This is a genomic window from Clostridioides sp. ES-S-0049-02 (genome assembly GCF_020658465.1).
Lineage (GTDB): Bacteria > Bacillota > Clostridia > Peptostreptococcales > Peptostreptococcaceae > Clostridioides.
In genome coordinates this window covers 57,672-115,342 of the sequence record NZ_JACVWG010000002.1, presented here as the reverse complement: position 1 = coordinate 115,342, position 57,671 = coordinate 57,672, and the positions used below count along the sequence as shown (strand labels likewise).

Sequence of the window (57,671 nt, the reverse complement as noted above, 5' to 3'; positions counted from 1 at the left end):
AAAGCCACTTTTGAAATTCAGAAGTTGGCTAATTTCTGAGAGAGATAAACCTAAAAATCGTAAAAAACATAAAAGAAATGGCTCTGTCATCAAAAAAGATGGTAGAATCATGTTTGGACCATTTACATTTGAAGCAAGACAAACTATTTTAAGAAAACTTTTAGAGACTCAACTTGAAATGCAAAAATTCTATCCTGATTTACAACTTATACAATTAGGAGAACTTAAAGCTATAGATGAGATTTGGGATAACGAAGAAGACTTAACTGGTAATATATTATCAAAAATATATAAGGAAGTTGTAGGTAAAAATCTACCATGGTCTGAATATAAAAAACCAGTATTTGATGACCTTACTTTAAATATTATATCTGAAAAATGTAGTAAGTATGATATAAATATTGATTTATTTAATAAATTAATGATAGATACAAATAAATACAAATATTTTAGTAATAATACTAAATTAAAAACTTCCATAGAAAGAATATTAAATCAACAGTGGCTTCATCAAGATATTATTGAAAAGATTGAAGAAGAAAGCAACAAGGAGTTAAAATATGAAAATAAATAAACTTGTATTAAAAAATTTCAGATCTTATGAGGAAGAAACCACCTTCAATCTAAATACTACTAGTGACAAAAACATTATATTGATAGGAGGTAAAAATGGTGCTGGTAAATCCACAATATTTGAGGCTATAAAGCTATGTATATATGGACCCATAGCTTATAAATATCAAGGTTTCAACTCTTCATATATATCTCGAGTTAAATCTAATATAAATAATAATTCTTTAAGAAATAGTAAGGTTGATACCTTAGTATCAGTAGATATAGAAATCAGTGAAGGTACTGAAAAAAACACCTATACTTTAATTAGACAATGGACTTTTAAAGATAAAAAATTAAATGAGACATTTTCAGTTTATAAAAATTTTTCAATTACACCATTAAATGCTGATGAACTTAACTATTTTGAGAATTATATTACATCTATTATTTCTCCTAAAATATTTGACTTTTTCTTTTTTGATGGAGAACATTTGTATGATTTCTTTATAGGTAAAAATTCAAATATACATCTAAAAGAATCTTTATTATCTCTTTGTAATTTTGATACATTTGATATTTTAAAAAAAATGTTAAGCTCAACTAACAGATCCAATAAGAATGTTTCAGATGAGATTAATGTTATAAAAGATGACTATTTAAATTTAGAAGTTGAAATCAACAATTTAAACTCTCAAGAAAAAAATCTATCTTATGAATTAGAAAAAATTTCAAGTGAAATTGAGAAGTTACAACAAGAACAATTAAAAATAAAGAAAGAATTCAGAAAAAAAGGTGGAATTTTAGCAGAAGAAAGAGAAATACTTAATTCTAGAATTGCTGAATTAGAAGGAAATAGGTTTATAATTAATCAAAATATAAAAGATTTTTGTAATGACATACTTCCCTTTTTAATTATAAAAAAACAAATATTAAACTTAGAAAAACAACTTAAAGTAGAGAATGATAGTATATTATATTCTCATCTTAAAGATAAATTAAATATTGAGTATATAAAAAATCTACTTTCAGATAAGATCATGTCTTCCTCATTAGATGAAATAGCTCTAACTGTTTCTGATGCTTTAATAGAAGATATAAAACCAGATAGTTATGAAGAGAACTTTGAATCTATCCATAACCTTTCTAATGATGAAAGTAGTAAATTATTATCTTTGATAAGTACCATTCTAAATTTTGATAATAATTCTATCATTAATTCCTTTGAAGAACATCGAAGTATTTCAAATGAATTAGCAGATATAAGACATAAGTTAAATACTAGCTTTAAAGATGAAACTTTGAATACATATATAAATGATATATCTAGTTTATCAAATAAAATTGATTCTTTATTAAAATCAAAGAATTTGCTAGTTACTTCTTTAGATAAATTAAGACTTGAAATAGCTGAAACTAGCACTAAAAGAGATAAATCTAAGGCTAAATATATATATTTACTTCAACATAATAATATTGTTGATATATCTTCTAACCTTATACTTATGTTAGATGAAATAATAACAACATTAACAGAAACTAAAATTAAACTAGTTCAAGATAATTTTATGTATATATTTAAAAGGGTTATTCAAAAAGACAATTTTATTAGCTCTATAGATATTGATGCCAACTTTAATATTTCTTTATATATAAATAAAATATATAACTCTTTAGAACTTGAAAATTTAGTAGAAAATATAGGATCTGAAGAAATGGAGAAGAAGTTGGGAAAATTATTTTTCGAGGATTTATTTAACTTATATAGTGTAAAAGATAAGGATGATCTATTCAATGCTATCAAAGATAATACTCAATCTACATTTTTAAATCTAAGAACTAAAGTTGACATAGACGAATTCTCTAGTGGTGAAAAACAAATATACATTCTTTGTTTATATTGGGCTTTACTTAAATCTTCAGAGATAGAAATACCATTTATTATAGATACACCTTATGCTAGGATAGATGATACTCATAGAAATAATATTACTAGTGAATATTTTTCTACAATAAGTGATCAAGTTATAATACTATCTACTAATACTGAAATAGATGAAAAATCATATAAGATAATAAAGCCTAAGTTAAGTAATGAATACTTGATTGAATATGATAACAAAAATAAAAAAACTATACAAAATAAAGGATACTTTTTCGAGGTGTAATTATGGGATTTAGACTTAAAACATCAATACAAACAAAAGAAATATTTGAAGAATTAGGATCTAGAATGAATTTGAAACCATTTGCTCTTTGCAAACTAGCTATCTCAATCTCACTAAGTGATAGTGAGCCAATTGATCACTATGAAAGCATTGATAATAATGGTCTTGAACTTAATAGACAAACTATAACCAATCAATATGATCTTCTATTTAAAACTTTACTTGAACAGCATGCAGGTAGACATTTAAGTGATGATGAATACTTTCCTAATCAAGTTAAGCTTCATATAGATAGAGGTGCTCTTATGCTTAAAAACAGATATAATTATTCAAGCAACTTAGAACACTTTATCTCCCAAATAGTAAAGGAAAATAATAATCTATAAATTGATTAATATTTATTAAAACATAAATAAATTAAAACATAGGATAGACAATAAATAAAATTGTCTATCCTATGTTTTAATTATAAATATTTTTTCTAAATTCACTTATTTTATTTATTAAGTTCCCAAAATGCTTTATCTCTAATATATATAGGTGCGTTCTCACTAGGCATTTTGACTAAGCTTTCATGTTTAGCTAGATTCTTTATCTTATTATATATGTTATCTTCTTCACTTTTATTCTTAGAATTAAATATATATCTTATGTCTTTGTTATTTATATCTGATACATTATGTACTATCCAAGTTGAAATATAATTCTGATACTCATTTTCTGAAGTTGAAAAATGACTTAGAAGTTGTGTTGATAGAATAGTTCCTACTCCAAACTCTCTACCTTCTTTCAATATATTTTTTATAGATGTAAAGTTTCTACTCAAAAAATTATCAGCTTCATCTACTAATATCATTTTATTTAATTGTCTATACTCTCCATTTCCAGTTATATCACTTGATCCAAGTGCTTTCATTTGGCTATAGAATAAATCAAGAGTTATAGCGACTACTAAATTTTGTATTCCTGAATCATAATATGATAAATTTATAACTGTAACTCCATTTATTAAATCAAATAAATTTTTAGTCTTGTCACTATCTGGCTCAAATATTTCAAAATCATTAAAACTTGAAAAAGCAGCATACAATTTATCTTCTTTTTTTATGTTTTGATCATCGAGGTATATAGATAATACATCTTGCATTGTAGGGCATGATTTTACCCATGTATTTTCGTCATCTTTTTTTATCCCCTTCTTTTCATAAGCTTTCATAATTAATTCTCTCAAAATAACTTCTTGCTTAGGACCTAAGCCAAATGCTTTTGATATTGTCTCTTTTAAAGAATTTGCTGTGTGAATAGGTAGTAGTGGCTTTCCTCTCTCAGGTATTATTAAAGTTAATGGATTATAAGGTAAATGATGTATTTCATATACCTTAGCATTTGTTGCATCTACAAAATCATCTTTTATATAGTCACCTTTATAATCAAAAATTAGTATTCCTATTGGCTTACCATTTATATTATGTTTTTGCTCTCTATGAATTTGTGTCACTAAGGATTTAGTAAACTGTGTTTTTCCAGTTCCCATTGTTCCTATTATACCAGTATTAGGATGAGGAACCTTAATTGAGTTTGTGGGATCCCAAACAATCTCTTTATCATTGTCTTTTCTATTTCCAAATACAATTTTCATTAATCTATCACTATAGTCTAGATTTTCTATATTATTTTGTGGCATGGAAACTTCTGAAATATAATCGTCATCTGTATATTGTTTAGATGTATTTATTACACTACTTACTCCATATCTGCTTATAAGCATTTTTTGTACATCAAAATCACTGTTTCCTTTAATATATTTATCTTTGATTTCTTCTAAATTTTTTACTATATTATTATATCCTGATTGTTCAGAAAGATCTAATATTGTTATGCCATATCTTTCTCCTATATTATCATTATGGTAAGTACCTTTCTTAAATGATATCACAGCTCCTCTTCCTATAAATTCATCTAGATCTTTACTGATTTCATAATCATCACTTAACAACTTAGTTCTTATATCACTATTTATTATATCTTCCCAATTTTGCTCTTCCCATATATTATATAAGCTCATTTTTTCTGCACTTGTTATAACAAGTTGAATAATAAAGTTTCTATATATAGACTTTGTAAATTTATTAGAATCACTTTCATCTTCTATCAAACATTTTTCTATTAGATTTCTAGTTTTATTAGCTTGGTCTATTGCTTTAATTATAACATTTTCATTATTCTCTCCTATTTTCACTTCAACAGGATAAAAATAAACTTTTACTTTACTCCACTTTTTCTCTATTCCTACAAACAATAAATCATCTGAATAAGAATCAATTCCTCCAGTTAAATTTCTAACAGTAAATATACTTTCAGATTGACTTAATCCTGTTCCTCCTGATACTCTAAGTATCTCTTCTAGTGATATAGGTATCCATGTTATACTTGGGTGATAAAAATAAGCTAAACCTACCTTTATAGCTGATAATATACTTAACTTTTCTCTAGGGAATTGTGATTTTCTAGATATAAGTCTTAATAACCAATCTCCATTAACTGCATTAAAGTAATTAATTAACATAGGAACTGTATCTTCTTCAAACTCAATCCCTTTATTCTTTAGAAATTCTTCTATTACAAACTTATATTGTTCAGATTTTCTAGTGACTGTTATAGCATCATATCCAGCAGATGTTGTATACTGGTCACTATAGTGTATTATCAATAAGTCATTCGAGTCTTTGTCATTTTTAAAAAAGTTTAAATCTACTTTTGGATCTATAAAAGTCACCCAATGGGATGTTTGATAAATTTTATTTAGAAGCAAATCATTATTTTCATTTATAGCTGTTGTTACACTTATACTACTATTGAATGGGTCTCCAGTTCCTACAGATTTTGTAATTGAATTAAACTTCATAGCAATATTCAATAATTCATTTGTATCTTTATTCATAAACTTAGATCCAAATCCAGTTCTATATGTATCTTTTATATATATTGATGGAACACCTGAAATTAATCCATTTAATGCTACTCCTGTTTTTATATCATCCATAACACTACTTGTTAAATTTATATCCTTATTCATTTGATAGAATGTTAAATGTGAATACTCATATATTTCTTTATTCTTATCTCTTCTATAAAATCTAACTTTATTTCTAAATAAATTTAATAAATTATCTTCAAAATAATTTTTTGATTTTAATCTTATATTTAAATATTCTTTTAAATTTTCTATTGAATCATAAAACGCTATTTCTTCAAATACATTTATACTATTTTTTTCATCATACATATAAATATCTATTGATATCAAATTATGTATATCTTCACCTGAGTTCAATTTTTCAGTATAGTAATCAAATATACCAATTAAAACTTCTTTACAATCTCCTAAGTTTATCAACTTAATTTTTATTGTTGACTTACTTATTACTCTAAATAGATATGTAAAATGATCTATAAACTCGCTTATTTTTTCTCTTGTTAGTTTAGCAACATAATCTCTAGAGCTTCTATATCTACTCTTATCATGAGATACATAATATGTCCACTCTGGCGAATGATTTTGATCTATTACTGTATATAGCTCTCCTTTAGCTTTATACATATATGGAACTAAATATCTAGAACTCATCAATTTCAAAATATTTTCTTCAACTTCTTCATCTCTTATAGCACCATTTAGAACAAGTTGATAAGCTATATTTATAGGATGTAATGGTGTTAGGAATATTTCTTGTTCTCCATCAGCTTTATATACAGTTCCAATTTTAGATATTTGTTCCTGTTGTGAAGATAGAACTTCTTCATTCTTTAGTTCCTCAAAAACATTTAATATACTATTTATGTAATCTTTTGATATATCTATTAAATTTTTGTCATAATAGGTTAAGCTTGGAAGCAAATTATTTACTCTATAATAATCTATAATACTATAGTATGCTTTTTTTATTCGATAATCTATTTCTAGTTCTATTTTATTAAAATCAGTTCCTAAAACAGTGCCATGAATTGCGTTTTCTTCAATAATCTTATTTTCTATGCTTAAACTTTTTTTAAAATTTTCTTCAACAGTGTATTCACTTGTGCCCTGAACAATTTTATTATTGTGCAGACATTTAAAACTCTCCCTTCTTTCTCTTTTTAGTTTACATATTTTTATTCCACTAATTGTTACTGAACGTTCTTTTTCTTTCTGCTTAGCTATCGTTATTATAGATTGATTATAAAGTATATTAATCCTTACAAATTTTTCTTCTTCTTCCTCTTGTTTTAAATCGAATTCAAGTATTATTCTCTCATCTTCATTAAGATCAATTTCCTTGTCTGACTTATTTATTTCTGATCTTATTTCATTAATACCTTCCGGATTTATTATAATTGTATCATTACTAGTATTTGTAATTAATATACCTCTCTTTTTATTGAATCCAACTGAATAATTACTCTTCATGTCATATAATATTTTTTCCTCACAATGTACAACACAAATTCTAAATTCGTATTTAACACTATTATTACTATATATAACTTTAGCAAATGTCATTTTAGGTTCTTCTAAAGATATCCTAAATATGACCTTTCTTTTAGTTTCAGTCATATTTACTTCTATGTTTTTATCTACTGTGAAGTGATTTTTGTCTAAATCTTTGTCAAATTCTATACATAATCCTACACTATCAAATTTGTCTTTATTAAATATTACTATATCTCTTCGTTTTGAAGGGCTTTTCATATCTGGCTTAATCCAAATATTTAAATCAGATTCTATATTTATTAATTTTATTTTGCTTCTTTTTGTTTTAATCTTAAATGACTTCACATAATTATATGTTAAATACTTCCAATCACTATCTGCTAAAATTTGTGCTCCCTTGGAAGAAAAAATTTTTTTCAACTCTAGTGCTGGATCTTCATATTGATGTATCCAATTTATAGAAGAGAACATTTCCATATTTTCAGCTATTCTCTTTTTTATAGCTGCTTTGTCTTTATCATCAACCATATTTTCATCATAAAATAATCCAAACTTACTATATTCAATTTTTTCAATCTTACCATTATCTAATATTCTCAAAATATCTTCATATTGAAATATAGATGAATTATCTTCTAATATATTGTTGCTCATTTCATCGAGTGTAGATTCAACTATGTATCTTACATCTAGTCTTAAATCTTTATTTTCTAACCTTGTATTTATATCTCTTATTAAACATTTTGTATGAAGTGGCATTCCTTCTTTCTGTAAACTTTCTGTTCCTTTTATTAAACTATCTAATGTTGTGTTATGAATAAATAATATTGATAAATATTTAAATTCTATAACAGATTCATTGCCTATTAGATTTCTAAGTCTAACTAAAAAATCATTACTAACATTATTACAAGTTGATGCTAATATTATTTTAATTCCATCTATATTAACACTAAATGTTTTATATTCTAATTCATCTGTTATGTTATATATAAATACTTCTGCATTTCCTTCTTGTGCTAAAGCATCATACATACATCTAACTTGTTCATCACTTTCAAATTGTATATTAAACTTATCTCCACTTTTTACTTTTCTAGATCTAAAGTACTTAATTACATTATTAGCTAAATATTTATAAAATTGATTTGACATATTGTGCATCCCCACTATCACTTTTCTTTTCTATAACATTTAATTTTTCAAATAGTTCTACTATTTGCAATTGAGATTCTCTATCAAAATAGATTCCTCTTTTTTTATATTCTTTAAATAAATCTCTCACTCTCATTTTAGATTTCTTTTTTATACATAGTTTAGTTATAAATAACAACTGTTCTTGGTTTATATTTAGCATATTTCCTAAAGAACCTACTTTTCTTAAGAAATTTAACTTACAATATTCTTCAAACCACGACTTATAATTCTTATACTTACCCTTTCTACCAGAATTATTAAATTGATAGTCTATGCTTCTATATAGATCATATATCTCTTTTTTTATATTATCACCTTTATATTTTTCAACTTGAGTTTCATATTGATCCCATTGGACATCATTAATTGAACTAACATATATATTCTTTATTTTTTTTATACTTTCATATAAAGCATCTTTTTCGATATCTGATAAACTATTTATAATTTTATTTAAATCCTCATAATCATACTTAATAGTGCTATCATTAGTATTTAATATTTCCAATGTATGTACATGACTAAATAATGGTTTTATATGACTCTCTAACATTTTCCATCCTAATCTATAACTTTTTCTGGATTTAGACACTTTCTCCCAATCTAAAATAAAATATAGCTCTTCAGTCTTATTTTTGTCACAAATAAAGAAATCAGATAATTTCATTGATAATTGAGATACATAGAAAAAATAATAGTATTTAAGAAGCTTCTCAAATTCAGTTGTTATTAATTCAGGTCTACTAAGTATAAATTCTAAATCTTCTTTAAATAGATTAGATACATTTTTACATACACACCTATAAATAGATTTAGATGATTCCACAGTTTCAAGTTCAGGAAGACTTTTTAACATAAGAAGTTCCATAACGTTATAAGAATCATATTTAAAACTATCATTAACTTTCTTCTTTATCTCTATATTATCCATATCATTCAATAGAACATCATATAAGAATTTAGATAATTTCATATAATATACATTAGGTGTATGTATATAATTTAAAAGTTTTGGATGAAATATATATATATTTTCATTTTCATCAAAAAACAATTCTTTTATTATTCTTTTTAATGTAACTTTATAATTAGAATCTATATCTATACTATCTAGAAATATATCTATATTCTCTGGTTTTATTTGTCCAGAACTTATCTTTTTATTATACATTAGTCTGCAAAATTCTCCTATACAAGGGCTAAATTTTTCTATTTGTTCCCTATCTGCACTCACATATCCAGTTACATATGGAAGTATAATAATGTTACTTGGCTGTTTATGTTTTATGTTTTTTTTATCTATTACATATTTTTTTTTAAATTCTTCTTCATTTATAATAAATTGCATAGCTATACCTCATTTGTATTCATAAATTTAAATTCATCAAAGTCTTTATCATAAGTTAATTGATATGTACATTTACAAGATTCCAATTTATCTTCTATATATAACTCTCTGCTTTTACTTCCCAATTTCTGAATTTTATCCATAAATATTACAAAGTTTATGTAATTATACTTATCATTATTATTAGGCCTATATCCATCTTTCACTCTCATAAGTAATTCATATAAATTAAAATCTATATCCACATAGCATTCATCTTGATATTCTTTTTCATTATCTTTGTACTTTATTTTTAAGTTTGATCTGAATTTGTATAATTCGTCCCTATCGTTTATCATTAGACCTTTTATATCTGGAGCTATATTTAGTCTTTGACTTATTTTATATCTTACTTGATTCTGTCCAACTGATATGTTTATCATTCCATTTTTTGCTTCTCCATCCCAATTATAAATTGCCTTTTTAATATCTTTATATAAATCTTTTAAATTAGTTTTATTTCCCTTATTCCAATCATATAAATTTTTCATATAATTCATATAAATAGTATCTCTTAATTGTAAATTTTCTTTAGGTATAAATAAATTAAGCCTTATAAACATATTTATTATGCTATCTTCTAATGTACTCTTATTAACATATCTTTTTTCATAATCTAAGGTTGATTCTATTATATCTCTAGTTTTCATAAAAGTTTCTAGATAAGTATCTCCACATAAATCTAAATATTCTCTAAATACTTCTGTCATATCTTCTGTTGTACTAAGTTTTATAATTATGTTATCTAGATTTTCTGAACTTATATTTACAGGGTCAATTTTACTTATAGCGTTTAGAATTTGTGATAATTCACTATGATTGAATAAATTTGATACAAATATATATTTTATAAAATCTTTATGATTAATTCTTTCTATAAATTTCATTAATTCATGTTTATTTTTGTTATCTAAATCCACATTAACTAAAAAATCATACAAAAAATTCATAAGTGACCTAGTTGAAATTATAATTTTATTCTTTATTGTAGACTCTATCAATATATCTATTAGTGCCTCCTTTACTGAATTTTTCATTAACATTTCATAGTTAATCTTAATAGGACATTTATAGTTAACAACACAGCTAATACAATTTTTTTTATAACTATTCATAAATCTATTTTTATTATCTTCTTTTATTATTTTATTAATTATACCATCTATGTACTTAGACTTTGGTTTATCTGAATTTAGTGTATATATATTATAATCACTAAAGTTCACAAACTGAAAATTTGAATTTTCATCATAGAAATTATCTGATACGTCTACATTAAGTATCCCTTTATCTCTAACGTATTTACTCAATTTTGTAAATTTATCTGCATATTTTGATTCAATAAAGTTGCTAAGTACCCCTAAATTTATTGCTAATATTAACTTTTTATTTGAATAAGATATATTAGAATCTGTAAAATCCTTAAGTATATCGTTCAATGTATCTGTTGATGTTTTTTCTGGTTCAAAACTTTCAGTTGCATCATTATGTATTTTAAACTTTGAAATAATTTCTGGATACTCATTTTTTAAATATGATATTGTATGAGATTTTCCATCCCCAACACCTCCACATACTAATATTAACTCTGATTTATTAGATTTAGCCGCAGATACTATAATATTAAATAATTCATCTTCTATAAATCTTTTAACATGTATATATTTCTTAAAGCTACTAATGTTAGAAACATTATCTACTGCTTCTTTTGATGATTCTTTTAGTTTTTTTAACTCATCTATTAAACAATTATTTATCATAATACTAGAAACTCCTTCTAAAAACACTATTTCGTACTATATTTACATTATAAAGTCTATTTGCTTCTTTGAGATCCCTTTGTGTAAAAAAATCATTTATTTTATCTAATTATATCTTTTAACTCTTTAATAAAATATGTATATTAATATGTTGTAAGAGTAACTAGATAAAACACTATAAAAAGCTAGACTGAAATTTAAAGTCTAGCTTTTTATAGTGTTTTATCTAGTTTAATTTATCTTTAATCTATCATACACTTTATCAATAAAATACTGTATAATGAATATATCATGTACTCTGACTCATAATTCTATACATTTTAGAACCATAAAGTAATTAAATAGATTACAAACTATATAATCAGAAAATCTATCTACAAAGTTTAACACAATAATTTACATATTAGTAAAAAAGTTCTAATATCGATTCAACTTAATTATTCCAACAATTCAATCATAAATCTTACCCCTGTTTTAAATCCAAACTTATAACCAAGTTCTCTTTCAATCTCTATAATTGAATTAAATAAATCATTTAACTTAAAAAGTAAATCTTTCTCATATTCTTCTAATGAATTTTGCTCTAATGATTTATTAATATTTTTAATCTCTTCCCAAACATCATTATAGTATTTATTCTTTTCTAGTACTTCCCTATATATATGTTTATTTATCCAATAATCAAAATATATATCTATCATTTCATCACACATATTCATACCTCCTTGACTTATCTTAGGCATTTAATATATACTTAACTTGCATAGGTTAGTGTACATTAAGTACCTAATTTATAAAGGTAGTTGTTATTATTTTATATAGCAACTACCTTTTTTACTTAATATATCTATATTTATATCTGGATTTTGAATCCTCATATGGTTATTAAAAAATCTTTGTCCTAGCCTTACTAAAACTTTTCTAACAACTATATAACATATCGTAAATTATGCTCATACCTTTACAACTCTTTTATCTTCTTACACTCCTTAAAAGAAAACACCCCCCCTATATACCAATAAGGTCTAAAACCTGATTCCCCATCTCTATTTTTAGCAACTATAATCTCACTTAAATTAGCTCCAAAACCTTTTTCTCTACATCTTAATTCTTTTATATCCTCTATTCCCATTGTCTTACAATAATCAAGAGCCTCTTTCTCTGTAGGTCTATGAATATATATAACTGAATTAGAATCCATATATATTTGTTTTGAACTTCTCATTACTCTATCACCTTTTGGTCTTTCATCCTTCAATTCATCATTTAATTGAGCCAACTGTATAATTGGAATATTAAAGTCTAAAGTAATCTTTTTTATTTGCCTTGATAAATCAGCAAATTTAGCTTCTCCAACTTCTTTACCTTCATAATCCAAAATCTGAAGATAATCAATTATAACAACATCTGGTTTAATACTTTTTATCTCCCTCTTAATTCCTGATATTGTATTCACTGAATCATTAATATATAGATTATTCTCCTGATTTAAAGTACTTAAAGCATTTATGTATTTAATTATTTCTTCTTCATTTAGATTTCTATTCTTCATTTTTACAACTGATATTCCAGTTAAAGAAGCTATGTTTCTAAACAAAATTTGTATATCACTCATTTCACCACTTATAAAAAGTACTTTTTTACCTTGAAATACTACATTTCTCATTATCTGTAAGGCTAGTGCTGTTTTTCCTCTTCCACTTTTGGCCGCTATTGTAATTAATTCACCACTATATAGACCTCCAATAGTTTCATCTAAAAATTTTATTCCTATATTGATACCTTCTTCAATTTCATCATTTATATATTCAAAGGCTCTTTCTGATATAGCTGTTATACTAGAATCCTTCTTAACCAATTTCTGATTGACTTCATTAATGTATTTTTCTAATTGATATATAAGTGTATTATCATCTATTTCACCTAATTTGAATTTATTAAATTTATCAATTATATTTCTATTTTTATATTTTTCAATAACTATCTCAATATAATGAGATACATTACCTATAGTTGGAACTATTGTTGATAGTTTTGTCAAATAACTTATACCTCCAACATAATCTATAAGCCTCTTTTTCTTCAAATCTTCTGTAAGAGTTATTATATCTATAGGCTCATCCCTTTTATGAATATCTTTCACTGAATTGAATATATGTTTGTGCTCTTGATGATAAAACATATCTTCACTTATTAATATCTCAATCTCTTCTATTTTCCTAGAATCTAGTAAAATACTACCTAATATAGATTGTTCTGCTTCTGTGTTCTTAACTAAATTACTCATAGTATCCATAATATAAACTCCCTACCACTTTAATTGTGAATCATCTGGACTATATGCTTCTGCATCTACTTTGACATTAATTGATTTATCTTGATAATTGCCTTCTAATATCTTAATAAAATTATTTGGGCTCATTATCCAATCAAAATTTGCCTTCCAACCTTTTTCGTTGCTTCCATTTAAAAAACTAGTTTTACTAACTATATGAATAATTTCTAATACAGTCTCTTTATCATATTCTTTTATCCTAGCATTAATTACTTTTTTTCTAGCCTCTGTAAGTTTCTTTACCTTTGATAGTTCTGTACAAGTAATATTGAATTTTTCTATAATTTCACTGTATATTTTACTTTTTTCATTATTTACATTCTTGTTAGTTGTTAGTTGCTTGTTAATTGCATGTTGATTAGTCTGTTGATTTTCTTCATTAGATTGATATAACTCCCAGTTTTCAATAGTTATAAGCCTATTTTTGTTTGTTGATTCATTTGTTAGAAATCCATATCTTTCAAATTTCTTTAAAGCAGTTCTTACATTCTGAATACTTACATCTTTTGAACACATATTTGCTATACTTTCCAAAGATGTTATTAACTGTCCGGATTTAACTTCATATTCTTTACCTCCATAAACCCATTTATTAGGCTTATGATTAACTGACAGTAATAGGTTTATGAGTATATCTCTTTGTTTGGAATTACAATCTTTATATAGTGGGCTTTCTTTTATCTTTCTATGAAGCTTTATCCAACCTAGATTACTCAAGTACTATCACCCACTTAAACCTATAATTTTATGCCATTTGCATTTTCAATAAACCAATCATCTAGTTTATTTTTTATTATATACACTCTATTATCTATCCATATACAAGGAAATCCTTTATTTTTAGAATGACATAACTGTCTAAATTTTGATTCCCCTATGGGATAAATTTTAGAAGCTTCTTTACAAGTGATAAGTTGAGCTTTATCTCTTCTATATGTCTGTATCTCCTTGTACCCTTTTGCCTTTTCTTGTGCTTCTTGTTCTTGCTTTACAAGTATATTCAATGTAGCTTGTAGTGTTTTAAGAACTTCCAGATTATTTGTATCTGCCATACATCATTCCCCCTTATCAAAAAATAATTCTTCTACGCTTGTATCTAGTTCTTGAGCCAATTTTAACATCAACATATTACTTGGATTTTTTGATTTGCCTCTTTCCAAAGAAGATAAATAATATCTTGAAATACCAACTTTCTCAGCTAATTCATATTGCTTTATACCTTTTTCAATTCTTTTTAATTTGAGCTTCATTGATTTCCTCCTTCCTCTCATACCCATATTGTGCCTTTTTATCTTTCTATAAAACAGAATAACACCCATTTCGTGCTTTGTCAATATATTTAAGTGTATTAATACACCCATTTCGTGCTATAATGTATTTGAGGTGAAATTATGATAAATAGTACAATCGGAGAAAAGATTAAACAATATAGAAAATCATTAAATATGTCAAGAGATGAGCTAGCTAACAAAATTGGTTGTTCAGTTCATGCTATAGCTAAATATGAACAAAACCAAAGAAAACCTAATTTAGATATGATAAAAAAAATATCTACTGCTTTATCAATTCCTATAAATAGACTTATTATTGAAGAAAATGATTTAGATACTTCAACAAATAATTATACTAATTTAAAAGAATTTGATTCAGTGGTAAAAACATTTGATAATTACTCAGCAAAACTCATCGGAAATAATATAAGCAAATTTAGAAACATAAATAATATCTCTGTCAAAGAGCTCTCAGAAAAAATAAATTGCTCTGAAAATGAAGTTATAAATTATGAAAATGGAACAAAAATGCCTAGAATTGAAATATTAAAAAAAATAGCACTTGCTACTTATGCCAATATTGAAGATTTATTTGGATTCCCATTAGAAGAGATAAAAATAGATAACCAAACAATCCTTTATAGAAACCCTCAGACTGGATATATTGTAAATGACTTTCTTATTGATTTTATAAATAAAGATATTGACATAGATAATACTCCAGTTTCTCATTATATAGACAAGTCTGAGTTTGATTTAGTGATTTATATATTAGAAAATTATGGTTATGATATAAAGACAGACTATAAAACAAAGTTTGAAATTATAGACAATGCAGACACAATAAAACCAATTAACTTAAACTTTTCTGACTTCAAAGACTTCTCTAAAAATCTAAATTGGGTGATAAATAGTCTTGTTGAAAATTTTATACAAGAAAATTCTAATGGTATTATTGAAGATGAGGATGAAGAATATTAGTATTGCACATTTTTAAAATATTGGTTTACTTATTAACTTTTATACATTCATAGTTAATAAATAAAAATTAGATATGGAAGGAGCTACAATCATGAATAAATCATATATACCAAAATACATATATAAATTCCCTACTAACCTACCTCATGGAGATAAAAAATATACTTTAACATATATTAGAAGAATGATAAGTGAATTTGTATATGATATGGGTAACCTAGAAAATAACCCCTTTACATTCCCAGAAGTACAAACATTACTTGATGGTATAACAGTGGGTGGACATAAATTAAGTGACCAAAATCAAATACTAAATATAAAATCATCATGGGATTATGTAATAAAATTAAGTAACAAAGAAAACTTATCTTTAAATAAAGATACAATTTGCTCTATACATAAAATAGTTGCAAGAGATGAAGCTCTAATCGTTGGAGATTTCAGAAATGGCAATATAGGTATAGCTGGTACCACTCAATATGAGTGCATAGAAGCCACTCTATTAAATGATTTATTTGTAAGTGACATAAATATCATAAATAAAATAACTAACCCCTTAGAAAAGGCTATAATAATAAATTTATGGTTGTCCTATTGTCAATTCTTCTATGATGGTAATAAAAGAACTGCTAGACTTACCTCAAACCTAATACTTATAAATAATGATATAGGAGTTCTATCAATACCAGCTAAACATAAACAAGAATACAACACATTAATGCTAAACTTCTATGAAACACTAGAAGCTGATGAAGTTATAAAATTCTTATTAGAGAAATGTATTACATTCTTTGATGGATATAACTATAAATCATATAAGGAGCTGTTTAAAAATGGCAACTAAAAGAGCTAATGGAGAAGGCTCTATCGGAAAATATAAAGATGGTTGGCGTTCCCGTATAATGATTGGTTACAATGAAGATGGTAAACCAATAAGAAAAGAATTTTATGGTAAGACTCAAAAGGAAGTTAAAGATAAATTAGATGCTTATAAAAAACAATATTATTTAAGCTCTGATATTTCAGATGATAAAATAACTTTAGAACATTGGTTTTACAATTGGTTGTTTGAATATAGAATAAAAGATTTAAAACCTAAGTCATTTGAGAGATATGAAAGCATATATCGCAATTATATTAAAGATACTGATTTAGGCAATGTTAAATTAAGGGACTTAAGAGTATCTCACATACAAAAATATTACAATAGATTACTTGATTCCAATAAAAGTATACCTACTATAAGACAAATAAACACTAAACTGAAAACCTGCTTATCAGAAGCTGAAAAACAAGGTCTTATACAACGTAATTATTGTACTATGGCAAATATACCAGTTGAGAAAAAAGAAAATAAGCTTGAAATATTGACTCTTGAACAACAAAAGAGTTTTATAAAAGCTATAGAGGGGCATAAATTAGAGGTATTATTTTTACTTGCTCTTGGTACTGGACTTAGATTAGGAGAATTATTAGGACTTAAATGGTTTGATATTGATTTTAAAAAGTCTAATTTAACAGTTAAAAGAACTCTTCAAAGAACATATTTTATAGATAAAACTGGAAATAGAGAGCTTAAAGTATTAGAGCAAGAGCCAAAGACATCAAATTCTTACAGAACTGTACCTATTCCAAAAGATGTTTTAAATAAATTGAAAGAGCATAAAGTAAATCAAAATGTGGATATATTAAAGGCTGGAGAATTATATAGAAATGATAATTATGTATTTTGCAATGAATTAGGCATCCCTATAGATGATAAAAGACCTTTAAGGAATTTAAAGTCTATATTAAATAGCTTAAATATAGAGCCTATAAAGTTTCATGGTCTTAGAAAAACTTATGCAACTAGACTTTTTGAGAATGATGTCCCTCCTAAAACTGTACAAGTTTTAATGGGTCATTATGATATATCAATAACTTTGAATATATATACTCAAGTTATGGAAGATAAAAAAATTGAAGCTGTAGAAAAGTTGGATAAAATATTTTCATTGTAAAAATCAAATACATAAAAATACTATGATTTCATATAGTTAATTACAAAATCAAAATAAGGATACAAATTAATTTAATATTATCTTGTATCCTTATTTCGTATCTAGTTTTTTAACTATTTATCTTGGATAGCCTTTATGATGCATTAATCCATTTTCTAGCATTAATTCTTGAGCCAAGTATATATGACCCTTACAGTGCATATCTGATACACCCTCACTTATAAGTTTATATGTTTCAGAAGTATATAAATAATCCATACTTTCTTCCAAACTCTTGCCTGTCTGCCTAGAAAATTCTAATATAATTTTTTTATATAGTATTTGTAATAATGTTTTATTTGCTTCCATAAGCACTATACCTCCTCTTCACATCTAAACTTTAAATATTTATCTATTACATTTTGATTGGTTATACATATTTGTTCATTTGGTTTATAGTATTTTAGTCTTTTTAAAGCTTCATCTTTTTCAATAAGATTATCTTGATACAGTTCTATTGTATTGTAAATCTTATCATCAGCAATTCCACCTATTATAATGTCATATTTCATATATACATCACTCATATTTCTGCATTCTAATATAAAGTCAAGCCATTCTAAATTATAACTATCGAATATTTTTACATTACAGATTTTTTTTAATTCATCAATATCTAAAGAATAGCTATTTAAATATGCTTTTTTACCCCTTTTCTTAAAACGTTCTGTCCAGTTAAGTGCCTGTGTTTTTATACTAGTTAAATAGAATCCTTTTCCAAAATCTAAAGAATCTCTTGAGAAGATAATATTAGGCGTTTTACCACACAGTATGAACCATGATATACAATCATTACATCACGCCCTTTTCTTTAAGCACTTGTATTAAATCTTGCACTATATAACTTTTACTTTGAGAATGTAGTGCTTCATAGCAAGGTATTATATAGTTATCTAAAATATCAGTATCATGTTTAAGAAGTTTATAAACTCCTTCTGAATCTATATCCAATTTTTCTGCTAAAGCTTCAATGCAAAAAATAGAAAATTCTAGTTTTCTTTCATCCATTACAAACCTCAACTCCTATCAAACTTATATAATATATATTTTTATTAATTAACAACTTCAACTGTTTTACATTTATAAAAATATTATATCATAAAGTAGATATTAAAATTCTATGTTACCTAATATCATAATAAATAAATGCTTTTTATACACCCTAAATGCACCCCAACATACCCACAAAAAAAACTCTTTTTCTGTAGTTGGGGTACGGTTGGTGGATTTTATCACCAAAACAAAAAATACTAGTCAATAAAGACTAGCATTTCCAAGTATTTCATCATTCTTTTTTAAAAATTGGTGGAGACGAGGGGAGTCGAACCCCTGTCCGCAAATCTTTTCCTCGCTGCATCTACATGTGTAGCCAACTTTACTAATATCTCACCTTACATAACGCCAAGTGGCAGGCTCTATGCTTAGCCAGTCCCAATTAATCTACCCTAAGTCGAGACACCCTCAAAGTAGTTCCCTGCATAATGACGTCCAGTCTTAGCCGGCAGGAGGGCTAAGAGGGACGAGCAGCAACTAGGCTGCTATCGCGAAATTATCGTCTGCGTTTATTTTAAAGTTCCCCAGTTTTTACGTGACCCAGAGTAACACGACACGCAGCCTCAAGTTCCAAACCCACGTCGAAACCTTTACGCCCCCTTGAGTAGTTTATAGTCCATTAGACTCTTCGCAAACTTTATCACCATTCTTATTAAATTTTTAATGTATATATAATATAATACTTTTAAGAATAAAAATCAATGTTATGTTCTAGATAATAAAGAATTTTATTCTAAAAAATACAATTTTAACTAGTTTAATATTTCCCTGTCATTTCTCTTTCTATACGTCTTTGGGCATCTTTCTTAGCCATATCTTGACGCTTGTCATATAACTTCTTACCTTTTGCTAAAGCAATCTCTACTTTAACTTTACCATTTTTTAAATATAAACTAAGTGGTATAAGTGAATACCCCTTTATAGTAGTTGCTCCAATAAGTTTTCTTATCTCATGCTTGTGAAGCAATAACTTTCTCACTCTTAGAGGGTCAACATTAAATATATTTCCTTGCTCATATGGACTTATATGAACTTGTTTTAAAAATACTTCACTGTTATCTACAGATGCAAATCCATCACTTAGGTTGACTTTACCTTGTCTTATTGATTTTACTTCTGTTCCTTTTAATTCAATTCCACACTCATAGGTTTCCTCTATAAAATATTCATGTCTTGCTCTTTTGTTTGTTGCTAATATTTTTTTACCAGCCATATAAATCTCACCTTCTTTGCTAGAAATTTCTTTAATATATACTAAAAATTTACTAATTATTTTATATCTATAAATCTTTTGACTACCCTGTATGATAACATATTCAAGTACTTTAGTCAATATGACAACTCATACATTAAACTAATTAAGCAATATATATTAAATAATATAACAACATATTGTAAGAAATTGCATCTACTCTATTTAATGCAAAGTCAAAATAAATTACTAAAAATAATCTATCAAACTCAAAACAAAAATTTTAATACTCCAATACCTATTTTTCACTTTTCACTTTTCACTTTTCACTTTTCACTTTTAAATAATTTTAACACTCCCATAAAATATAATACCCACAAATTATAAATACTACTCAAAATACATACTCAAACAATATACTTCAATTATAAATATTCTTAAAATTTCTTAATATCTATGTAAAACTTTGATGATAAAGTAGCTAATTTTTCAAAAAAAATGTAATATATAGTTATATCTTATAATATTTTAGAGATAAATTTTAATATAGTAGGGAGAAATTTGTATGGATTTAAGCAAAAAAGTAAAAATTTTAGAAAATACATCAGATGGTAGAAGTGAATTTGAAATATTAGAATTTGAAAAACTTGAAGGTGCTTCTAGCCCAATGATGGCAATGGGATTATATTTTGCTAGAGAAGCTGGCTTGAAGGCTAGACAAATTAAGATAAAATTAAATAATTCATCAATAAAAACAGAAGCTGGTGCACTGTACTATTATAAAGGAAAGATATCTTCTGAAACTAAAATTGGTGGTGTTGGAGGTCTTTTCAAAAAAGGAATATCAGGAGCACTTACTAATGAGTCAATGATGAAACCTACATATAAGGGTACTGGCGAAGTTTACTTAGAGCCTTCTTTTAGACATTATTTATTTATGAGCCTTGATAATGATTCTATAATCGTCGATAAAGGTCTATTCTATTGTTGCTCTGACACTATAGAAGTAAAGGCATTTACGCAAAAGAACTTCTCTTCTGCTTTACTTGGCGGTGAAGGTTTCTTCCAAATAGAGTTAAGTGGTACTGGTGTAGTTGTTCTAGAATGTGTTGTGCCTCAAAGTGAAATTGTAGAATATGAATTGAGCAATGGAGAAGAATTAAAAGTAGATGGTAACTTTGCAATAGCCAGAACATCTGGAGTTAATTTTTCTGTTACAAAGTCAGATAAATCTTTAATTGGTTCTGCTTTAAATGGTGAAGGTTTCTTAAATACATTTACTGGAAATGGTACAGTTTGGTTAGCTCCTACTCAAGTAATGTACGAAAAACTAAGCTTTGGAGCCATGCCTACTAATGATAATATGAATAATAAGGTTTCTAAGCAAAAATAGAAATTTTATGAAAATTTTATAAAACCATTCATGTAAAGTTAATATAAAATATACTTTTGACATCTTTAGATAAAATTTAGTAAATAGATATATTTTATAATATAAAGACATCAGTGTAAATATAAAAAAGCTGTAGGTAAATTTGTTTCTACACAAATCTACTTACAGCCTCAAATCTACTAATAGCCTCTTTTATAAATATAAATTCATATTTAAAAATATATTCTTTTTATCTGATGCTCTAATTCAAATCTTATCTGCGTTAAATCATTCAATTATCAATAAATCCAATTAAATAAAATTATTGATAGCATATATTATAAATCTAATAACTTTTATTATAGTTCTGATTATTAACCTAAAAATGCCTATTATTACTCTATTTGATTTACCTACAATAAACAATTTTAATCTAACTAACCAATCTTTCTCTTTATTGGCTTTATCAAAAGAGATACAACTATAAGCACAATACTTCCACATATCAACCAATACTTTTCATCAAAGCTACCTCGACTCATAGACATTATAAAGAAATTTCCAACATACTTATCTTTAGTCATCATATTTAAAATTAAATATCCTATAGATACCATATATCCTATAATAGTATTGTTAAATAAATTAGAAAATAACATACCTAAACTTCCTATAAACATAGCTGATGCAAAACTCCCCACAATATATTTAAATATAGGAAAATTGCCTCCAAGATGTTTTAACATCAGTACAAATCCAGCAATTAACACAAGCATACTTATAATTGACATTATTATTCTTATTAATTGTATAACTACTTGAGATACTGATTTTGATGATACTATCTCATCAATTTCCTTTGATTGTTCTAAGTAAAATATAGGAACTATCATTATTATTCCTACTATTACAACATAGTTTTCAAGACATATAGCTGCTGAAATACTATCTAAATTTGCTACCCCTTGTATAAATGGAATCAAACATAACATACCAATTGAACATATTAGATTAATTAGAGTGCTTAATTTGAAGTTTTCTTTTATTAAAACTAAATAATTTTGAAAACCTTGAACCAACATTAAGATTCCCCCTTCTTTTTTGTTCATATAAAAATGTAGTTATCAAGACAATTATTAATGCTCCTAATCCTATTAAAAGTCTATTACTCATAATAGTATTAAAGTTTTCTGCTATAATAGTTCCATTTAGTACATTATTATGTCTTATCATTAGTCCCATTGATGGATAATCTCCTTCAAGACCTATAGAGTTTATACTGTAAAACCACCAAATTAATTGAACAATAATTGCTACTGGTGTGTCTGTTAAAACAGTCAGACTCACTCCTACAGCTGTAACTATCATAAGAGTTGGCAATAACCACCACAGTGTATATTTTATAAATGCTAAATTATCAACAGAAATTCCTTCATCTTTAGCAAATGAAATTAAAGGAAGTAATTCTTTTATACCTAAAATTAAAACTGGCAACATCATCATAAATACAAGAGCAAAATATCTTGATAAAATTATTTTAGATGTTGATGCTTGTTTTGAATAGACAATTTCGCTCATTCTTGAACGTCTATCTTTCATTGACATAAAAACTGCTACAAATACTGGAAATATACTTAAAATTATACCAATATAGTCACAAAAAATTCTTGCATAACCATTAGTTACTTTATCTTTTTGTATTGTATAGTTATAATTTTGCATAGCTTCTTCATAAGTAATTGGAACTATACCAAATCTTTGTAATTTATCAATGGCATACGCAGACCCACCACCTAAAATTTCATCTATGCTTTGCATTATTTCTTCAAATTTTTCAAATGATAATTTAGAAGAATTTATTTCTATATTTTCTCCACTTTCCCAAATTGAGTTTACTTTGTCAATACTGTTACCAGTTATCTCCTCAATATACTTCTCTATAGTTTGGGTCTTACTTTCATTTAATTTTATATGCTTAATAATTCCCATTGGATATGTTGTATATGAATTTTCTTGATATTCTCTAATTAAACTTATAGTTGCACTTGGAATTACTTTATCAGACTTCAAAGATTCTTTTTGACCATATGGATATTGATTGTGTTTTAAGTAGTATTCATCAATGTTTTCTACTTTTTGAGGAGCAACTAATGGATTCCCTTCATTAGGAATATTTTTGCTTACATCTTCTGAAACTGAGCTTCCAAGTTGTGAAATATAGAAAACTACTAATACTACAATAAAAACATAATAGACTGTGCTTTTTAATATGTTTTTACACTCTTTTATAAATAGATTCATATCTTATTTCCTCCCATCATAAGCATATAGCCATCTTCGATAGTTGGATTACATTCTACTGCTGTTTCAAAAGGTTTTTCTTCTGATATGATTCTAAGTGTAGCTTTTCCACCTTGAGTCAACATACCTATAACTACAAATCTATTTTTTATATTTTCTATGTCCTTTTTATCTACTTCAACACTATATACTTTTCCATAAGCAAGTTTTGTTAATGCCTCAGTTGTTCCATTATATATAACTTTTCCATTATCTAATATAGCTATATTTTCACATGTTGCTTCTATGTCTCCTACAATATGTGTTGATAATATAACTATTCTATCATTGGCAATCTCACATAATAAATTTCTAAATCGTATACGCTCTTCTGGGTCAAGTCCTGCTGTTGGTTCATCTACGATTAAAACTTTAGGATTATGAATCAGCGCTTGGGCAATTCCAAGTCTTCTATTCATACCTCCAGACAAAGATTTTACTTTTACTCTTTGATGATTAGTTAAATTTACTTTACTTAATAACTTATTGATAATTTTTCTTCTTTTTCCTGATGGTATATTTGATAAAACAGCTAGATAATCCATTGCTTCATACACTGTCATATTTGGATACATTGAAAAATCTTGAGGAAGGTAACCAACCATATCTCTAATTTCTTTCGTTTTTTCTATAGGAATTCCACACATATCTATTGAGCCATCAGTTTTTGACAATAAAGTAGCTAGAATTCGCATAAATGTTGTTTTTCCTGCTCCATTTCTTCCCAAAAGTCCAAACATTCCACTATCAATTTCAATGTTTACATTTTCAAGAGCCAATTTTGAACCAAACCTCTTACTGAGATTAGACACTGATATTTTCATTTCCATATATAAGTACACCCCCATAAATCATTTTATAGTATTTTATTTTTATTAATTTTTTATTATATTTCCATAATAAATTCTAAAACTTAAGATATTATTTAGAAATTTCTAAATTTTTTCTAAAGATTCTAATTTCTCTTAATAAATAAAATAAATACGCTTATATACTAATGACTTCTGTACTATAGTGATTTAAAAATAATTGAAGTGTCTAAAGATAATATTACTATTTAAAAAGTTCTTTTAAAATTACTATAATTGGATTACATTCTACTGCTGTTTCAATATGTACGTTTATAAAGGCATCATTTACTCATATCTAACTTTATTAAAATTTACAACTTTATAGTAAACAACTTTATAGTAAACAACTTTATAAAACTTACAATCTTATGATAAATAGCTTTATAATAATCATTACATTATACAAAATATTACAGCTTGTCCCTCATTAGAAGCTACTTGCATAAATTTTTTAAGTTCAATTAAATTAGCCCATACATATTCAAAAAATTCATCCTCATCTTCATCATCCATAACAGGATAAATTTCATTTTCTAGCATTTCACTGACACTAAATTTTTTTCTAAATTCTTCTTCTTCCAAATTGTTCATTGCCTCTGATAGTTTTTTTACATCATTAGCTGTAATTAACATAGGATAAAATTCTCATTCAATTTCCATAAATGTGTTTCCACTCAACACTAATTTACTAAAAATATTAGCATTATCTCCACCAAAAGGACAACCAGTTAGAGTAAACTGAATTGCATGCCATGCTTTATCAATATTAATACTGCTATCTTCCTGTACATCTTCAAACATAAAATCCTCTAAGTTATCTGTTGATTGTTGTAATTTCAAAATATTTTCTTCACTTATTCTAAAGTAACTTCCTATCATGCCCATAATTACTTCCCTCCTAAGTAGTATTTTTATAATTTTAACTCATAACAAAAGGTATTGACAAGAAAATTCACTAAAAAAAATGTCATTACATCTTAAAAATCAAAGTATACATGAGGTAATATTTCTGATGTGGAACCAAAGAATTTTATTACGCACACACATGCACTAATATTGCATAAACTAGTCCTATCTTTTTAGTAAAATACATGTGTTGTCGTGTCAAAATTATATAAAATAAAAAATAAGTGTATCTCAAGTTCTAAATGATACACTTATTTCCTATAAAAATCTATTTTTTTAATATATATTTTTTGCTAAATGCTAAATATGGTCTAAACATCTACTTTTTATCAAATATTCTACATTTAGTCATACCATAAACACTACAAATGTTCATGTCTACTTTTAAATATTTCTGTATTTTCTTATTTTAAGATATTAATTTTTTCCTGTTTACTCTTATTTTCAAATATTAAACCTTATTCTTTATATTTTGTTTATTCTTCAATCTTTTCAACTATCTCAAAGTCAATTTCTTTAAAGTCTACATTTACACCTTCAACTTTTATCTTAACAAGGTCACCTATTTTATATGACTTCTTGGTTCTCTCACCTAACACACTATAAGAACTTTCATCATAGATATAATAGTCATCATTCATATTTGCAAGTCTTATCAATCCTTCTATAGTATTATCTAGCTCAACAAATATTCCAAATGAAGTTACACTAGATACAACACCTTCAAACTCTTGACCAACTTTATCCTTCATATAAAGAGCCTTATAGAAGTCATGTACATCTCTTTCAGCCAATTCTGCTTTTCTCTCTTTTTCAGATGATTGAACAGATGCATAATCTACTATAGTAGTAAGTTGCTCTTGTCTCTTTCCATTTATCTTATTATTTAAAGACTCTTTTATTATTCTATGAATTTGAAGGTCAGGATATCTTCTTATTGGTGAAGTAAAGTGACAATAGAATTTAGCAGCTAACCCAAAGTGTCCACTACATTCTGGTGAATACTTAGCCTGTTTTAAAGAACGAAGCATTATGGTACTGATTGCTCCCTCTTCTGTTTTGCCTTTTATCTTCTCTATTATTCCTTGTAATGCCTTTGGATGTACTTCTTCTTTATCACCTTTTATTGTATATCCAAATGTAGATATAAATTTACTCAATTCTTCCATTTTTTCTAAAGATGGTGTTTCATGTATTCTATACACAAATGGTATACCCATCCAATAAAAATGTTCAGCAATTGTTTCATTACTTATAAGCATAAACTCTTCTATTATTTTATTAGAAATTCTTCTTTCATATGGTTTTATATCTGCAACTTCTCCATTTCCATTTAGAATTATCTTTGCTTCTGGGAAGTTAAAGTCTATAGCCCCTCTTTTTTCTCTTCTTGACATAAGAATTCTAGCCAAAATTTCAGAATTTTTAAAATCATCTACAACATGTTCAAAAGTCTTTTTAAGCTTTTCATCATCTTTTTCTAATATATCGGATACTTCTGTATAAGTCATTCTAGCCTTTGAATTTATTATAGATTCACATATTTCATGCTTAACTACATTTCCCTTATGGTCTATTTCCATAAATATAGAAAGAGTTAATTTGTCTTCAAATGGATTTAAACTACATACTCCATTAGAAAGAGTCTTTGGCAACATTGGAATTACTTTATCTACTAAATACACAGATGTAGCCCTTTTTAAAGCTTCTTTATCTAATTTATTTTTTTCTCTTACATAATGTGTAACATCAGCTATATGAACCCCTAATTTAAAGTTTCCATTAGATAATACCTCTATTGATATAGCATCATCTAAATCTTTTGCGTCATCTCCGTCTATAGTAAATATATTTAAATCCCTTAAATCTCTTCTTCTTTTTACCTCTTCTTCTGGAATTTCAACAGCAACAGCTTCTGCTTCTTGCAATACCTTCTTAGGAAATTCTTCTGGAAGACCATGTTCTCTTATTATAGAGTCTATTTCTACTCCTCTTTCACCTTTTTGACCCAGTATTTCTATAATCTTTCCTTCTGGTTTTCTATCTTCTTGTGGCCATACTGTAATTTCACAAACTACCTTATCATTATCTACTGCACCACTAAAATATCTTTTAGGTATATATACATCCTTAGTAAATTTCTTATTGTCTGGTGTTACAAATCCAAAAGTTTTACTTGATTGAAAAGTACCTACTATTTTAGTTATTTCTCTCTTTATAATTTTTACGATTCGTCCTTCTGCTCTTTTTTCTTCAGTTGCAGGTACAACTATCTCTGCCATAACTCTATCATTATGCATAGCTCCATTTATATTGTCACTTGAGATAAATAAATCTTGTGTGTATTCAACATCAGATTCTACAAATCCAAAGCCTTTTTTATGTGATGTAAATTTACCAACAAAATATCCCATTTGATTTGATGATACTATTTTATTTTTCTTAGTAAAACATATATATCCATCTTCCTCTAATTCTTCTAAAAAATTATAGAACATTGGCATTTCTGATGAATGTATATCAAAAATTTCTGCTAATTCTTCCTTTTTTAGAGGATTATATGCACTTTCGTTTATTAATCCTAACAAACTCTCTTTAAGTCCTGGTATCATTTTTTCCTCCTATTTTACTTTCTTGTTATATTATTTTTTTAGTTTTCTATTATATTACCCTTTGTATATCTTCTATATTACCTTTCATATATCTTCACACACCGTTTTTTATATTCTTTTATTATTGTTCAAGTTAAATCAATTATTATATGTTTTTTATATTTAATTGAAACTATCTTAATAAATCTTTAAAAAAGTTATGATAATTCTCTAATAATAGTTTAAGTTATCATAAGCACAATTGTAATTTACTTAAAATATCATTATTACAGCTACTTTATCACCTAATTATACACCATCATATAGAATTGGTAAAATATTCATTCCATCTAAGTATTACTATATAATAATTTATTCTATTAGTATACTCAAATTAAGTTAAATTTATATAACTCAATTAATTTTTTAAATATAACTTTTTATAATATAAAACTTATAATAAAAGTAAATTTATATGTTAAATTAGGTTGATTTTTTATTGTTTTTTATTTATTCTAATATTAAAGGCTTGCAAACGTTTTTTGACAAGTCTTTATTTTATATAAATTAAATAAATTTTTTTATTATAAATAATATATTAAATTTAAACTAATCTACTTATTGGAGGAGATAAACTTGGAAGAAGTAATTGCAAAAATTATTACCATAGAAAATGGTTTTAAAGAAATCGAAAATATTGCTAAAAAAATTGTGAAAAATAATGACTCAAAGAAGTGTTATTATCTATCAATTTACTTATATAGATCAGAATACTATCAAGTAAGAGAATTAGCAGTGTTTATATTAGGCTTTATATCAATACATATTTCTGAAGCCTTATTATTTTTAAAAAACAATGTGAGTAAAGATGAAAACTGGAGAGTACAAGAAATATTAGCTAAATCATTTGATTATTATTGTAGTGAAGTTGGATATGATAAATCACTTCCTGTGATAAAAGAGTGGTTAAGTTCTGACAACCCAAATATAAAGAGAGCTGTAACAGAAGGGCTTAGAGTTTGGACTATCCGAGACTATTTTAAGACCAACCCCACTGTAGCTATATCATTGCTTTCTAGTTTAAAAGATGAGGACAGTGAATACTTAAGAAAATCTGTTGGAAATGCTCTTAGAGACATAAGTAAAAAACATCCAGATTTAGTAAAAAACGAATTAAACTCATGGGATGTTTCAAATAAAAAAGTTGAACTTGTATATAAACTTGCTTCAAAACGTATTTTGGCAAAATAAATTGGAGGTGACTATACTTGAAGCTTCGTGAAAAATATACATGTCCATTAGAACTAACACATGATATGATAAAAGGTAAATGGAAGTCTATTATATTATGGAGATTACATATAGGTCCAACTTCTCTATCAAAACTAGAAAAAGAGATTAATGGAATCAACCAAAAAATGTTGCTTGAACAACTTAAAGAATTGATTGAATTTGGGCTGGTTGATAAAAAAACCTATGAAGGATATCCACTTAAAGTTGAATATTCACTTACACCTATTCGTGAAAAACAGATGTTAGATGCTTTGGCTGTAATGCAAGATATAGGAATTAATTTCATGCTAGAGAATGGTAAAGTAAGTAATTTACCATTCTTTACAACTGGTATATAATAAACTTACAGAAAATTTTTATTAATTTATTATATATTTAGGAGGCAAATTATTATGAAAGTAACTAGTACAGGTATAGTAAATGGTGTTATAGAAGATAAATATGGAAAAAGAGGAAATCAATTTAATAAAGGTGGTATGCCTACATATTCATTACCTCTAAAATTTGAAAATGCTCCAGAGCATACAGTGTCCTTTGCTGTATTTTTAGAGGACAAAGATTCAGTTCCTGTATGTGGATTTGCATGGATACATTGGCTAGCTGCAAATATAACAAAAGATGAATTAAAGGAAAATGAAAGCATAACAGCTACTGATTTTATTCAAGGGACTACTAGTTGGCATAGTAAATTAGGTGATATTGGTAGATTAGAAGCTAGTGTTTATGGTGGTATGGCTCCTCCAGATAGACCACATGTTTATGAAATACATGTGTTTGCCCTTGATACTACTCTTAATCTTGAAAAGGGATTTTATATGAATGAGTTTTTTGAAGCCATGGATGGGCATATTTTAGATAGATTTACACTTAAAGGGAGTTATTCTAATTAATTAGATTTACTATAGCTAATCATTAATTTGTTACACTTAATTAATGATTAGCTTAATTGCTATTAAATTATTTTTCTATTTTAATTAATTGTTGATTCAATGGATTCGAATTATTTTTTATATTTTATTTAACTATTAAATCAATGGATTTCAGGTTATTTCTTATATTTAACTAATTATTATTTTATGCCTTATTAAAAGAAGATATCAACACATTTAATAAATCTATATAAAATTTCGAGGAGTTATTATGATAAAAAAAATAGACCATGTGGTCATTACTACTAATAATATAGAAAACTGCATAAATTTTTATAAAAAGCTTGGTTTTACATTAAAGAAGACAAATGAAAGATATGAACTTTACTCTGGAGATTTCAAAATAAATGTCCATTTAAAAGGTCATGAACTTTCACCTCACAGCAAAAACGTACAAACAGGTAGTGCTGATTTGTGTTTTGAGATAAATACTAATATTGACATGACAAAAACAAACTTAGAACAAAATGGTATTAAAATTAAGCAAGGAATTGTAGAACGCACAGGAGCCTTTGGTGAAATGAAGTCTATTTACTTAAGAGACCCTGATGGAAATTTAATCGAATTGTCAAGTTATGGAGAATAAACTTTGGAAAATTTAATTCTATCTATAAATGTAGTTCTTCCTTTGTTTCTCACAATGTCACTTGGGTATGTTCTGAAAAAATTAAGTTTATTTGATGAACATACTTTAAATAAAATGAATAATGTTTGTTTCAAATCTTTCCTGCCATTACTATTATTTTTTAATATATACAATACGGATTTAAATGGTTCTCTTAACCTCAAACTTATGGCTGTAGCTATTATAAGTATTTTTTCAATCTTTTTACTCTTAGTTTTTATTATACCTAAAATTGAAAAAGATAATAAAACAAGAGGTGCATTAATACAAGGTATCTTTCGCAGTAATTTTGTTATATTTGGTATACCTGTAACAATCTCACTATTTGGTGATAAAAATATTTGGGTTACATCTTTATTAATTGCAGTTATTGTTCCTATGTTCAATGTATTATCAGTCATAATACTTGAGATTTTTAGAGGTGGTAAAATAAATATAAAGCACATGATTAAAGGTGTTTTAACAAATCCTCTCATAATAGCTTCTGTAATAGGATTGATAATGCTTATTTTAAATATTAAAATCCCTGAATTTTTACATAAAACCATTGGTGATATTTCCAAAATTGCTACTCCCCTATCACTTATAATTCTAGGTGGGTCTTTCAGCTTTTCTGCTATAAAAGGACATATAAGACCAATTATACTGGGGGTGTGCGGAAAACTTATTCTTATACCTGCTATATTTTTACCAATTAGCATTTTTCTTGGATTTAGAAATGTAGAATTAGCTTCACTTATGATAATGTTATCTGCTCCAACTGCTATTTCTTCATTTACAATGGCCCAACAGATGAATTCTGATAGTGAACTTGCTGGACAAATTGTAGTATTTACCTCTGCATTTTCCATAATCACAGTATTTATAATAATATTTATCTTAAAACAGAATAATCTTATTTAGTAATATCCTATAGTATAATTTGGTATAATAAGAAATATATACTTGTATTGTAAGAAACACATATTGATAGCATAGTAAATATGTATTGATATTGTAATAAATATATACAGAAAATAAGTACTACTCATAACTCAAAAAAATATAAAAAAGGTGGACTATAATAAATATAGTTCACCTTTTATATTGAAATTTATATTCTCTATTGAAACTTGTATTCTTTACTGAAACTCATAAAATTTCAAGCTTTTTTTAAAAATAGTATATAGCTTATTACTTATAAAAATTATATTGGCATATCCTCTTTTTTTATATTATTTTTTAGCTTTATCAGTTGATAATTCACCTACAGTTGTATACTTAACATCCCCATCTTTAGGATTTCCTACTTGTACTGGCAGATTAGGTTGTGTTTGCCATTGCCACCATCCACCATCAAATAAAGTGATGTTTTTCCATCCATTTTCATAGCACATTAACCAAGGAATAGTTGCTCTCCATCCAGTTCCACAATAAAATGCTGTATTTGTATCTTTTGTCACATCAATATCTTTAAAATAACCTAATACTTTATCAAAATCTACATAGCTTTCATCTTCATTCATATAATCTTGCATACTGCTTGCATCAGTACCTGCACGCCCCCATACAGCACCCTTTGGCTCTCCAGCTTTATCAATATAATTGTAACCACTTGTTTTTCCAGAGAACTCTTCTAAGCTTCTTATACTTACTAGTCTAAAGTTAGGGTCATTTTTTAATTTATTTTCTACATCTTTTATATCCATTACATATTCTGGATGAGCTGGAACTTTTACACCAAACTCTTTTTGAGATTTTGGCTCTACTGCTCCTTTTTCTACATCATATTTTGCATTTTTCCATGCTTCAATACTCCCATCCATAACTTTAACATTTTTAACACCAGCCCAAAGACAAATGAATGCTATTCTATCTACTCCTGAATCAGAACCATATAGTATAACAGTTGTATCTGATGTAATACCATTGCTAAGTAATACTTTTTCAACTACATCTGCTGGTTTGATATTGTAGTTATCAAAGTCTTTTACTCCTTCATCATTATCATATTCTAAAGAGTCTGTATCAATATGAATAGCTCCTGGTATATGCTGTTTCAAGTAGCCTTCATTTTGTTCAGTTGCTCCCCATGAGCCTTCTGCAATAACATAATTTTTAGACTCTGGTTGATTTCCATCAATAACACTTTTTACCCACTTAGGTGATACAAATACTTTTGTTGTATCAACTGGATCAGCTGTAACCTTTTCCGCATTAGCATCTTTATTACTTGCTTCATTTGAATTGTTGTTTGAACACCCAACTAATAAAGTCGCAATCATAGCTATACATAATATTAAACTTAATAACCTTTTTTTCACGTTTTTCCCTCCATCTTATCTAGTTTTCATCTAAAAAGTATATCATATAGCTTTTTTCTATTCAATAATTCTACAGCTTATACATAATGTTGGCTATACAAAATATCTATACTTCATCTTACTTTTTATACAAAATTTCTATACAGCATTCTATTTATATCTTACTATTAAATTATATTGATTTATATTATAATATTTTAGTAGTAAACATTATAATATAAATCAATATAATATTTTTAGTTTGTCTATAATTTAATATAATAAGGAGAAATACTAATGAAGAAAACACTCTATAGTATTACAATACTATTTCAAATTGCTTTTCTAATAGGATGTAAGGTTTTTGAAAAATATGCAAATACAAGAATGGGAATGCATAGGTGGGTAACATACACTAACAGAAACTTTGAAAGAGATTATCCTATTGAATCACTTAAAATAGCTCTAATAGCTATTCTTATCGTTTTTACTATAATTGCAATTATACTGCTAATTCAAAACACTATTTTAAAAAAGAGCTATAATTTATTTGGTAAATTAATGGGTCTTTTAACAATAATAATCAACACTCTTTTATTAAAGTTTATATTAACAAATACACAATATACTAACAGTTCCTACTTTTTTTTAATAATGATGCTTAGTATGGTATCTATTTTGCAAATTATCAAGTTGATTGTGCATACTAGAATGATTAAAAATTAGATATATCAAAAGCTAGATATTAAAAACTATATAACAAAAATAGATATATCAAAAATTTATTTTATAAATATCTGACTCAATTCATAAAATAAAAACTGGACCAATAATATAAAATCATTAGTCCAGCTTTTATTTTACGTACTTTTTTATGTTGACGTACTTTTATTAAAAACTAAATTTAATTTTTAAATGTAACCAAAATGCACTAATTAAATAATGGCCAGTTATTCAACAATACCACTACTTCTTAACTATAAGTAGTGCCAATGCATTTATAAAAAATAATACTGCTGTTATTTTTGTAACTCTAGCAAGAAATGCTTGTTTTCCTTTTGGTTTAAAGTAAGCTTGACTTCCTTCTCCACCAAACTCTGAAGGTAAAGCATTCTTAGAATCTTGAGGCATTATGCTAATTACTAGTAAAATCCCTAGTACTACTTGCACACCCATTAAAATGTTGCCCATTCTTGCCCCTCCTATCTTTCTATTACTTAAATTTCATTACTCTTTAGTGTATCACAATAATATAGCCATTTCAAGACTATTATGTTATAAATCACAAACAAAACTGATATCAAAAGCCATCAAAATATATCTATAGTTTTTAATTATAGCAATTATTTCAAAGCTTTTATTTATTTTCCTAATAAAAATGGCTTACATATAAAAAGGGATAAGTGCTTTGAAAAATCAATTAACACTTATCCCATTTATCTCTTATAAGATAAACTTAAAATCTTTTATACTATCTTTTTAATCCTTAAAAACTATTTTTTTAAGTTATAGAAAGATTTTAATCCACAGTATCTAGCTTGCTCTCCAACCATTTCTTCTATTCTTAATAATTGGTTGTATTTAGCAACTCTATCAGTTCTTGATGGAGCACCAGTTTTTATTTGTCCAGCATTTACTGCAACAGCTAAATCTGCTATAGTAGAATCTTCAGTTTCTCCTGATCTATGAGATATAACAGCAGTGTACCCTGCTCTCTTAGCCATTTCTATTGCATCTAGAGTTTCAGTTATTGTACCTATTTGGTTAACTTTAACTAATATAGAGTTAGCTACTCCATTTTCAATTCCTTTTTCTAATCTTTCTGTATTAGTAACAAATAAGTCATCTCCAACTAATTGTAATTTGTTTCCTAATTTTTCAGTTAATAATTTCCATCCATCCCAATCTTCTTCATCTAAACCATCTTCTATAGTTATTATTGGGAAGTTGTTTGACCAATCTTCATATAAAGCAACCATTTCAGCAGCAGTTAATTCTTTTCCTTCTCCAGCTAAAACGTATTTTTTAGTTTCTTTATTGTACATTTCTGTAGCAGCAACATCAAGTCCTAACATAACATCTTCTCCTGGCTTATATCCAGCTTTTGTTATAGCTTCAACTATTAATTCTAAAGCTTCTCTGTTTGAACCTAAGTTTGGAGCGAATCCACCTTCGTCACCTACACCACAAGCTAATCCTTTTTCTCCTAAAACTTTCTTTAATGAATGGAATACTTCTGCTCCCATTCTTAAACCTTCTTTAAAGCAACAAGCTCCTACTGGTAATATCATGAACTCTTGAACATCAACGTTATTATCAGCATGTTCTCCACCATTTAATATGTTCATCATTGGAACAGGTAATTGCTTAGCATTTACTCCACCTAAGTATTGGAATAATGGTAAACCTATTTCATCAGCAGCTGCTCTAGCTACTGCCATTGAAACACCTAATATAGCATTAGCTCCTAATTTACCTTTGTTTGGAGTTCCATCTAATTCTATCATCATTGCATCTATAGCTGGTTGGTCAAATGCATCCATTCCTTCGATTTCTGGTGCTATTATTTCATTTACGTTAGCAACAGCTGTTTCTACACCTTTTCCTAAGTATCTTCCTTTGTCTCCATCTCTTAATTCAACAGCTTCAAAAGCTCCTGTAGATGCACCTGATGGAACTATTGCTCTTCCCATTGCTCCATCTTCTAATACTACTTCAACTTCTACAGTTGGATTTCCTCTTGAGTCTAATACTTCTCTAGCATATACTAATTCAATAACTGACATTTGTATATCTCCCTTCGATTTTTCTATTAGTTAAATTTTCATTTACTGTAAACATCCGTCTACTAGTTTTAATCTACTTATTATATTATAGTACAGAAAGTTATTTTTGAAAATTAGATACAAATTTATTTGATGGGTAAATTTGTAAAAGTTTCTATTTTTATTTTATTTTTTATAATTTTTAACTTATCTATTAGCCAAAATCAATCTTCAATACATAAATATACAGATAAACTTAAAACATGAAACACAAAATTTACAACTAATGATTCTAATAATTTTTGATTTTATAATATATATTAATTATTATTTTTTACATCATTTTACTTAAACTTTATAAAATTCACTTAGACTGAAATACTTTTAAGTTTACTTTATTGTAAGTTACTATTCTACTTATCAATTCAATTTATAAACTTATTAATTCAATTTCTAGCACCTAATTTTGCATATTCAAATTCTTTAGCAAAAATTTCAAATGGCACTAGATTAATAGATAATACTTATTAAGCTTAACTATTTTGAAATAAGTGAATGACCAGTCATTTCTTCTGGTTTTTCTAACTTCATCATATCTAAAACAGTTGGCGCTATATCAGATAATCTTCCTGCGTCTAATAATTTTGCACCTTCAAATTCTTGTCCAACAACCACAAATGGTACTGGATTAATAGAGTGGGCTGTTACAGTCTTTCCTGTTTGTGGGTCTAACATGTATTCAGCATTTCCGTGGTCAGCAGTTATTATTGCGCTTCCACCTAGCTCTATTATTTTATCTACTAATTTTCCTACACAAGTATCTACAGTCTCAACAGCCTTTATAGCTGCTTCAATATTTCCTGTATGACCTACCATGTCAGGGTTTGCAAAGTTTAAAACTATAAAGTCAAACTTATCTTCTCCTAGTTTTTCTAAAGCTTTGTCTGTTAATTCATATGCAGACATCTCTGGTTGTAAGTCGTAAGTTGCAACCTTTGGAGAAGGTATTAATAATCTCTCTTCACCTTTGTTTGGCTCTTCTACTCCACCATTGAAGAAGAAAGTAACATGCGCATATTTTTCAGTTTCAGCAGCTCTTAATTGAGTTTTTCCATTTTTCGCAAGATATTCACCCAGAGTATTAGTTAAAGATTGTGGTCCAAATGCTATATGCACTTCTTTTATAGTTATATCGTACTCTGTTAAACATACAAAGAAGTTTTTAATTTCTTCTCTTTTAAATCCATCAAACTCTTCACTTACTAAAGCTCTTGTTATTTGTCTTGCTCTATCTGGTCTGAAATTGAAGAATATAATTGAATCATTTTCTTTTATACTTCCAACTGCTTTATCATCTTTAACAATAACTGTTGGCATTATAAATTCATCATTTTTTCCATTATCATAAGAGTTTTGAATAGCTTCTTCAATAGAAGTTGCTTTTTCGCCAATACCTCTAGCCATGGCATTGTATGCAAGCTCTACTCTTTCCCATCTCTTATCTCTATCCATTGCATAGTATCTACCAGAAACTGTAGCAAATTCACCTACTCCAATTTCATTCATACTAGCTTGTACTTCCTTAGCATATTCCAATGCGCTTTGAGGGTCAGTATCTCTACCATCAGTAAATGCATGAACATATACTTTTTCTACACCTTTATCTTTTGCCATTTTGATTATAGCTTTAAGATGGTCTATATGTGAATGTACTCCACCATCAGACAAAAGACCCATTACATGAAGAGAATGTTCTTTTGCGTTGTCCATAGCTTCACATAAAACTTTATTATTAAAAAAATCACCATCTTTTATAGATTTTGTTATTCTAGTTAAATCTTGATATACAATTCTACCTGCACCTATATTAGTATGGCCAACTTCTGAATTTCCCATTTGACCATCAGGTAGACCAACATCAAGACCACTAGCATTTATTAATGTGTTTGGATATTCTTTCATTATTCTGTCTAAATTAGGAGTTTTGGACTCAGCAATTGCATTTCCCTTAACTTCCTTATTATATCCAAATCCGTCCATAATAATTAAAGCAACTGGTTTTTTCATCATTTCACTCCTTAGAAATTAACAAGGTCTAAATAGTCATTAGCAGCTAAGCTAGCTCCACCTACTAAAGCTCCATCTATATCACTTTGACCCATTATTTCAGCTACATTTGAAGGTTTAACACTTCCACCGTATTGTATTCTAACTTCATTAGCTAATTCTCCATATAATCCTTTTATAACTTCTCTTATATAAGATATAACATCATTAGCATCTTCAGCAGTTGCAGTTTTACCAGTTCCAATAGCCCAAATTGGCTCATATGCAACAACTACTTTTGCTAAATCATCTTTAAGAACATTTTCTAAAGCTTTTTCAACTTGAACTTTACAAACATCTTTAGTTTTTCCAGCTTCTCTTTGCTCTAAAGTTTCACCAACACATAGTATTGGGTCTATTTCTACTTCTAAAGCTTTTAAAACTTTTTTGTTTACAGTTTCATCAGTTTCATTGAAGTACTGTCTTCTTTCTGAATGTCCTATTATAACATAGTCCATATCTATTTCTTTTAACATAAGAGGTGAAACTTCTCCTGTAAATGCTCCTTTTTCTTCAAAGTGCATGTTTTGAGCACCTATCTTTATATTTGTACCCTTAGTAGCTTCTTTTAAATCCTTCAATAAAGTAAATGGTGCACATATAACAGCTTCTGCCTTATCAGCATTAACTTTTCCTTTAACTTCATTTACAAATTCTAAAGCTTCTTTTATTGTTTTATGCATTTTCCAGTTTCCTGCAATTATAGGTTTTCTCATTTTACAATCTCCTCTATATAGTAGTTTATTTATTATCTAATGCTGCAATACCTGGTAATTCTTTACCTTCTAAAAATTCTAGTGATGCTCCTCCACCTGTTGATACGTGAGTCATCTTATCACCAAATCCTAATTGATTAACTGCTGCTGCACTATCACCACCACCAATTACAGTAGTTGCGTCAGTTAATTCTGCCATAGCTTTGGCTACTGATAGTGTTCCATTTGCAAAGTTTTCAAATTCAAATACTCCCATTGGTCCGTTCCATACTACAGTTTTTGATTCTTTTATAGCTTTTACAAAGTTTGCTATAGTCTTAGGTCCCATATCTAGTCCCATATAATCTTCTTTTACATTAGCATCTTCTGTTACTATTGGAGTTGCATCTGGTGCAAAGTGGTCTGCCATAACAACATCTACTGGCAATAATAAGTTAACGCCTTTTGCCTTAGCTTTTTCCATCATTTCTTTTGCATATTCTACTTTATCTATTTCAAGTAAAGATGTTCCTACTTCATAACCTTGAGCTTTTAAGAATGTATAAGCCATTCCTCCACCTATTATTAGATTATCAACTTTTTCTAATAGTTCATTTATAACAGCTAATTTATCAGAAACTTTAGCTCCCCCAAGTATAGCTGTAAATGGTCTTACAGGATTGGCAACAGCTTCTCCTAAGAATTTTAATTCTTTTTGAATTAAGTATCCGCAAACTCTCTCTTGTAAAAATTCTCCTGCTCCAACTGTTGAACAATGCGCTCTATGAGCAGTTCCAAATGCATCATTTACAAATATTTCAGCAAGTGAAGCTAATTCTTTAGAGTAGTTTTCTTCATTTTTAGTTTCTTCTTTTCTATATCTAGTATTTTCTAATAACACTACATCTCCGTTTTCCATTTTTTCAGTAGCTTTTTTTGCATTTTCTCCTACAACATTATCATCTGCTGCAAATACAACTTCTTTACCTAACATTTCAGATAATCTCTTTGCAACTGGTGCTAAAGATAATTCTGGTTTAGCTTCTCCCTTTGGTTTTCCTAAATGAGAACATAATATAACTTTTGCTCCTTTAGAAATTAAATATTGAATTGTTGGTAAAGCTCCGTTTAATCTATTTTCATCAGTAATTACACCATCTTGTAATGGTACATTAAAGTCACATCTCACTAATACTTTTTTCCCGCACACATCAATATCTTCTATAGTTTTTTTGTTTAGCATTGACATAAATATCTCTCCTTTTAATAAAGTAATTTTTTATTGCCAAGTATAATATAGTACATACTTTTACCCTATTAAATATATCATATTATCATATTTTTATATATAGTATGTAACATTATTTAGGTGTATTTTATATATTTTTTCTTAAAAAAAGTCCAGAGTCCGTAGTGTTAAACTACAAACTCGGACTTTGTCAATCTACTTTTCTATTTTCTAAAAGCTGACTATTTTGCTAATTGTGCAAAGTATCCTAAAGTTCTTATTAATTGAGAAGTATAAGACATTTCATTATCATACCAAGAAACAACTTTAACTAATTGTTTTCCATCTACTTCCATAACTTTTGTTTGAGTAGCGTCAAATAATGAACCGTAGCTTATTCCGATTATATCAGAAGATACTAACATTTCTTCAGTGTATCCGAAAGATTCGTTTGAAGCTTCTTTCATAGCTGCATTTATTTCTTCAACTGTAACATTTTTTCCTAATGTACAAACTAATTCAGTTATTGAACCAGTTACAACTGGTACTCTTTGTGCTGCTCCATCTAATTTTCCTTTTAATGCAGGTATTACTAAACCGATTGCTTTTGCAGCTCCTGTAGTGTTTGGAACTATGTTTCCAGCAGCAGCTCTAGCTCTTCTTAAATCACCTTTTGGATGAGGACCATCTAAAGTATTTTGGTCATTAGTATATGCATGTATAGTAGTCATTAATCCTTTTTCTATACCATATTTATCATTTAATACTTTAGCCATTGGAGCTAAACAGTTAGTTGTACAAGAAGCTCCTGATATAACTGTTTCAGAACCATCTAATATGTCACTGTTTGTGTTGAATACTATTGTTTTTAAATCTCCAGTTGCTGGTGCAGATATAACAACTTTTTTAGCTCCTGCTTGTATATGAGCTTCTGCTTTATCTTTAGAAGTAAAGAATCCTGTACATTCTAATACTATATCTACTCCTAATTCAGCCCATGGTAGGTCAGCAGGATTTCTTTCTGCTGTTACTTTTATTTCTTTTCCGTTTACTATAAAAGCACCTTCTTTAACTTCTATTTCACCGTTAAATCTTCCTTGAGCTGTATCATATTTAAATAAATGAGCTAACATTTTAGCATCTGTTAAGTCGTTTATTGCAACAACTTCAAACTTATCTTGTTGCTCCATCATTTTTCTTAATGCTAATCTTCCTATTCTTCCAAATCCATTTATAGCTACTTTAACCATTTTCGCTACCTCCTATAAAGTAAATGTATGTTGTCTAGCTCTGTGCTAGTTTTCGACTTTTATAATAATGACAATATCTTATAAGCACTTTCTTCATCTGTTACAAGAACCATGTTTTTATGCATATTTGATATAGCTAATAAGGCTTCTACTTTTTCTGTTCCTGCAAAGATTGCAATAGTTTCTTTTACTTCTTTAACTGTCTCTAAATCAATTCCAACAGTATTTAATTTATAAACTATTTCTCCATCTTTGTTGAAATAATATCCAAATGCTTCTCCAACTGCATTTTTAGATAATATCTCGTTAACTTTATCTTCTGGAAGTTTTCTTCTCTTTGCCATGACATCTGCTCTACCTATGCTGAAAACTAAAATGTCTGTTCTTTTAATATACTCCAAAGTTGTCTTAATCTCTGGCACTTGGCTAAGAGTTTTCATTGCACTCTCGTCCAATTCATCTGGTATATGTAAAAGTTTGCAATTAGAGTGTAATTTCTTACTTACTGAAGCAACTATACTATTAGACTGCATCTCTACATCAGTTCCCATACTTCCTCTAGCTGGCACTATTGTAGAGTTTGGATATCTCTTATCAGTTTTAATAACATTTGAAAACTCTAACATAGTGCTTCCCCCTGTTATTGAAACTATATCTCCATCTTTTAAAATACCTAAGAAATACTCGCATCCATATCTAGTTACATCTTTTAATAAGCTTCCATTTTCATCACAGCTTCCAGGAACTAGTATTACCTTTTTTATTCCAAGCTTTTCTCTGACCCTATCTTGTAACTTAGACAATCCCATGATGTCACTCATGATGTCTTTAAGTTTATCTAATAAATCAGAACCTTCTTTAGTGATAGTCATTCCAGATACAGCAACATCTATAAGTCCTTGTTCTTTTAAAAACTCTGTTTCTGACCTAATTATTCTTTCACTAATTTCTAATACATTTGATAAAGTTCTTCTACCTATTGGTTCACTTAAAGATATTTGTCTTAAAATAGAGTATCTTCTTTCCATAAGTTCAATTGCCTGTGGAATTAGTTTCTTTTGAATTTCTAATAAGTTCTTCATAACATACTCCTTATTGCTTTCCTTTAGGGACTTTTTTTGTCCCTAGTGTTTATTTAAGTCCCACAAGATAATTTTATTTTATAGGATTTGCGTATAGATTTCAATAGTTTTTCAAAAACTTTTTTATTTTTTTGTTTTATAGCAATTTCTCCACCATTTTCAAAGTACAGTATTTTTTATTTTTTATATAATATTTTTTCCATATATTTTTTGGTTTTTATTCTAATATTTTTGACTCAATCTTGTATGTTCTACTCTGCTAGATTCTATATGTCTTTGTTTTTATACTTTATGTTTTTATTTTTATGCTCTTAAAATTAACAATAACTGTTTATTTATCTCTGTATTTTTTTGACTCTAGTTATCGTTCTAATTCCTGATTTTTCCTAATATTTAATTTTATTTCTAATACTTTTCTTTCCAATACTTAAATTCATTTGTATAATGCTCATTTGTATTTTAATTAGCATTTCCCCTAATTTTACTGATACTTCTTTCTCTTTTCACTAATATTCTTTTCTCTTACTTGAAGACAAAATTCCTAATTCTTCACGATACTTGGCAACTGTTCTTCTTGCAACATTGATTCCTTTTTCTTTTAATAGCTTAGATATATGGTCATCACTTAAAGGTTTCTTTTTATTTTCGTCTTTTATTGTTTCCTTTATAATTTTTTTTATGCTTGTACTAGATGCCATTTCATGATTTTCAGTTTCAATAGCACTACTGAAAAAGTACCTAAATTCATATACTCCAAAAGGTGTCAGCATATATTTCCCATTTACACCTCTACTTATAGTAGATTCATGAAAATCTAATTTTTCTGCTATGTCTTTCATTTTTAAGGGCTTTATATATTTTGTTCCTTTTCTCAAAAACTCATCTTGAGCTTTTACTATTTCTTCTGCAATTTTAAGTACTGTAGTCTTTCTACTTTCTATATTTTTCATAAGCCCTGTTGCCGAATTTAGTCTTTCTTTTATAAATTCTTTTGCACTTTCGTCAGACTGTGAATTTTTTAGTATGTCTTTATAATAACTGTTTATTTTTATTTGATAGGAGTCTTTTTCATTTAAATACACAATAAATTCATCATCAATTTTTTCAACTGTTACATCTGGTTGTATATATACACTTTTTTCTACTGAACAGGTTCTTCCTGGCTTAGGGTCTAATGTTTTAATTATATTTATTAGTTCAACGCATTTTTGTAGTGACATATTGTACTTCTTGCTTATCTCTTTATATTTATTATTTGCAATTAAATTTAAGTCTTTTGTAACGATTTCCTCTAAAATTTCATTATATATTCCTAAGCTTGCCATTTGAATCATCAGACATTCTGAAAGACTTCTTGCACCTACTCCACTAGGTTCCAACTGCTGAACACTAATCAAGCATTTTTCAAAAAGTTCTTCATCTATCTTTAAAGTATCAACAATTACTTTTTCCTCAGTTCTCAAATATCCGTCCTCATCTAAGCTATCAATTATATACTCACAGACTTCCATTTGTTTATCTGTTAGCTTATATAAGCTTATCTGAAACTTCAAATCCTCATATAAATTTGACGAATATTTAACTAAATTTTCTAGATTAACTTCATTGTCAGGGTTATAACTTATTTCTGTTCTATCTAAACGTCTTGATTTTTCCATATCTTTTATATATTCTTCCCAATTTATCTCCCCACTTTTCTCAACTTCGACTAATGGGTTATTCTCTGCTTCCCTTTTAATCTCTTCTTCTAACTCCAACTTACTCATATTTAATATTGATAATGATTGCTTAAGTTGTGTAGTCATGATTAGCTTCTGAGACTGAGTTAACTCTAGACTATTATTAAAATTCATTTTGCTCACCTCTCAATTTTATTAAACTTATTTTATAAAAGAAAAACCCTCCTGTATATGTATATTCTATCATTTAAAATATACCTTATGCAAAAGGGTTTTTTTTATTTACAATTTAATTGATTTTTTTTATTTAATATTTATTTTTTTGTTATTTTTTTTTACTATATGGCGTATTTTGAAGTGGTAGTTCAGTTCTAAACTCTTTATCAAATACATAATAGGCATTTTGCACTGCTGGTGCAGTGGGAACTGTACAAATCTCTCCTACTCCTTTTGCACCATATGCCAATAAATCTTTGTTTTTTTCAACTATTACGGCTTGTATTTCTGGTATATCTGTAGATTTAAATAAGCCTAATGTACCAAATTTAGCTGTAGGTACAGAGTTGACTACTGGGTAATCCTCTGTTAAGGCATATCCAAGACCCATAACAACTCCACCTTCTATTTGCCCCTCTAAACTGATTGGGTTTATAGCTCTTCCTACATCATGTGCTGCTACTACTTTTTCTAATTTTCCATTTTCATCTAGCATTACAACTTGTGTTGCATATCCATAAGCTACATGGCTTACTGGATTTTCTTTATCAGAACCCATTTTGTCTGTAACACTTGCATATTCTCCGTAAAATTCTTCTCCCTCTAAATCAGATAATGCTTTTCCAGTTGCTAAAGCTTCTTTTAATTTAATTGCTGCAACCTTAGTAGCCTCCCCTGTAAATACTGTCTGTCTTGAAGCTGTAGTATTACCAGAATCTGGTGTCAAGTGAGTATCTGGAACTTCATGCACTATGTTTTCAGGTAGTAAATTTGCAGTTTCACAAACTACTTGAGTCATAACCGTACCAAGACCTTGACCTATACAAGAGGCACTTGTTCTTATATGAACTTTACCATCTTTTATTACCAGTCTACATCTTCCCACATCAGGTATCCCAACTCCTACACCACTATTTTTCATTGCACAAGCTATACCTGCACGTGGGTGTTTTTCATACTCTTCTTTTACAGCTTCTAATGTTTCTGCCATTGCTGTTCCTTCATCTGCAAATTGACCATTTGGTAAAACTTGACCAGGTCTTATTGCATTTTTATATCTTATTTCCCAAGGTGATATTCCAGCCATTTCAGCAAGTAAATTTAGATTACATTCTGTAGCAAAACAGCTTTGTGTAACTCCAAAACCTCTAAATGCTCCTCCAGGAGGATTATTAGTATATACTGCTGTTCCAGTTATATCAATATCCTGATAATTGTATGGTCCTGCTGCATGAGTACATAATCTTTGCAATACTGGTCCTCCAAGAGATGCATAAGCACCTGTATCAGATATTATAGTTGCTTTCATACCTGTTAGATATCCATTTTCATCACATGCTGTTGTAAATTCCATTTCTGTAGCATGTCTTTTTGGATGAACAATTATACTTTCTTTTCTAGTAAGCTGTACTTTTACAAATCTCTTTGTGTGGTATGCAAGTAAGGCTGCATGGTGTTGAACACTCATATCTTCTTTTCCACCAAATCCGCCTCCTACCATCTTATTTATCACTCTTACTTTTTCATGTGGTAATCCTAACATATCTGCACATTCATGTTGAGTAGCAAACACACCTTGGTCTGTTGAGTAAATTATTACTCCATCTTCTTCATAAGGACCTGCTACTGCACATTCAGGTTCTAAAAATGCATGTTCTGTTGCAGGTGTAGTGTATTTTTTAGTTACAACGTATTTTGAGTTCCTTATTTTTTCTTCAGCATTTCCTCTTACTAAATGTTCCTTAACAAGTACATTACCTGTTTCATGTATATTTGGAGCATCTTCTTTAAGAGCCTCTGCTGTAGTACTTAAAGGTGTCAATTCTTCATAATCTATCTTAACTAGTTTTTTCGCTTCTTCTAATGCTTCTCTAGTTTCTGCTGCTACTAAAACTATTCCATCTCCTAAGTATCTAGTTATTTCACCTTCTGGAATTAAAGTATCCCAATCTTTCTTTAAGTGACCTACTTTTATAGTTCCTGGAATATCTTTAGCTGTAAGAACTGCAACAACTCCTGGGTAAGCTTTTGCTTCTTCTATATCTATCTTTTTAACTAATGCTCTTGGATATTTGGCTCTAACTGCTGAACCATAAATCATACCTTCTAATCTTATATCATCTACATATTCAGAGTATCCAAGTGTTTTGCCTACTGCATCAACTCTATGAAGACTTTCACCAACTAGACCTTTGCAGTTTACTTTTGGCACATCTATATCTTCTCTAAATATCTTTGCTGCCAAACTCACAGCTTTAATTATTTTTACATAACCTGTACATCTACATATATTACCTTTTAAAGCTTTTTTTATGTCATCTTCAGTAGGATTATTATTAACGTCTATAAGCGCTTTTGAACTAATTACCATACCTGGGATGCAAAATCCACATTGAACAGCTCCTTGACTGGCAAAAGAATATGCAAAAACATCTCTTTCTCTTTCTGATAATCCTTCTATAGTTGTTATATTTTTCCCAGCTAATTTATCAGTTTTAAATACACATGCTTTAGTTGCTTTACCATCTATTATGACCATACAAGTTCCGCAAGCACCTTCTGAACATCCATTTTTAACTGAAGTTATATTCATATCTTCTCTAAGGAAGTCTAAAAGTTTTTTGCCTTCTTTTGCAACAACTTTCTCTCCATTTAATATAAATTCTACCATTCTCTAGCCCCCTCTGTTAGACGCCTTTTTATATATCTCCCACTTGGAGTATTACAAATTAATTCTCCCTCTCTAACAACTTCTTTTCCTCTTAAATAAACATGTTCTATTTGACAATTTACTTCATAACCTTCATAAGGCGTATAATCTACATTTTGTAATTGTTTTTTTGCTTCTATTTTATATTTTTTATTTGGATTTAAAACTAATATATCTGCATCACTACCTATTTCTATAGTTCCTTTTTCAGGATACATTCCAAATAATTTGGCGGCATTAGTCGATGTTACTTCTACCATCTTGTTGATAGATATTTTATTTTTACAGACTCCATATGTGTATAAAAGACTCATCCTATGTTCCACCCCTGGCGAACCATTAGGAATTTTACTGAAATCGTTTATTCCAAGTTCCTTTTGCCCCCTATAATTAAAAGAACAGTGGTCTGTACCTATAGTATCTATTTGATTATTTAAAATAGCATTCCATAAAATTTCATTATTTTCTTTATCCCTTAAAGGTGGTGACATTACATATTTAGCACTTTCAAATCCTTCTAAATCATATAATTCATCACTTAATAGAAGGTATTGAGGACAAGTTTCAACTATCACATCTACTCCTCTTTGTTTAGCTTTTAGAACTTCTTCCAAAGATTCTTTACAACTTAGGTGAACAACGTACACCTTAGAATTTGCCACTTCTGCTATCTTCATCAGTCTTGAAGTTGCTTCTGCTTCTAATATAGCTGGTCTAGTTAATTGATGATATTTTGGAGATAGATTATTTTCTGCTTTTGCTTTATCCACAAGTTCACATATTATATCCCCATTTTCACAATGGAATCCAATAATTCCTCCTACCTCTTCTGCTTTTCTCAAAGCTTCAAAGATGACACCATCATCAACTTGAAGGCTTCCTTTATATGCCATATACAATTTAAATGAAGATACTCCCTCTTTCACCATGTCTTCCATTTCATTACAAACTGAAGCATTCCAATCTGTTATAGCCATGTGAAAACCATAGTCTGAATAAGATTTATCTCTAGCTTTTTCATGCCATTCATCTAATCCTTCTTTTAAAGAACAACCTCTAGATTGTGTAGCAAAATCTAAGATAGTAGTAGTACCTCCAGCTATTGTAGCTTTTGTTCCTGTTTCAAAATTATCTGCTGTCTTAGTAGTTCCTGTATCTAAATCAAAGTGAGTGTGTGTATCTATACCTCCTGGTATAATATAAGAATCACTAACATCAACTACTTCATCATTTTCTTTTGATATATCAACACCTATATCAACTATTTTCTCATTTTCTATTCTTACATCTGCACAGTAAGTTTTTTCACTTGTTACTACTTTCCCACCTTTTAAAACAATTCCCATATAGACTCCACCTTACTTATAACGTATCAATTTATTTTATCTGAAGAAATTAACTTAAAGTAATTTGATTAGAGAACTTATACACAGTAAATTTATATTTAGATTAAACCATTATTTAATTAAACTAATGTTTAGTTAAATCAACGTCATAAAATTATTAACTTCACGTTGTATTGTTAATGTATAAACTTGCTTATCTAATATATTTTATTATCTTAATATATTTATTACTCTAAGTTAATTACTAAAATTCTATATAATTATTATTCATTAACAGCTTCTACTTGATTGTAGCAAATACTTAAAGCACCTTTTGGACATCTAGTTACACATAATCCACAACCAAAGCACTTATCCACATCTATATTTAATTTATCTGTCACTTCTAAAGCTTCATATACACAGCTTGTTACACATTGTTTACATTTGATACACTTATTATCATCTACAACTGGAGCCACTGCATGAGTTCTAAATCCTCTAGCTGCCATTTTCTTATGAGTTAATCCTTTGATTTCATTAACATCAGCATATCCATTTTCATCTAAGAAATCATTTAATTCTTTAGCAATTTTTCCATATATAGAAGGCCCTTTAAGGATTGCTTCTGTACATACTTGAACAGCACTTGCTCCTGCCATCATCATTTCAGCTACATCTTTTCCACAAGTTATTCCACCAACACCTATAATTGGTATATTTACAACTTGAGAAGCTTCATATATACATCTTATTGCTAATGGTCTTATAGGAGCTCCTGATAACCATCCATATCCTGCTTTACTTCCCATTATAGGGTATCCTGTGTTTACATCTATTGCCATACATGGTCCAAATGAGTTTATCATTACAAGTCCATCTGCTCCTGCTTCTTCAACAGCTTTTGCAATAGTTTGAATATCAGTATGAGGACTCATTTTCATAAATACTGGTACATCTAAAACAGCTTTTGCAGCTTTTAAAGCATTTACTATTGGAGCAACATCTGTGCCTACATAATGAGTTGATAATTCAACTGCATCTGCGTAAGGTTTTACTAAAGGTGCAACCTCAGCTATTTGTTCTGCTGAATATCCCATACTTACTATTGCTGGAAGACCTGCTGCTTTTACTTTTTTGTATTCTTCTTCTATCCATTGTTCTTTTGGAAGCTCTGACCATAATTCTGTATTTAAGAAACCACTGTTAGTTTTTGCCATACATGGTCTTGGTACATCTGCTGGTAACACAGATATAGTTTTTGTACATATAGCTCCTGCTCCACCTTTTGCTGCCTCTTGACAGAGATCACCATCTTTTGCTCCAGGACCTGCCGCTGTCATAACTGGATTTAAGAATTCCATTCCATATAAATTAACTTTTAAATTAGCCATATTATTATCTCTCCCTTAATTAAATATATTTTTTAATATTTAGCTTAGATACTCTTTTATATATGTTGCTTTTCATTTATTTCTTCCTATTTTGCTTCTTCAGTCTTAGGAGCTTTTTCCTTTTTTGAACCTAATTCATTGAAGAAGATATTCAAAAGTACTGCTGATAAACTTCCTGTTGTTATTCCACTGTGGAATATCGTTTGCACCCAAGTTGGAAAATTATGATAGAAATCAGGATTTGTCAGTGGTATCATAGATAACCCAACACTAACTGCTACTATCACTCCATTTTTAGTTCCATCAAATTTTACTTTACTTAGAGTTTTTACTCCTCCAACCATTACCATTCCAAACATTGCAAATCCTACTCCACCAAGAACAGGCTTAGGTATTGCTCCTATTATTGCTGCAAACTTTGGTAAGAAACCAAGTACTAGCAATATTACCCCTGCATAAACTGCAATAAATCTTGATTTTATACCTGTAAGTCCAACAATTCCTGTATTTTGACCAAACGGAGTTATTGGAAATGAATTGAATATTCCAGATAAAGCTGTAGATATTCCATCTCCAAATAGACCTCTTTTAATATTTTTACCAGTTACCTCTTTGTCTACCATTTCGTGAATAGCTATCATATTACCAACTGATTCTGTCATAAGTACTAACATAATTAAGCATAATGATAATATTGCAGATGGTTCAAATCTAGGCATTCCAAATTTTAAAGGTACATTTAAGTTAAGCCAACCAACTCCACTTACTGCACTAAAATCAGCCATTCCAACTGCCATAGAAAGTAATGTACCAAGTACTATACCTACCAATATCGCTGTACTATTCCAAATTCCTTTTAAGAACTTAAATGAAAGTAAAGTTATAGCCAATACTGCTAAAGCTAATGCTAATGAGTTTGGTTCAACCGCTTCCAATTTGTTGTCAGTTATCCACTTTATCCCAACTGGGAATAGTGAAATACCTATTACCATAACAACTGTTCCAGTAACTACACTAGGGAAGAATCTTATTAGTTTTTCAAATACTGGAGCAAGTAATATACAAAACAGCCCAGCTACTATTACAGAGCCAAATACTGTCTGTATTGCAACTTGAGAATCACTATATGATGAGGCTATTGCTGTCATACCTGCCACAGCGGCAAAACTAGTTCCTTCAATTACTGGTATTTTAGCGCCTACAATATTTCCTATACCAACACTTTGTATGAGTGTTCCTATACCTGCCATAAACAAGCAAGCATTTATTAAAAAAACAATACTAGCATGATCTAGTCGTGCAGCACTTCCTATCATCATAGGAACTGCTACCGCTCCTGCACACATTGCTAAAACGTGCTGTAGTGAAAATACCCAGGATTTGGATACAGGTAACCTTTCATCTACTGGAGCTATTTTAGGGCTTTCATTTTGAGACATGTTGGGTCTCCCTTCTATATTTAGTTTAATATTCTATTCCATATATTTTTTATCTATATACTTCATTTAAATTCTACTTTTGTCTAAGTTTTATTTTTAACACTTATATTCTTTTCTCTTACTTGTATGTCATTATCAATTATTTAGATTCTATTCCATAGGTTCTGACTTAGTTCTCTGCTCTTAGCTAGAATACTTTCTTCATCAATGTTTACCAATTTTCTGTCTTTCATAAGTACTTTTCCATTTATAATAGTTGTATCCACGCTTCTTCCACTCATTCCAAATATGATGTGTCCCCCTATTGTGTTTTCTGTCAATGGAGTATGTGGTGTATAATCAACTACTATGACATCCGCATAAGCACCTTTTTTAAGTATGCCTAGGTCATTTTTATAATAAGCCTTTGCTATTTTTTTATTGTTATCAAATAACATTGTTTGTGATTCTCCAAATCCAACTCTTGGGTCACTTAAGTGGTGTTTATGAATTATATTAGCAACCTTTAACGATTCAAACATATCACTAGTGTATCCGTCAGTTCCTAGACCTACTGTAACACCTCTTTTTAGTAATTCTATTGCAGGAGAACATCCAACTGCATTTCCCATATTAGATTCTGGATTATGAACTACAAATGTATTTGTTTTATTTAAAAGATTGATTTCATCTGTACTTATATATATACAATGAACTGCTATAGTCTTTTCTTTTAGAACACCAAAATCATTAAATCTTTCTAAAACTCTTTTTCCATATTTATCTACATTATATTGTAAGTCTGCTAATCCTTCAGCAACATGTACATGATAACCTGTATCAAGACCAGCCATTTCTGAGGCACACTTATTTAATGTATCATCAGACAATGTAAATGCAGCATGAAGACCAAACATTCCCTTTATCATGTCTGTATCATCTTTTTGAGCATATTTTATGAAATTTACATTTTCATTGATACCTTGTTGTATTGTATCTCCACCATCTCTATCAGATACCTCATAACAAAGGCATGTTCTTATTCCCAAATCTTTTGCAACATCTGATATTGTAAATAAACTACCTTCAATTGCATTTGGACTTGCATGATGGTCATAAACTGTTGTGACACCATTTTTTATACATTCTATATAAGTTGCATATGCACTGTATTTTGTATCTTCTAGTGTAAGTTGTTTATCAAGTCTCCACCATAAATTGTTTAATATTTCTAAAAAATTTTCAGATGGTTTTCCTGGAACTGCCATACCTCTAGCAAATGAACTGTATATATGCATATGTGAATTTATTAGACCAGGCATGATTATCTTCTTGCCTGCATCTATAAATTCATGTCCTGGATATTTCGCTTTCATTTCCTCAGTAGTACCTATATCTTCAATCAGATTGTCATTTATTACAACACATCCATCTTCCATATAGGGATTTAAAGAATCTTGGCTTATTAGCCTCCCATTCCCCACTAAAATCATAAATTTATTCCTCCTTAAAGCTAAGATTTAATTTTTAAGTACTTTTCCTGCTTTAATTTTATTGTATTTTCCTTCTTCAACAACACAATTTCCATTTATAATTACATAATCTATACCTGTAGGATATTGCATAGAATTGATAAAATCATCACATCCACTAACAGTATCCTTGTCAAATATAACTAAGTCTGCAAAATATCCTTCTTTTAGTTCACCTCTATCTTTTATACTAAAGCTTACTGCTGCTTTTTTAGTCATTTTATAAACAGCTTCTTCAACTGTTAGTACATTTAATTCTCTAACATATCTTCCTAGTATTTTAGGGAAAGAACCATATGCTCTTGGATGTGGCTTACCTGCTAAAAGACCATCTGTACACACATTTTGTTCGTCTCTTTTCATAAAACCTATTATATGTTCTTCCAAGCCATAGAAATCTACCATTCCAACTGCATTTTCTTCTTCTTTCAATAAATCAAACGTTGCATCTAACGGGTCTTTACCTCTCATCTTTCCAATTTCTAGTAGGCTCTTACCAATTGTATCTTGATTTTTTTCTGTCTTTACACTTGTTACAAAAATTTGGTCTATTCCAGCAAATTCTATAAAGTTATCCCAACCTTCGATTCCATTTGCTATATCTTTTTTCATTTTTGCTCTTTCGTTTTCATCACTTAATCTTTCTATTAATTTATCAGTTCCTCCTGAATGTGCCCATGGAGGTAAAACTACTCCAAGCATTGTACTTCCAGCTGCATAAGGATATTGGTCAAATGATACTCTTATACCTTCTTTTTCTGCTTTTTCTAAAAGTTCTATAACTTGAGGTATATACTTCCAATTTGATTTACCACAAACCTTAAAGTGTGAGAAGTGAACTTTTACTCCTGATTGCTTTCCAATTTCTATAATTTCTTCCATTGATGTTAAAATTGTATCTGCTTCACTTCTTTGATGAACCACAAATACTCCATCGTATTTTGCTACTACTTTACACATCTCTATAATTTCTTCTGTCAATGAATACGCACAAGGTATATATATAAGTCCAGTTGATAATCCTATAGCTCCTGCCTTTAATTCTCTTTCTGTGATTTCACACATCTTTTGAATTTCCTCTTTAGTGGCAGGTCTATCTTCAAGCCCCATTGCTTCCATTCTTACATTTCCATGAGGTACTAAATAGGTTTCATTTAACCCTACCCCATTTTCATCCATCATTTTTAAATAGTTTTCTGTTGTTTCATATTTCCAATCAATTTCATCACTTTCACCATCTAGGCCTGCTAAATTTTTTCTCCAAGAAGATATATGCTCTTGAGGTAGAGGGGCCATAGATATTCCATCTTGGCCCAACACTTCTGTTGTAATTCCCTGTCTAATCTTTACCTCATTATATGGATTAACCAAAATCACTAGGTCTGAATGGCTATGAGTATCTATGAAACCTGGACATATAACTCTACCTTTTGCATCTATAACTTTGTCAGCTTCTTCGTTTAAATCCTGTGATATTTTTAATATTTTTTCGTTTTCTATTAAAATATCCCCTTCATATGCTGGTGTTTTATTTCCATCTACTATAAGCCCATGTTTTATTAAAGTTCTCACAAAACCATCTCCTAATTATTTTTTATAAACTGATTTTAATATTCCATAATATCCTTCTGCACCTTTGAATAATTGGTCTAACTCTATATGTTCATCTATTGTATGAGCAAGATTTTCTTTAGAAGGACCAAATCCTATAGTTCTTATCCCAGCCTCACCTGCATAATGGCTTCCATTTGTACAGAATGAGTATTGAGTTATTTCTGAATCTATTCCAGCTTCTTTTAATCCCTTATATGCTGCTTGAACAAATTCATCATCTTCATCGTATAACCAACCTGGGAAGAATCTTTCACTTTCTATAGTATTCCCTGTATAACATTCAGCTTTTTCAGATGCATAAGAAACTTTTGCATTTAATTCTGAGTCTTCTTTCATCATTTCATCTAATAAGGCTTGTATTGGAGCTAGTACTCCTTCTCTTGTTTCTCCAACTAATAATCTTCTATCAAAAGTAGCTTTACAATAATCTGGCACCACTGATGCACCTGGATATGGAGAAGATTTTATATCTGTTAAAACTAATATTCCATCACCTAAAACTGGATGAGTTGGAGGTACTAATTGTTGTATTCTTTGAATTACATTAGCCATTTTATAAACTGCATTTATACCTTTTTCTGGGTTAGCAGAGTGAGCTGGTTTACCAAAAGTTTCTACAACTATTTCTCCTCTACCTCTTTGACCAATCTTTAAGTTTAGTTCTGAAGATTCTCCGATTACAACATAATCAGGTTTAACAGCTTTACTTATTTCTCTAGCTGAAACTCCTTCAAATATTTCTTCATGAACAACTCCTGCTACATATAATTCACCTTCGAAGTCTTTATTAGTATCTTCTGCAAAGTATGAAACAGCCGCCATCATAGCACTTACTTGACCCTTCATATCAGAAGTTCCTCTACCATATATTTTTCCATCTACTATTCTTGCTTCAAAAGGAGGAACACTCCACTTACTTGCATCTGGAACTGGAACTGTATCTATATGCCCATCAAATAATATTTTTTTCCCTGGTTTGTTTCCTTTTATGCATCCTATTATATTTCCATATCTATCTCTTGACCAGCTGTCAAAACCTAGCATAGCAAAATTTTCTTCAATTGCCTTTACTACATTTTCTTCTTGACCTGAATAACTAGCATTTCTTATTAAATCTTGGCATACTTCAGTTAATTGTTTTTTTCTTATTTCATTTAACATTTTGATATTCCCCCATATAATTTTTAATTTATTGGTATTTTACTTATTTACTTATTAATATTTAACTTATTAAACTTTTATTTATTTTTTATTTTAAATTTTTTATTTACTTTGGTATTCTCCATTCCAAACTATATCTTTATATTTGTCTGGGTCAGTGTCTCCTTCTGTACTTATTAATAATACTTTAGAGTTTTCATCTAATTTCAAAGCCTCTCTTAAATCTTTTAAATCTTCACTTTCAAGTATTGAAACTAATGCTCCAGTTGTAACTGCTCCAGATTCTCCAGAGATTACTTTTTCATCTCCTCTTAGAGGATTCCCTAAAACTCTCATACCTTTAGCAGAAACCCAGTCTGGTGCTGAAACGAATGCTGATGAATAATTTTTTAATACTTCAAATCCTATAGTATTTGGTTCTCCACAAGCAAGACCTGCCATTATAGTTGGCATATCTCCACCTACAAATCTTGGTTTTCCATCTCCTGCTTCTGCTGATTTATAGTAACAATCTGCCTCATCAGCTTCTACTACTACTGTTATTGGGCATTCGTCATATATTGAAGCAACATATCCTTGAACTGCACCAGCAAGCGAACCAACTCCTGCTTGCACAAATACATGCGTTGGTCTATCTACTCCATATTCTTTTAATTGTTCTATAGCTTCTTTAGCCATAGTTCCATATCCTTGCATTATCCATGCTGGTATTTCTTCATATCCGTCCCATGCTGTATCTTGAACCATTACTCCATGGTCATCAGCTTCTGCATAATCATTAGCTAATCTTACTGCATCATCATAATTTAAGTCTGTTATACTAGCATCTGCACCTTCTCCCTTGATTTTATTTAATCTAAATTCAGAAGAACCTTTTGGCATTAATACAACAGATTTTTGACCTAATTTATTAGCTGTCCAAGCAACTCCTCTACCATGATTTCCATCTGTAGCTGTAAAGAAAGTTATTTCTCCTAATTGGTCTTTTATTTCTTTTGAAGTTAATTTTTCATATCCTAACTCTGATATATCTTTATTTAATCTTTGAGCTAAGTATTTACCCATAGAGTAAGAACCACCCAAAACTTTAAATGCATTTAATCCAAATCTATAAGATTCATCTTTAACATATATTCCGCTAACTCCTAATAATTTTGCTAAGTTATCTAATTTAACTAAAGGAGTTTTTTCATATTGTGGAAAACTCTCATGAAATGCTTTAGCTTTTGCAATTTCTTCGTCCTTTAAAAATTCAATTCCTTTTTCTTTTTCCTCTGCTTTAGGTAAGTTATTTAATTTCCATTTTATTTCTCTCATTTATTTTATATTCCCCTTTCAAATTTTTCGATGTCATTATTAATTTTTTATCTTTGTGTCTTTATATAAAGCAATTACTGTGCCAATATTATTTATTCTAAAAACATTTTTTTTATGTTGGAATTACATACTTTTTTCAAATTTATTTAAACGTTGTAAAATCTGAGTGTGAAAAATAAGATTTATAAAAGAAAAAATTCTCATATTGGGAAATTTTTATCAATACGAGAATTATCATTTCGAGAAACCGTTTCTTTGTTTTTATTTTCCTTTATTATGCTTTTACTTTTCTATATGTCTGTTATTTTGTCTTGTATATTACTATTTTTACCTTCTATATTTATATTGTTATAACCTTCTATATTTTATGTTTTTATTTTAGCTTTCTATAATACTGTTATTTTTATGTTTTACATATTTGTACTTTATAAGCTCAAACTTTTATTTTCTATTATTTATACTGACTCAATATCTTACAAGCTTATAATTTTATTTTTATATAGTATTATTACTATATTAGTCTCTTCTAGTGACACTTCTATTATAGAGGCTTTATTTTTATTGACCTACAAATCACATTGCCA

46 protein-coding genes, 1 other RNA gene and 1 pseudogene (1 of these 48 only partly in view) are annotated in these 57,671 nt (G+C 28.3%); 13 read left to right on the top strand and 35 right to left on the bottom strand.

What is annotated here, in order from left to right; translation table 11 throughout:
• The 3 genes in view from dndC to IC213_RS06795 are tightly spaced (at most 2 nt apart) and all read left to right on the top strand, a layout consistent with a single transcriptional unit that may run on beyond the window.
• A protein-coding gene (gene dndC / locus IC213_RS06805; RefSeq protein ID WP_227835596.1) for a DNA phosphorothioation system sulfurtransferase DndC crosses the window boundary here: on the top strand, nt 1-574 show its 3' portion. It extends 893 nt beyond the left edge of the window; the window shows 574 of its 1,467 coding nt (coding positions 894-1,467); its start codon lies off the left edge, out of view; its stop codon occupies nt 572-574.
• A complete protein-coding gene (locus tag IC213_RS06800; protein ID WP_227433807.1) occupies nt 561-2,720 on the top strand; it encodes an AAA family ATPase in 2,160 nt (719 codons plus the stop codon). Before dndC ends, IC213_RS06800 begins: the two co-directional genes overlap by 14 nt.
• 2 nt (nt 2,721-2,722) lie before the next feature.
• Entirely contained in the window at nt 2,723-3,106 is a 384-nt protein-coding gene (locus IC213_RS06795) for a DndE family protein (RefSeq protein ID WP_227433806.1), read from the top strand.
• Between the two features lie 110 nt (nt 3,107-3,216).
• Here the strand turns inward: IC213_RS06795 and dptH are convergent, their stop codons facing one another.
• From dptH to IC213_RS06755, 8 genes are all read right to left on the bottom strand, one after another.
• Nucleotides 3,217-8,346, bottom strand: a complete 5,130-nt coding sequence (gene dptH, locus IC213_RS06790; protein WP_227862885.1) for a DNA phosphorothioation-dependent restriction protein DptH — start codon at nt 8,344-8,346, stop codon at nt 3,217-3,219.
• On the bottom strand, nt 8,327-9,736 hold the full coding sequence (dptG, locus tag IC213_RS06785) for a DNA phosphorothioation-dependent restriction protein DptG (protein ID WP_227862884.1): 1,410 nt from the start codon (nt 9,734-9,736) through the stop codon (nt 8,327-8,329). The genes dptH and dptG overlap by 20 nt, the downstream gene beginning before the upstream one ends.
• Nucleotides 9,737-9,738: 2 nt before the next feature.
• Entirely contained in the window at nt 9,739-11,535 is a 1,797-nt protein-coding gene (gene dptF / locus IC213_RS06780) for a DNA phosphorothioation-dependent restriction protein DptF (RefSeq protein WP_227862883.1), read from the bottom strand.
• Nucleotides 11,536-11,972: 437 nt separating this feature from the next.
• Nucleotides 11,973-12,248 (bottom strand): DUF6809 family protein, encoded by a 276-nt coding sequence (locus tag IC213_RS06775; RefSeq protein ID WP_227862882.1) that lies wholly within the window; start codon nt 12,246-12,248, stop codon nt 11,973-11,975.
• 248 nt (nt 12,249-12,496) lie between these two features.
• Entirely contained in the window at nt 12,497-13,831 is a 1,335-nt protein-coding gene (locus tag IC213_RS06770; protein WP_227862881.1) for a DnaB-like helicase C-terminal domain-containing protein, read from the bottom strand.
• A 12-nt stretch (nt 13,832-13,843) separates the two neighbouring features.
• Entirely contained in the window at nt 13,844-14,587 is a 744-nt protein-coding gene (locus IC213_RS06765; protein WP_102814823.1) for a hypothetical protein, read from the bottom strand.
• 20 nt (nt 14,588-14,607) lie between these two features.
• Entirely contained in the window at nt 14,608-14,922 is a 315-nt protein-coding gene (locus tag IC213_RS06760; protein WP_021424925.1) for a transposase, read from the bottom strand.
• Between the two features lie 3 nt (nt 14,923-14,925).
• Nucleotides 14,926-15,120 carry a helix-turn-helix transcriptional regulator gene (locus tag IC213_RS06755; RefSeq protein WP_070112955.1) on the bottom strand — a complete coding sequence of 65 codons (195 nt, stop codon included), beginning with the start codon at nt 15,118-15,120 and terminating at the stop codon, nt 14,926-14,928.
• 141 nt (nt 15,121-15,261) lie between these two features.
• Here IC213_RS06755 and IC213_RS06750 point away from each other — a divergent pair, with 141 nt between their 5' ends.
• From IC213_RS06750 to IC213_RS06740, 3 genes are all read left to right on the top strand, one after another.
• Nucleotides 15,262-16,122 carry a helix-turn-helix domain-containing protein gene (locus tag IC213_RS06750; RefSeq protein ID WP_227860615.1) on the top strand — a complete coding sequence of 287 codons (861 nt, stop codon included), beginning with the start codon at nt 15,262-15,264 and terminating at the stop codon, nt 16,120-16,122.
• Nucleotides 16,123-16,213: 91 nt separating this feature from the next.
• A complete protein-coding gene (locus IC213_RS06745; RefSeq protein ID WP_227862880.1) occupies nt 16,214-16,966 on the top strand; it encodes a Fic family protein in 753 nt (250 codons plus the stop codon).
• Entirely contained in the window at nt 16,956-18,122 is a 1,167-nt protein-coding gene (locus IC213_RS06740; RefSeq protein ID WP_227862879.1) for a site-specific integrase, read from the top strand. The genes IC213_RS06745 and IC213_RS06740 overlap by 11 nt, the downstream gene beginning before the upstream one ends.
• A gap of 117 nt (nt 18,123-18,239) precedes the next feature.
• Here the strand turns inward: IC213_RS06740 and IC213_RS06735 are convergent, their stop codons facing one another.
• The 5 genes from IC213_RS06735 to smpB form a co-directional block, all read right to left on the bottom strand.
• Nucleotides 18,240-18,470 (bottom strand): hypothetical protein, encoded by a 231-nt coding sequence (locus IC213_RS06735; protein ID WP_227862878.1) that lies wholly within the window; start codon nt 18,468-18,470, stop codon nt 18,240-18,242.
• Nucleotides 18,471-18,475: 5 nt separating this feature from the next.
• Nucleotides 18,476-18,907: a DUF3990 domain-containing protein gene (locus tag IC213_RS06730; RefSeq protein ID WP_227863004.1), complete on the bottom strand. Its 432-nt coding sequence runs from the start codon at nt 18,905-18,907 to the stop codon at nt 18,476-18,478.
• Between the two features lie 46 nt (nt 18,908-18,953).
• Nucleotides 18,954-19,169, bottom strand: a complete 216-nt coding sequence (locus IC213_RS06725) for a DUF3791 domain-containing protein (protein ID WP_227450928.1) — start codon at nt 19,167-19,169, stop codon at nt 18,954-18,956.
• Nucleotides 19,170-19,464: 295 nt separating this feature from the next.
• Nucleotides 19,465-19,814: a transfer-messenger RNA gene (ssrA, locus tag IC213_RS06720) on the bottom strand.
• 157 nt (nt 19,815-19,971) lie between these two features.
• Nucleotides 19,972-20,427 (bottom strand): SsrA-binding protein SmpB, encoded by a 456-nt coding sequence (gene smpB / locus IC213_RS06715; RefSeq protein WP_054275121.1) that lies wholly within the window; start codon nt 20,425-20,427, stop codon nt 19,972-19,974.
• A 544-nt stretch (nt 20,428-20,971) separates the two neighbouring features.
• Here smpB and IC213_RS06710 point away from each other — a divergent pair.
• The gene (locus IC213_RS06710) at nt 20,972-21,799 is read left to right on the top strand and encodes an AIM24 family protein (protein ID WP_227433791.1); all 828 of its coding nucleotides are present in this window, start codon (nt 20,972-20,974) and stop codon (nt 21,797-21,799) included.
• 416 nt (nt 21,800-22,215) lie between these two features.
• Here the strand turns inward: IC213_RS06710 and IC213_RS06705 are convergent, their stop codons facing one another.
• The 5 genes and pseudogenes from IC213_RS06705 to rnr form a co-directional block, all read right to left on the bottom strand.
• Complete coding sequence (locus IC213_RS06705; protein WP_227862877.1) at nt 22,216-22,860, bottom strand: ABC transporter permease; 645 nt, start codon at nt 22,858-22,860, stop codon at nt 22,216-22,218.
• Complete coding sequence (locus IC213_RS06700; protein WP_227862876.1) at nt 22,790-24,079, bottom strand: ABC transporter permease; 1,290 nt, start codon at nt 24,077-24,079, stop codon at nt 22,790-22,792. The genes IC213_RS06705 and IC213_RS06700 overlap by 71 nt, the downstream gene beginning before the upstream one ends.
• A complete protein-coding gene (locus tag IC213_RS06695; RefSeq protein WP_227433788.1) occupies nt 24,076-24,948 on the bottom strand; it encodes an ABC transporter ATP-binding protein in 873 nt (290 codons plus the stop codon). Before IC213_RS06695 ends, IC213_RS06700 begins: the two co-directional genes overlap by 4 nt.
• A 414-nt stretch (nt 24,949-25,362) precedes the next feature.
• Nucleotides 25,363-25,848, bottom strand: a pseudogene (locus IC213_RS06690) (YfbM family protein).
• 503 nt (nt 25,849-26,351) lie between these two features.
• Nucleotides 26,352-28,487: a ribonuclease R gene (gene rnr, locus IC213_RS06685; protein WP_227433786.1), complete on the bottom strand. Its 2,136-nt coding sequence runs from the start codon at nt 28,485-28,487 to the stop codon at nt 26,352-26,354.
• Nucleotides 28,488-29,102: 615 nt separating this feature from the next.
• On the opposite strand from rnr, the gene IC213_RS06680 reads away from it, so the two are divergent.
• From IC213_RS06680 to IC213_RS06660, 5 genes are all read left to right on the top strand, one after another.
• Nucleotides 29,103-29,717: a DNA alkylation repair protein gene (locus tag IC213_RS06680; RefSeq protein ID WP_227433785.1), complete on the top strand. Its 615-nt coding sequence runs from the start codon at nt 29,103-29,105 to the stop codon at nt 29,715-29,717.
• 17 nt (nt 29,718-29,734) lie between these two features.
• Nucleotides 29,735-30,097 (top strand): winged helix-turn-helix transcriptional regulator, encoded by a 363-nt coding sequence (locus IC213_RS06675; protein ID WP_227862875.1) that lies wholly within the window; start codon nt 29,735-29,737, stop codon nt 30,095-30,097.
• A gap of 54 nt (nt 30,098-30,151) precedes the next feature.
• Nucleotides 30,152-30,649 (top strand): YbhB/YbcL family Raf kinase inhibitor-like protein, encoded by a 498-nt coding sequence (locus IC213_RS06670; protein ID WP_227862874.1) that lies wholly within the window; start codon nt 30,152-30,154, stop codon nt 30,647-30,649.
• Nucleotides 30,650-30,899: 250 nt separating this feature from the next.
• Nucleotides 30,900-31,274: a VOC family protein gene (locus IC213_RS06665; protein WP_227862873.1), complete on the top strand. Its 375-nt coding sequence runs from the start codon at nt 30,900-30,902 to the stop codon at nt 31,272-31,274.
• A 54-nt stretch (nt 31,275-31,328) separates the two neighbouring features.
• Nucleotides 31,329-32,216: an AEC family transporter gene (locus tag IC213_RS06660; RefSeq protein ID WP_413927298.1), complete on the top strand. Its 888-nt coding sequence runs from the start codon at nt 31,329-31,331 to the stop codon at nt 32,214-32,216.
• Nucleotides 32,217-32,527: 311 nt separating this feature from the next.
• Here the strand turns inward: IC213_RS06660 and IC213_RS06655 are convergent, their stop codons facing one another.
• On the bottom strand, nt 32,528-33,616 hold the full coding sequence (locus IC213_RS06655) for a rhodanese-like domain-containing protein (protein WP_227862871.1): 1,089 nt from the start codon (nt 33,614-33,616) through the stop codon (nt 32,528-32,530).
• Between the two features lie 276 nt (nt 33,617-33,892).
• On the opposite strand from IC213_RS06655, the gene IC213_RS06650 reads away from it, so the two are divergent.
• Nucleotides 33,893-34,321, top strand: coding sequence for a hypothetical protein (locus IC213_RS06650; RefSeq protein WP_227835116.1), 429 nt, complete (start codon nt 33,893-33,895; stop codon nt 34,319-34,321).
• 240 nt (nt 34,322-34,561) lie between these two features.
• On the opposite strand, the gene secG is transcribed toward IC213_RS06650, so the two are convergent.
• The 16 genes from secG to dpaL form a co-directional block, all read right to left on the bottom strand.
• Nucleotides 34,562-34,786, bottom strand: a complete 225-nt coding sequence (gene secG / locus IC213_RS06645; RefSeq protein WP_227433778.1) for a preprotein translocase subunit SecG — start codon at nt 34,784-34,786, stop codon at nt 34,562-34,564.
• 302 nt (nt 34,787-35,088) lie between these two features.
• Nucleotides 35,089-36,381: a phosphopyruvate hydratase gene (gene eno / locus IC213_RS06640; protein WP_227433777.1), complete on the bottom strand. Its 1,293-nt coding sequence runs from the start codon at nt 36,379-36,381 to the stop codon at nt 35,089-35,091.
• A 516-nt stretch (nt 36,382-36,897) separates the two neighbouring features.
• Nucleotides 36,898-38,427, bottom strand: a complete 1,530-nt coding sequence (gpmI, locus tag IC213_RS06635; protein ID WP_413926637.1) for a 2,3-bisphosphoglycerate-independent phosphoglycerate mutase — start codon at nt 38,425-38,427, stop codon at nt 36,898-36,900.
• Nucleotides 38,428-38,438: 11 nt separating this feature from the next.
• Nucleotides 38,439-39,182, bottom strand: a complete 744-nt coding sequence (tpiA, locus tag IC213_RS06630; RefSeq protein ID WP_227433775.1) for a triose-phosphate isomerase — start codon at nt 39,180-39,182, stop codon at nt 38,439-38,441.
• Nucleotides 39,183-39,207: 25 nt separating this feature from the next.
• The gene (locus IC213_RS06625; RefSeq protein ID WP_227481909.1) at nt 39,208-40,410 is read right to left on the bottom strand and encodes a phosphoglycerate kinase; all 1,203 of its coding nucleotides are present in this window, start codon (nt 40,408-40,410) and stop codon (nt 39,208-39,210) included.
• A 221-nt stretch (nt 40,411-40,631) separates the two neighbouring features.
• A complete protein-coding gene (gene gap / locus IC213_RS06620; RefSeq protein ID WP_227433773.1) occupies nt 40,632-41,639 on the bottom strand; it encodes a type I glyceraldehyde-3-phosphate dehydrogenase in 1,008 nt (335 codons plus the stop codon).
• A 59-nt stretch (nt 41,640-41,698) separates the two neighbouring features.
• Nucleotides 41,699-42,721: a sugar-binding transcriptional regulator gene (locus IC213_RS06615; RefSeq protein WP_227433772.1), complete on the bottom strand. Its 1,023-nt coding sequence runs from the start codon at nt 42,719-42,721 to the stop codon at nt 41,699-41,701.
• Nucleotides 42,722-43,227: 506 nt separating this feature from the next.
• A complete protein-coding gene (rpoN, locus tag IC213_RS06610; protein WP_227433771.1) occupies nt 43,228-44,574 on the bottom strand; it encodes an RNA polymerase factor sigma-54 in 1,347 nt (448 codons plus the stop codon).
• Between the two features lie 151 nt (nt 44,575-44,725).
• Nucleotides 44,726-47,287, bottom strand: coding sequence for a selenium-dependent xanthine dehydrogenase (gene xdh, locus IC213_RS06605; RefSeq protein WP_227831559.1), 2,562 nt, complete (start codon nt 47,285-47,287; stop codon nt 44,726-44,728).
• Nucleotides 47,281-48,672, bottom strand: coding sequence for a dihydropyrimidinase (gene hydA / locus IC213_RS06600; RefSeq protein WP_227862870.1), 1,392 nt, complete (start codon nt 48,670-48,672; stop codon nt 47,281-47,283). The genes xdh and hydA overlap by 7 nt, the downstream gene beginning before the upstream one ends.
• Nucleotides 48,673-48,935: 263 nt before the next feature.
• On the bottom strand, nt 48,936-50,045 hold the full coding sequence (locus IC213_RS06595) for a 4Fe-4S binding protein (RefSeq protein ID WP_227862869.1): 1,110 nt from the start codon (nt 50,043-50,045) through the stop codon (nt 48,936-48,938).
• Between the two features lie 86 nt (nt 50,046-50,131).
• Nucleotides 50,132-51,484 carry a nucleobase:cation symporter-2 family protein gene (locus IC213_RS06590; RefSeq protein WP_227824441.1) on the bottom strand — a complete coding sequence of 451 codons (1,353 nt, stop codon included), beginning with the start codon at nt 51,482-51,484 and terminating at the stop codon, nt 50,132-50,134.
• A 143-nt stretch (nt 51,485-51,627) separates the two neighbouring features.
• Nucleotides 51,628-52,956, bottom strand: a complete 1,329-nt coding sequence (gene ssnA / locus IC213_RS06585) for a putative aminohydrolase SsnA (protein WP_227433766.1) — start codon at nt 52,954-52,956, stop codon at nt 51,628-51,630.
• Nucleotides 52,957-52,983: 27 nt separating this feature from the next.
• The gene (locus tag IC213_RS06580; protein WP_227481904.1) at nt 52,984-54,567 is read right to left on the bottom strand and encodes an N-acyl-D-amino-acid deacylase family protein; all 1,584 of its coding nucleotides are present in this window, start codon (nt 54,565-54,567) and stop codon (nt 52,984-52,986) included.
• Between the two features lie 15 nt (nt 54,568-54,582).
• Complete coding sequence (locus tag IC213_RS06575; protein WP_227862868.1) at nt 54,583-55,770, bottom strand: YgeY family selenium metabolism-linked hydrolase; 1,188 nt, start codon at nt 55,768-55,770, stop codon at nt 54,583-54,585.
• Between the two features lie 102 nt (nt 55,771-55,872).
• Nucleotides 55,873-57,087 (bottom strand): diaminopropionate ammonia-lyase, encoded by a 1,215-nt coding sequence (gene dpaL / locus IC213_RS06570; protein WP_227433763.1) that lies wholly within the window; start codon nt 57,085-57,087, stop codon nt 55,873-55,875.
• Between the last annotated feature and the right edge of the window lie 584 nt (nt 57,088-57,671).

Bases quoted from the DNA above. Each gene is read 5' to 3' on its own strand.
- IC213_RS06800 (WP_227433807.1), top strand. From the start codon at position 561: ATGAAAATAAATAAACTTGTATTAAAAAATTTCAGATCTTATGAGGAA.
- IC213_RS06795 (WP_227433806.1), top strand. From the start codon at position 2,723: ATGGGATTTAGACTTAAAACATCAATACAAACAAAAGAAATATTTGAA.
- dptH (WP_227862885.1), bottom strand. From the start codon at position 8,346: ATGTCAAATCAATTTTATAAATATTTAGCTAATAATGTAATTAAGTAC.
- dptG (WP_227862884.1), bottom strand. From the start codon at position 9,736: ATGCAATTTATTATAAATGAAGAAGAATTTAAAAAAAAATATGTAATA.
- dptF (WP_227862883.1), bottom strand. From the start codon at position 11,535: ATGATAAATAATTGTTTAATAGATGAGTTAAAAAAACTAAAAGAATCA.
- IC213_RS06775 (WP_227862882.1), bottom strand. From the start codon at position 12,248: ATGTGTGATGAAATGATAGATATATATTTTGATTATTGGATAAATAAA.
- IC213_RS06770 (WP_227862881.1), bottom strand. From the start codon at position 13,831: ATGGATACTATGAGTAATTTAGTTAAGAACACAGAAGCAGAACAATCT.
- IC213_RS06760 (WP_021424925.1), bottom strand. From the start codon at position 14,922: ATGGCAGATACAAATAATCTGGAAGTTCTTAAAACACTACAAGCTACA.
- IC213_RS06755 (WP_070112955.1), bottom strand. From the start codon at position 15,120: ATGAAGCTCAAATTAAAAAGAATTGAAAAAGGTATAAAGCAATATGAA.
- IC213_RS06750 (WP_227860615.1), top strand. From the start codon at position 15,262: ATGATAAATAGTACAATCGGAGAAAAGATTAAACAATATAGAAAATCA.
- IC213_RS06745 (WP_227862880.1), top strand. From the start codon at position 16,214: ATGAATAAATCATATATACCAAAATACATATATAAATTCCCTACTAAC.
- IC213_RS06740 (WP_227862879.1), top strand. From the start codon at position 16,956: ATGGCAACTAAAAGAGCTAATGGAGAAGGCTCTATCGGAAAATATAAA.
- IC213_RS06735 (WP_227862878.1), bottom strand. From the start codon at position 18,470: ATGGAAGCAAATAAAACATTATTACAAATACTATATAAAAAAATTATA.
- IC213_RS06725 (WP_227450928.1), bottom strand. From the start codon at position 19,169: ATGGATGAAAGAAAACTAGAATTTTCTATTTTTTGCATTGAAGCTTTA.
- smpB (WP_054275121.1), bottom strand. From the start codon at position 20,427: ATGGCTGGTAAAAAAATATTAGCAACAAACAAAAGAGCAAGACATGAA.
- IC213_RS06710 (WP_227433791.1), top strand. From the start codon at position 20,972: ATGGATTTAAGCAAAAAAGTAAAAATTTTAGAAAATACATCAGATGGT.
- IC213_RS06705 (WP_227862877.1), bottom strand. From the start codon at position 22,860: ATGTTGGTTCAAGGTTTTCAAAATTATTTAGTTTTAATAAAAGAAAAC.
- IC213_RS06700 (WP_227862876.1), bottom strand. From the start codon at position 24,079: ATGAATCTATTTATAAAAGAGTGTAAAAACATATTAAAAAGCACAGTC.
- IC213_RS06695 (WP_227433788.1), bottom strand. From the start codon at position 24,948: ATGGAAATGAAAATATCAGTGTCTAATCTCAGTAAGAGGTTTGGTTCA.
- rnr (WP_227433786.1), bottom strand. From the start codon at position 28,487: ATGATACCAGGACTTAAAGAGAGTTTGTTAGGATTAATAAACGAAAGT.
- IC213_RS06670 (WP_227862874.1), top strand. From the start codon at position 30,152: ATGAAAGTAACTAGTACAGGTATAGTAAATGGTGTTATAGAAGATAAA.
- IC213_RS06665 (WP_227862873.1), top strand. From the start codon at position 30,900: ATGATAAAAAAAATAGACCATGTGGTCATTACTACTAATAATATAGAA.
- IC213_RS06660 (WP_413927298.1), top strand. From the start codon at position 31,329: ATGTCACTTGGGTATGTTCTGAAAAAATTAAGTTTATTTGATGAACAT.
- IC213_RS06650 (WP_227835116.1), top strand. From the start codon at position 33,893: ATGAAGAAAACACTCTATAGTATTACAATACTATTTCAAATTGCTTTT.
- secG (WP_227433778.1), bottom strand. From the start codon at position 34,786: ATGGGCAACATTTTAATGGGTGTGCAAGTAGTACTAGGGATTTTACTA.
- eno (WP_227433777.1), bottom strand. From the start codon at position 36,381: ATGTCAGTTATTGAATTAGTATATGCTAGAGAAGTATTAGACTCAAGA.
- gpmI (WP_413926637.1), bottom strand. From the start codon at position 38,427: ATGAAAAAACCAGTTGCTTTAATTATTATGGACGGATTTGGATATAAT.
- tpiA (WP_227433775.1), bottom strand. From the start codon at position 39,182: ATGAGAAAACCTATAATTGCAGGAAACTGGAAAATGCATAAAACAATA.
- IC213_RS06625 (WP_227481909.1), bottom strand. From the start codon at position 40,410: ATGTCAATGCTAAACAAAAAAACTATAGAAGATATTGATGTGTGCGGG.
- gap (WP_227433773.1), bottom strand. From the start codon at position 41,639: ATGGTTAAAGTAGCTATAAATGGATTTGGAAGAATAGGAAGATTAGCA.
- IC213_RS06615 (WP_227433772.1), bottom strand. From the start codon at position 42,721: ATGAAGAACTTATTAGAAATTCAAAAGAAACTAATTCCACAGGCAATT.
- rpoN (WP_227433771.1), bottom strand. From the start codon at position 44,574: ATGAATTTTAATAATAGTCTAGAGTTAACTCAGTCTCAGAAGCTAATC.
- xdh (WP_227831559.1), bottom strand. From the start codon at position 47,287: ATGGTAGAATTTATATTAAATGGAGAGAAAGTTGTTGCAAAAGAAGGC.
- hydA (WP_227862870.1), bottom strand. From the start codon at position 48,672: ATGGGAATTGTTTTAAAAGGTGGGAAAGTAGTAACAAGTGAAAAAACT.
- IC213_RS06595 (WP_227862869.1), bottom strand. From the start codon at position 50,045: ATGGCTAATTTAAAAGTTAATTTATATGGAATGGAATTCTTAAATCCA.
- IC213_RS06590 (WP_227824441.1), bottom strand. From the start codon at position 51,484: ATGTCTCAAAATGAAAGCCCTAAAATAGCTCCAGTAGATGAAAGGTTA.
- ssnA (WP_227433766.1), bottom strand. From the start codon at position 52,956: ATGATTTTAGTGGGGAATGGGAGGCTAATAAGCCAAGATTCTTTAAAT.
- IC213_RS06575 (WP_227862868.1), bottom strand. From the start codon at position 55,770: ATGTTAAATGAAATAAGAAAAAAACAATTAACTGAAGTATGCCAAGAT.
- dpaL (WP_227433763.1), bottom strand. From the start codon at position 57,087: ATGAGAGAAATAAAATGGAAATTAAATAACTTACCTAAAGCAGAGGAA.